Source organism: Bradyrhizobium sp. Mp27, from assembly GCF_029953005.1.
Taxonomy (GTDB): Bacteria; Pseudomonadota; Alphaproteobacteria; order Rhizobiales; family Xanthobacteraceae; genus Bradyrhizobium; species Bradyrhizobium barranii.
In genome coordinates, this window is sequence record NZ_JASAUS010000071.1 from 1 (window position 1) to 44,408 (window position 44,408).

The following is a 44,408-nucleotide window of genomic DNA, read 5'->3' on the forward strand; positions in this document are numbered from 1 at the left end:
AGCTCGTTGCCCTGATCGCCGTCGCCCGCAAGCTGCTGACCATCCTCAACGTCATGATCAGGACGAAAACACCATGGCAACCCGCTTGACAGCGAACACAGTCGCTCACCCCACCCTCTCCCCGCAAGCGGGGCGAGGGAGTGAAGCACTCTGCGTCCCTGACTCAAGTCGCGACAACACCGGAGATCCTCTCGTGACGCCCATCATGATCGCTGCCCTTGGATTGCTGATGGTCGCCACCGCGTTCCTGTCGGGGCTGTTCGGCATGGCGGGCGGGCTGATCCTGATCGGCGTGCTGCTGGCGCTGATGCCGCTGCCGACCGCGATGGTGCTGCATGCGATCACGCAGATGGCCTCGAACGGCTGGCGCGCGTTGCTCTGGCGCGCGCATATCCGCTGGCGGCCGGTCGCGAACTACATGGTCGGCGCAGCCGTCGCGCTCGCGGCCTGGTCGCTCACCCGCTATGTGCCGGACAAGCCGATGGCGCTGCTGCTGCTCGGCGTCACCCCGTTCATGGCGCGGCTGCTGCCGTCGAACATCAAGCCGGATCCTGGCCGCCTCTGGCAGGGCACCGTCTATGGTACGATCTGCATGGGCTTGATGCTGATGACCGGCGTGTCCGGCCCGTTGCTCGACACCTTCTTCCTCGGCGGCGATTTCGGCCGGCGCGAGAAGGTGGCGACCAAGGCGATGTGCCAGCTCGTCAGCCATTTCACCAAGCTCGTCTATTTCGGCGGCATCATCGACCAGGCCGCGAGCCTTGATCCCGTGCTCGCCGGCGTCGCGATCGCAGCCTCGATGCTCGGCACCACGCTGGCGCGGCGCATCCTCGAAGCCATGACCGACCAGCAATTCGTGACCTGGTCGAACAAGCTGATCACCACCATCGCCTGCTACTATATGGCCTATGGCGGCTGGCTCCTGGTTCGAACGCCGGTGCTGGCCGCCTTCGACAAGGGAGGTTTGCAATGAGCGAGAACGCCGACCCGCTGGTGCTGGACTTCGTCGAATGGGTCGCGCGCGAGCCGCGCGCCTATGCCGAGGTGATCGCGACCTGGAAGACCTCGTGCCCGCGCCTCACCATCTGGGAAGACGCCGCCGAGCGCGGCTACGTCACCCGCGAGACGATTGCAGGCGTGGGGCTGATCATCGCGGTGACGACGGACGGCGAGAGGTTGCTGCGCACGAACGGGCGGTGACACACACCTCCGCCTCCACATCGTCATTGCGAGCGCAAGCGAAGCAATCCAGAATGTCTCCGCGGCGGTAGTCTGGATTGCTTCGCTGCGCTCGCAATGACGGAACACCAGCCATGTCGCTCAAGCTCTTCGAACTCGTCGGCACCGACGCTTCGCGCCCGTTCAGCCCGTATTGCTGGCGCACGCGGATGGCGCTGGCGCACAAGGGCCTGTCGGCGGAATCGCTGCCCTGGCGCTTCACCGAGAAGAGCGCGATTTCGCCGCACGGCTCGGAGAAGGTCCCGGTGCTGCTGCATCATGACAAGCCCGTGATCGATTCCTGGGCGATCGCGAACTATCTCGAAGACAATTTTCCAGACCAGCCGTCGCTGTTTGGCGGCGAGGGCGGCCGCGCCATGGCGCGCATGCTCAATGCCTGGGGCGACATCGCCATCGTCGGCGGCATCTTTCCGCTGATCATCGCCGACATCCCGACGAATCTCGCGGAGGTCGATGCTACTTATTTCCGCCAGTCGCGCGAGGCGCGTTTCGGCGGCAAGACGCTGGAAGACGTGATGGCAAGCCGCGACACCGGCGTCGTCGCATTCCGCAAATCGCTCGAGGTGATGCGGCAGACCGTGAAGAGGCAGCCCTATATCGGCGGCAGCGCGCCGAACTATGCCGACTACATCGTGTTCGGCGGTTTTCAGTGGGCGCGTGTGGTGAGCCCGTTCAGGCTGCTGGAAGCGGATGATCCCGTCTATGCGTGGCGCGAAAAACTGCTCGACGCGTTCGACGGCATGGCGCGGACATCGCCGGGGCACGCAGTGTAAGGCAGGCTCTCTCGACACCGTCGTCCCTGCGAACGCAGGGACCCATACCGCGTGATCTATCGAGTGCAGATGGTCGGAGTACCGGAACGACGAGTCTTCGCCAAATTTCTGCTTGGGGTTATGGGTCCCCGCTTTCGCGGGGACGACACCGAGTGTGTGGTGATCTCGCGCGTTCAACGAGCCGCCGCGCTCGCCGCCTCCGCCGCCGCCTTGCGCAGACATTCCCGGCACAAACAATCCTCGCCCTTGACCGGCATCGGCAGGCGCGCCGTTTCCTCCGCGCACCAGCAGTTTCCCGAGAGATCGCAGCCGAACTCGGTCCCGCAACGGGAGCAGGCGAGGCGGCGCGGTTCCGGCAAGGGAAATTCGAAGGGGAATTCTTTCGGATTTGTCATGATCTGCCCAAAAGCTGCGCCGTCATTTTCATGCCGGGTTCATCTCCCGCTACGGTATATTAGGCGCTGCGCTCAGACTCGGAAAGCGGTTGGCAACGCGCGAAGGACACATCGATGGCCCGCGATTCGCAAGCTGCCCTCGTCGCGCTCAACCGTTTCGGTTTCGGAGCGCGCGGCGGGGCGTCCGGCGATCTCATCAATGCGGCGTCCGATCCGCGCGGCTTCGTGAAGGCGGAACTCGCGCGCCCCAACGGCGTGCTGCTGGAAGCGCCGGCGCTGCAATCGACGCCGCAACTCGGGCAGGCCGTGTTCGCCTATCAGGATCAGGTCAAGCAGGCGCGCGAGGCCGCGAAGGCCGCCGCGCCCGCTGAAGGGGCGCAGCAGGCACCGGCCGATCAGAAGCCGGGGCTGCGCCGCAATCTTTCGCTGAACACGGTCGCGACCGAGATCGCGGGCCAGATGGCGGAGGCGAAGCCGGCTGACACAGCCGCGAAGCCCGAGACCATGCAGCCCAACATGGCCGCACCGCCGGCGGCTAAACCCGCGCCGCAGCCGCTCAACGTGATCCAGAAAACCTTTCGCGCCGAGGCGCTGGCGCGCTTGCAGCGCGCGACGCTGGTCGAGTGCGGCTTCACCGAGCGGCTGGCGGTGTTCTGGTCCAACCATTTCTGCATCTCCGCGAGCAAGGGCGAGCTGGCGCGGATCTGGGCCGGCGCGTTCGAGCGCGAGGCGATCCGGCCGCATGTGCTCGGGCGCTTCGCCGACATGCTGAGGGCGGTCGAGCAGCATCCGGCGATGCTGTTCTTCCTCGACAACCAGCAATCGCTCGGGCCGGACTCGCGCGCCGGGCAAAACCGCAAGCGCGGGCTCAACGAAAATCTCGCGCGCGAGATCATGGAGCTGCATACGCTCGGCGTCGGCGGCGGCTACACGCAGGACGACGTCACCTCGCTCGCGCGCATCATCACGGGCTGGACCTTTGCCGGCCGGCAGGGGCAGCTGGGCACGCCCGGCTCCTTCGTGTTCAACGCCAACGCGCACCAGCCCGGGCCGCAAATGCTGCTCGGCAAGACCTACGGGCCGACCGGACTTGCGCAGGGCGAGGCCGCGCTCGCCGACATCGCGCGCCATCCCTCGACCGCCAATTTCATCGCCACCAAATTCGTCCGCCATTTCGTTGCCGACGATCCGCCGCCGGCGCTTGTGGCGCGGTTGCGCGACGTCTTCGTCAAGACCGACGGTGATCTCAAGGCGATGGCGACGACGCTCGTCGATTCCGACGAAGCGTGGAAGGCGCCGTTGACCAAGATGCGCTCGCCCTACGACTTCGTGGTCGCGAGCGGCCGGCTGCTCGCGCGCGTGCCGGAAGATCCCGGCGGCTATCTCAATAATCTGAATCTGCTCGGCCAGCCGCTGTGGTCGCCGGCCGGTCCCAATGGCTTCCCGGATACCAGCGCCGCATGGGCTGCGCCCGAAGGCATCAAGCTTAGGCTCGACATCGCCGCGCAGATGGGCGCGCGGCTCGGCAACAACATCGATCCGCTCGACCTGCTGGAGTTCGCGGCTGCGGATGCGGCCTCAATCGAAACGCGCAAAACCATCGAGCGCGCGGAGTCGCGGCAGCAGGCGCTGGCGCTGCTGCTGATGTCGCCGGAAATGCAGAGGAGATGATGATGATCGACTGCGTCGAGAACCGGCTCCTCACCTCGCGCCGCGGCCTGCTGCTCGGCGGCGCGTCCTTCGCGGCCTGGGCCTATCTGCCGAAATTCGCCCGCGCGGCCGGCGGGCGCGATCCGCGCTTGATCGTGGTGATCCTGCGCGGCGCGCTCGACGGGCTCTCGACCGTCGCGCCGCTCGGTGACCCCGATTATGCCGGCCTGCACGGCTCGATCGCGCTTGCCTCCGACGGCGCGCATCCCGCGATCATGCTCGATACTTTCTTCGCGCTGCATCCGGCGATGCCGGAATTCGCGCGCATGTATCGCGACATGCATGCCGCGGTGATCCATGCCGTTGCGACGCCCTATCGCGACCGCTCGCATTTCGACGGCCAGGATGTGCTCGAAAGCGGCTATGCCGGCCCCGGCCGCGTGCAATCCGGCTGGCTCAATCGCGCGCTCGAAGCGCTGCCGCGCGGCGAGCGTGTGTCGAGCGGGCTCGCGGTCGGTCCGACCACGCCGCTGGTCTTGCGTGGCAATGCACCGACCGTCGGCTGGGCGCCGGTGGCGCTGCCGCAAGCCGACGACGACACCGCGATGCGGCTGGTCGATCTCTATCGCCACCGCGATCCCGCGCTGGCCTCCGCGCTGTCGCAGGGCCTCCAGCTAGAGAAGGCCGCGAGCGGCGACGACATGAAGCCGAAGCCCGGCAACCAGGTCGCGCAGATGCGGCAGGTCGCGCGCGGTGCCGCAAAGCTGATGGCGGCCGATGACGGCCCGCGCATCGCCGCGCTCGCTTTCGACGGCTGGGATACGCATGCCAATGAAGGCGGTCCGGTCGGGCGTCTGGCCTTCCTGCTCGGCGGCCTCGATGGCGCGCTTGCTGAGTTCGAAAGCGGCCTCGGCGAGCGCTGGCGCGACACTGCAATCGTCGTCGCCACCGAGTTCGGCCGCACCGCGCGCATCAACGGCACCGACGGCACCGATCACGGCACGGGAACGATCGCGCTGCTCGCCGGCGGCGCGGTGAAAGGCGGCCGCGTCATCTCCGACTGGCCCGGCCTCAAGCTCGCCAGCCTCTACGAAGGCCGCGACCTCAAGCCGACCACGGATTTGCGCTCCGTGATCAAAGGCGTGCTGCAGGGACAGTTCGGCCTGTCCGATCGCGTGCTGGCGGAGACGGTGTTCCCGGACAGCGCGGGAGCGCGGCCGATGAAGGGATTGGTTGCTTAGCCGTCATTCCGGGCCCGCGCCTTGCGGTACGTCCCGGAATGACGACATGATGAGCCGAGCATCAGGAGATCACCCGCATGTACATCGCCATGAACCGCTTCCGCGTCGCCAAGGGCTCTGAAGCCGCTTTCGAACAGGTCTGGCTCTCGCGCGACACGTTTCTCGACGGGGTGCCGGGCTTCGTCGAATTCCATCTGCTGCGCGGTCCCGAGCTCGAGGACCACACGCTCTATGCCTCGCACACGATCTGGGCGAACCATGCCGCGTTCGAGGCGTGGACCAAGTCGGAGGCGTTTCGCGCGGCGCATCAGCGCGCTGGCGATAACAAGCCGCTCTATCTCGGCCATCCCCAGTTCGAAGGCTTTGAGGTGATGCAGACGGTGGGACGCGGCGCGAAGTAACGCGCCGCGCTTTAAACATCAGCCCTGGGTGATCTTGTCGATCTCCGCCATCTCATCGGCGCTGAGCTTCCACGCGATCGCCTTGACGTTCTGCTCGATCTGCTCGACGCGGGTGGCGCCCGCGATGACGCTCGAGACCTGCGGGCGGCCGGCGAGCCAGGAGAAGGCGAGCTCGAGCATCGAGTGTCCGCGCGCTTGCGCAAAGGCCTGTAGCTTCTCGACGATCGCCTCGTTGCGCGGGGTGACGTAGCGGTCGCGCAGTCGCGGAGTTTGGCCAAAGCGGGTGTCGCCGGGTGCGGACTCACCCTTTTTGTATTTGCCGGTCAGAAGTCCGCTTGCGAGCGGGAAGAACGGCAATAGGCCGAGCTTGTATTCCGTTGCTGCCGGCAGCAGGTCCTTCTCGATGTCGCGCACGACCAGGGAATATTCGTCCTGGCATGAGACGAAGCGGCTGACATTCATCGCGCGTGCGACATACTCCGCTTCCGCGATCCGCCACGCGGGAAAGTTCGAATTGCCGATGTAGCGGACCTTGCCCTGGCGGACGAGATCGTCGAGCGCGCGAAGACTCTCCTCGATCGGCGTCAGCGGGTCATAATCGTGCTGCTGGTAGAGATCGATGTAATCGGTCTTCAGCCGCTTCAGGCTCGCGTCCACGGCCGCCATGATGTAGCGGCGCGAGGCGCCCTGCTTGGTTCCGTCCTCCGCCATCGGCTTGGAGTATTTCGTCGCCAGCACGATGTCCTTGCGGCGATCGCCCAGCACGGCGCCGAGCACATTTTCCGAGCCGCCCATGGCCGAATAGATGTCGGCGGTGTCGAACAGCGTGATGCCGAGATCGAGCGCGCGATGGATCACCTTGCGCGAGGCCTCGAGGTCGATGCGCTGGCCAAAATTGTTGCAGCCGAGCCCGACCGCAGACACGCGCAGGCCGGAGGCGCCGAGATTACGAATTTCCATGGGAGGTCCTGTCAGGAGAAAGCAGGCCATTGTGGCTGCCGTGCGCGCGAGCGGCAAGGCGCCGCCTTGCGTTGCTGCCATGCTGCCGGGAACTGACGTTAAAAAAATGCGGCCCCAGTCAGACGCGGCGACTGACGGGGACCGCTTTGGGGCGCTTGATCGGTGACGGGGGGCCTGATCAGACGCAACTGCAACTTAATCCCGGTGTGTTACGTGCCGGTGACAGGCCGAGTTATCCACAGGGACTTCGCGGCTGCCGCGATCAGAAGATCTTGCGATAGACGATGAAGCCGGAGCGCTCGGCGACCTTGTCGTACAGGCTCTGCGCCGTGACGTTGGTCTCGTGCGTCTGCCAGTAGACCCGCGGGGACCCTGCGAGCTTTGCGCGCTCGTAGACGCCGTAGATCATCGCCGAGGCGACGCCCTTGCCGCGCGAGGCCTCCAGCGTGAACAGGTCCTGCAGATAGCAGGACGGTTCGATCGCCGTGGTGCTGCGGTGAAACAGATAGTTCGTCATGCCGAGCAGCTTGCCGTCGCTCTCGGCGACCAGCCCATGCACCGGTTCATAGCCATCGAAGAAGCGCTGCCACGTCATCCGCGTGATTTCGGGCGCCAGCGCGGTCGGGCCGGAGCGGCCGTAGAAAGCGTTATAGCCATCCCACAACGGCAGCCATTGATCGTAGTCCTGTTTCGTGACGGAGCGAATGGTGAGCGACATGTGGGTTTCCGCGATCTCGGAGGACGCAAGGCGATGAAGCGTCCTTCATACGTGATGATCGCACTGCCGATCAATCGCGCCGTCACATCACTCCGCGACGCGCAAGTACCGCATCAGCCTGCGGCCCGCGGGATCGCGCAGCGAGCGGTAGTACTCGGCGCGCGCGGGCGGGTCGGTGTGGCGCACGAGGTCGGTCACGGGCGTGTAGCTCAGCATGCGCCCGCCATCGGGCAGGACGGCGCAGACGAAGCGCAGCACCTCGCCATTGCGCAAGGCGATGTTGATCGGCGTGGCATCGCCGATCCGCACCATTTCCATCCGCTGCGCGATGAAGGTGCCGAGCTCATTCTCGGGCAGCTCGAACGCGCCGGTGTCGCGGCCGTGATACATCAACGCAATGAAGGGCGGCTTGCCGTCGGCCACTTCGTCCGGCAGCGCAAAATAGTCGCGAAATGCGCGGTTGATGAATTCGGCACGCGTTTCGGCGTCGAGCAACACGATGCCGATATCGACCTGATCGAGCGCGGCCGACAGCCGCGCGGCGGTGGCGTGGCTCTGGCGCTCGGCGGCGAATGTGCCGAGCAGCCGCTCGCGCATCAGGCCGGTGATTGCGGCCGTGCCGGCAGCCGTCACGGCGAGGAGGCCGAGCCGGACCAGATCCGCCGCCGCATAGCCCGGCAGGGCCCGGTGGGCCAGAAAGAACAACGCCGCGCCGATCACCGCGACGGCAGCGCTGGTCATGGCGGAAGCGAGACCCGACAGCGAGCCGGCGAGCGCCACGATGCAGACGAACAGGGGCGCAGGCGAGGGAACATGGATATAGCGATCGAGCAGGATCGCCAGCAGCGCAATTGCCGCTGTCAGCGCCGGACCGGAGATCGCACGCCATCCGAACCGCATGGGCCAGTCTCGCTCCTCCCGAACGAGGTAAGGCCGCAACACTGGCCGATCGTTGCGCCCATGCGATGCGATTTCATGCGGTGCGCTTAAGGAGCACTTGTCGGCAAGGGCAAAGCTTTCGGATGATTTTAGGCCAAATGCGCGTGCCTGAGGCGCTGCTGCTGCGCCGGCGCATTCAGCGTCGACGTCCCCGAGCTCTTGCGCACGCCGGTGAAAATCAACAGCGATGCCGCGACCAGGATGGCCGCGGTCAGGGTGATTGCAACGACTACCACAGGCGATTTCATCGGTGTCCTGTCGCGATGCCGGTCGACGCGGGCCGCGTGGCACCTTGAAGGCGGGTCCGGGATGAAACGGGGATCAGACCGGCAGGCCCATCGCCATGGTCGCCTTGGTCGACAGCACAGTCAGGGTGACGATCAGGCACAGCGAGAGCGCGGCGACGGCGAGCGAGGCCACGACCGCGTTGGTCAGCCGGGAAGACGAAACGGTAACGGTTGGGCCTCGAAAGCCTGCCGTGCCGGACGCCCGAATCATGGTCTAAATCCTTCAACGTGCGAGCGAATCACCCGCGACTCGAACAATTTCCCTGTTTCAACCGGCAATATTGGGGCGGCCATGCCGCCGAAAATGGCGAGAATGCGGCATAAACTGCTCTTATGCCCGCTATTCCCGGAGCCAGCGCGCCGTCAGGCGCCCGCCGCGATGCTGGCGGGGTCGTCGACGTCGGCGGGACGCCAGTCCATCGCCACGAAGCCGGGCGCAGCTTCCACGCGCTTCAGCCAGTCCCGGATCGCCGGGAAGGTCGAGAGGTCGTAGTCGCAGCGCTCGGCGAGGTGAGTATAGCCGTAGAGCGCGATGTCGGCGACCGTGAGCTGGCGGGCGGCGAAATAGGCGTTGGTCTTGAGGTGGTTCTCCATCACCTGGAGCGCGCCATAGCCGCGCTCCATCCAGTCTTCCAGGGAGTGGGTCTGGAGATCGCGGCCGCCCTTGACCAGCGACAGCCAGAAATAGGCGGCGCCGATGTTCGGCTCGAGCGCGTGCTGCTCGAAGAACATCCATTGCAGCGCCTCGGCGCGGTCGATGCGGTTCTCGGGCGCAAGCGGCGTGCCGACCGCGACGTACCAGAGGATGGCGTTGGACTCGGCGAGATAGCGGTCGTCGCCGACCTCGAGCAGCGGCACTTGTCCCGACGGGTTCTTGGTCAGAAAGTCCGGCGTGCGACTCTCGCCGCGCAGAATGTCTACCTCGACCGCTTCGTAAGGCACGTTCAACAGAGCTAGCGCAAGGCGGACCTTGTAGCTGTTGCCGGAGCGTTGCATCGAATAGAGCTTGTACATTCTGGAGTTCGTTCCGAGGACGGGAAGGCGCGGTGTTCGTTGCCCCGCACCGCGGCTAAACAATGATGCCGTTGCGAATCCGCCGCAAGACCCGCGCCATAGAAAAACTCGAAAACCCTACCGCACCGCAATGCCGCGGAAGATCATTTTCGTGCGACGCTGCAGATCAGATCACGCTTGCGTTAGCGCGCGGCCGCGGGACGATCGCGCCTCGCGAGAGCGGTTAGGACGCAGAAGCTTCCGCATCGTCATGGCCGGGCTTGTCCCGGCCATCCACGCCTCGACACACGGCACAAAGAACGTGGATGCCCGGGACAAGCCCGGGCATGACGACGGTCAGATTTCATGGCGATCAACGCGCAAAATTGCTCCGAGGACAGGCCTTGCCGGATATGAGGGATTCCGGCGGTAAAGTTACGGAAAATTGCGGGAAAACGCGCCTTGAAACGCTCCAGATCCGTAAACTTTTTCGAGATCGGGCCGAAGTTTCTTGCGGCGCAGCGGCGCACGTTTTAGGGTGGCTCATTCCCACAATCGGAGTCGTGAGGCCAAAGGGTTCACGACGCTTGTCAGGAGATGACGATGTCCTTCCTTGCCGCTGCGCTCGACCGTGTGAAGCCGTCCGCGACCATCGCGGTCACGGATAAAGCACGTGCGCTGAAAGCGGCGGGCCGCAACGTCATCGGCCTCGGTGCCGGCGAGCCCGACTTCGACACGCCCGCCAACATCAAGCTGGCTGCGATCCATGCCATCGAAGCCGGCAAGACCAAGTACACCGCCGTCGACGGCATTCCCGAGCTGAAGGAAGCCATCATCGGCAAGTTTCAGCGCGAGAACGGCGTGGCCTACAAGCCGAACCAGATCATCGTCGGCACCGGCGGCAAGCAGGTGCTGTACAACGCGCTGATGGCGACCATCAATCCGGGCGACGAGGTGATCATCCCCGCGCCGTACTGGGTCAGCTATCCCGAGATGGTGGCGCTCGCCGGCGGCGAGCCGGTGCCGGTGGTCTGCACCGCCGCTGATGGCTTCAAGCTCCAGGCCGAGGCGCTGGAGCGCGCCATCACGCCGAAGACCAAATGGGTGATCCTGTGCTCGCCGTCGAACCCGACCGGCGCGGCCTACACCAGGACCGAGCTGAAGGCGCTCACCGACGTGCTGGTCAGGCATCCGCATGTGTGGGTGATGACCGACGACATGTACGAGCACCTCGTCTATGACGACTTCCAGTTCACCACGGTCGCGCAGGTCGAGCCGAAACTCTATGACCGCACGCTCACCGTGAACGGCGTGTCGAAGGCCTATTGCATGACCGGCTGGCGCATCGGCTACGCCGGCGGTCCGGCGCAGCTGATCAAGGCGATGTCGACGATCCAGTCGCAGTCGACCTCGAACCCGTCGTCGATCGCACAATGGGCCGCGGTCGAAGCGCTGAACGGTCCGCAGGACTTCATCCCCGCCAACAACAAGGTGTTCAAGGAGCGCCGCGACCTCGTGGTCTCCATGCTCAACCAGGCCAAGGGCATCGAGTGCCCGCGTCCCGAAGGTGCGTTCTACGTCTATCCCTCCTGCGCCGGCACCATCGGCAAGACCGCGCCGTCGGGCAAGGTGATCGACAATGACGAGACCTTCGTGACCGAGTTGCTCGAGACCGAAGGCGTCGCCGTGGTGCAGGGTTCGGCCTTCGGCCTCGGCCCGGCATTCCGCATCTCCTACGCGACCAAGACCTCGGACCTCGAAGACGCCTGCAAGCGCATCCAGCGCTTCTGCGGTAATCTCCGCTGAGCTTGTCGCAAGTACCTATCGAAAAGGCCCGCCTCCGGCGGGCCTTTTTATTGTTTGCACGCTTATCGTCACGCGTGATCTGGCACCACCACGGCTCTTGTGGCATAGACCATCGCGCAACACGGGTGGGGCGCTCTCTCTGCTCGCATCACATTCATGGCCGGAGACTTTCATGCGCCGTTCGTTCATCCTCGCCGGGCTCGCCGCGGCCAGCCTCGTTGCCTCCGTCGCAAACAGCGGCGCTCAGCAGCAGCGGATGGTCCGGGTCGGCGTGCTCGAATGCCGCGGCGGCGCCAGCGTCGGCTTCATCGTGGGATCGGTGACCAATCTCGGCTGCGTCCTGCGTGCCGACGGTTTGCCGGAGGATCGCTACGTCGCGACCATCCGCAAAGTGGGCCTCGACATCGGCATCACCCAGGAGACCACGCTTGCCTGGGGCGTGTTCGCGCCGGTCGATCGGCTCGGCCCCGGTGATCTCTCGGGCAATTATGCCGGCGCGCAGGGCAGCGCCTCGGTCGGCGTCGGTATCGGTGGCAACGCACTGGTCGGTGGCTCCAACAATTCGATCGCGCTCCAGCCGCTCAGCGTGCAGGGCCAGGTCGGCCTCAACGTCGCCGCCGGCCTCGAGAGTCTGGAACTCCGTCCGGGTCGTTGACAATTTCGCGTGTGCAGATCGCGTCGGTCCGGCGCGATCTCGGCAACGACGCACCGCAGCGATTTTTGATGCTTGCCAAATCTCGGGGACGGGCAGAGCATCGGCGTTTGCCGACCCAATCATGGGCCGAGCTCCACACCAAGGAGACGGCGAATGGGACAAGACGTCAGAAGTCCCCGAGGTCCACGGTGCATCGCGCTGGTGGGCCCATTCCAAAGCGGTAAAACCACACTTCTCGAAGCAATACTGGCGCGAACGGGCGCAATCCCCCGCGCCGGCAGCGTCGACGCCGGAACATCCGTCGGCGACGCCTCCGCGGAGGCCCGTCATCACAAGATGACCGTCGGCCTGACTGCCGCCACCACGAGTTTCATGGGCGACAGCTACACCTTCCTCGATTGTCCCGGTTCCGTTGAGTTCGCCCACGACATGCGCGCAGCGCTTCCCGCTGTCGACGCCGCGGTCGTGGTCTGCGAGGCCGACGAGAAGAAGCTGCCGCAGCTTCAGATCATCCTGCGCGAGTTGGAGGAGCTGAAGATCCCGCGTTTCCTGTTCCTCAACAAGATCGATCGCGCCAACAAGCGCATCCGCGAGACGCTGGCAACACTCCAGCCCGCCTCGCGCGTACCGCTGGTGCTGCGCCAGATCCCGATCTGGAAGGGCGAGCTGATCGAGGGCTTCGTCGATCTCGCGCTGGAACGTGCGTTCATCTACCGCGAGCACAAGGCCTCCGAGGTGGTCGCGCTCGAAGGCGGAGATCTCGATCGCGAGAAGGAGGCCCGCTTCTCGATGCTGGAGAAGCTCGCCGATCACGACGACGCGCTGATGGAGCAATTGCTCGAGGACATCCAGCCGCCGCGCGATGCGGTGTTCGACGATCTCGCGCGCGAATTGCGCGAGGGGCAGATCTGCCCCGTGCTGCTGGGTGCCGCCGCGCGTGAAAACGGCGTGCTGCGCCTGATGAAGGCCCTGCGCCACGAGGCGCCCGGCGTCGAGGAAACTGCAAAGCGTCTCGGTGTGCCGGCCAGCAAGGAGGCGCTCGGCTACGTCTTCAAGACGCTGCATTCGCAGCACGGCGGAAAGCTGTCGCTGACGCGATTGCTCGCCGGCCATCTCGACGACGGAGCCACGCTGCAATCCGCCTCCGGCGGGAGCGGCCGCATCTCCGGCATCCTCGCCGTCAACGGCGCCTACGATACCAAGCGTGCGGCGGCCGAAGCCGGCGACACGGTTGCGCTCGCCAAGGTCGACCCGATCAAGACCGGCGACACGGTCTCGAGCGGCAAGTCCCCGCCGGCTGCGCTGTTCGCCCCGGAGCCGACGCCGCCGGTGCTCGCGATCTCGGTCGCCGCCACCGACCGCAAGGACGACGTCAAGCTCGGCCAGGCCCTTGCCCGGCTGCACGAGGAGGATCCTTCGCTCGGCATCGTGATGAACGCCCAGACCCACGACACCGTGCTGTGGGGCCAGGGCGAGATGCATCTGCGCGTGGCGAGCGAGCGGCTGCGCGACCGCTTCGGCGTCAAGATCACCTCGCAGCCACCCGCGATCGGCTACCAGGAGACCATCCGCAAGCCGATCGTCCAGCGCGGCCGGCACAAGAAGCAGTCCGGTGGCCACGGGCAGTTCGGCGACGTCGTGCTCGACATCAAGCCGCTGCCGCGCGGCGAGGGATTCAAGTTCGCCGAAAAGGTCGTGGGCGGCGCGGTGCCGCGCAACTATATCGGCGCGGTGGAAGAGGGCGTCGTCGACGGACTGGCGCGCGGCCCGCTCGGTTTCCCCGTCACCGATGTGCAGGTGACGCTGACCGACGGCTCCTATCACAGCGTCGACTCCTCCGACCTCGCCTTCCGCACGGCGGCGCGGGTCGGACTCAACGAAGGCCTGCCGCAATGCCAGTCGGTTCTGCTGGAGCCGATCCACGTGGTCGAGATCGTCTGCCCGACCGACGCCACCGCCAAGATCAACGCGATCCTGTCGGCGCGGCGCGGCCAGATCCTCGGCTTCGACACCCGTGACGGCTGGAGCGGATGGGACTGCGTCCGTGCCATGATGCCGGAAGCGGAGATCGGCGAGCTCATCGTCGAGCTGCGTTCGGCCACGGCTGGAGCCGGCAGCTTCACCCGTCAGTTCGACCACATGGCCGAGGTGACCGGCCGCGCCGCCGACCAGATCATCGCCGCGCATCAGCACGCGGCGTGATCCGTCTCGCACGGTAAGGCACGCGCAACTCTCTCGCTCCCTCTCCCGCCCTCGCGGGGGAGGGAGAAGCGAGGCTGCGCTCTCTCCACGCGTCATTGCGAGCGCAGCGAATCCGTAACTCCGTCATCCTGAGGTGCGAGTTGCGCAGTGCATTGCACTGCGCGGCGAGCCTCGAAGGATGCACGGCCCGGCTGCATCCGGGCCGCCCATCCTTCGAGGCTCGCTTCGCTCGCACCTCAGGATGACGGAGCAGAGCGTGACGATGACGGACGATCCTTGCATTCGCCCCGCAATGATGTATTTTACATCATTGTGCATGCTCCAGATATCAATTATAAGCTCTGATACGTGAGGCCACGGTGATCACGTCGTTCCAGATGCGGGCAGCCCGCGCGCTGCTTGGCATTGACCAGAAAGCCCTGGCCGAGCTCGCCGGCGTTTCGCTGCCGACCATCCAGCGGATGGAGGCCAGCACCGGCAATGTGCGCGGCGTGGTCGAGACCTTGATCAAGGTGGTCGAGGCGTTCGATCGGGCCGGCGTCGAGCTGATCGGCGAGCAGGCCCGCAGCGACAGCGGCGGGCGGGGCGTTCGCCTGAAGGAGCCGGGGCCGCCGCGCCGCGTGGGAGCATGATCGCGTTGATCGTGCTTGGGATGAGCTAGCGCATCGTCGCACGCGCGCGCTGCACGATGCACCCGAGCATTGTGGGCAGCGGAGCACTCTGCGGACATGAGCATCACAGGCGAACACGCAGGCAAGCTGCATCAGCTGCGTCGACCGACTTTTGCCGAACTCTATCTCCCCAAGCTCGTCACCGTCTGGCGCGAAGGCTACGGCCTCGCGGATCTCCGCGCCGATGTGTTCGCGGGCCTCACGGTTGCCATCGTCGCGCTGCCGCTGTCGATGGCGATCGCAATCGCCTCGGGCGTGACGCCGGACCGCGGGCTCTACACCGCTGTCGTCGGCGGTTTCATCGTGTCGCTGCTTGGCGGCAGTCGCTTCCAGATCGGCGGGCCCGCCGGCGCCTTCATCGTGCTGGTCGCGGTGACCGCGGAGCGGCACGGCGTCGACGGCGTGATCCTCGCCACCCTGATGGCGGGCATGGTCCTGATCGCCGCGGGCCTGTTGCGGATCGGCACCTACATCAAGTTCATTCCCTACCCCGTCACGGTCGGCTTCACCGCGGGCATCGCCGTGATCATCTTCGCCAGCCAGCTCCGCGATCTCGGCGGGATCACGCTGGCGGGCAAAGAGCCCAGCGAATTCGTGCCGAAACTCGTTGCGCTCGCTGGAGGCCTGCACACGATCAATCCCTCCGCCGTCGCGGTCGCGATCGTCAGCATTGCCGTCATCGCTGGCCTCCGGCGCTGGCGGCCGTCCTGGCCCGGCATCCTGATCGCGGTCGTGCTCGCGGCGGTCGCGACGGCCGTGCTGTCGCTGCCGGTCGAAACCATCGGCAGCCGGTTCGGCGGTATTCCGCGCGAATTGCCGTCGCCGTCGCTACCTGCGTTCTCGCTTGCGAAGGCGACGGCCGTGCTGCCGGATGCGATCTCGTTCGCGCTGCTGGCCGCGATCGAATCGCTGCTGTCGGCAGTGGTGGCCGACGGCATGACCGGACGCCGTCACCGCTCCAATTGCGAGCTGGTGGCGCAAGGCGCGGCCAATATCGGTTCGGCGCTGTTCGGCGGCATCTGCGTCACCGGCCTGATCGCGCGCACCGCCACCAACATCCGCGCCGGCGCGCGCGGGCCGCTCGCGGGCATGCTGCATTCGGTCTTCCTGCTGCTGTTCATGCTGATCGCAGCGCCGCTCGCGAGCTACATCCCGCTCGCCGCGCTCGCCGCCGTGCTCGTCGTCGTCGCCTGGACCATGGCGGAGAAGCACGAATTCGCGACGCTCTTGCGCTCATCCTGGGGCGATGCCGTCGTCCTGCTCGCGACCTTCCTGCTCACCATCTTCCGCGACCTGACCGAGGGCATCCTGGTCGGCTTCGCGCTCGGCGCGGTGCTGTTCATCCACCGCATGGCGGAGATGACGGGCATCGAGGAGCGCTCCCCGCTGGTGGCTGCCGATCGTCCCGATGACGGCAATGGCGAGCGCGTGCCTTACGATCCCGCGCTCGCCATCGATCGCGACGTGCTGATCTATCGCATCACCGGCGCGTTCTTCTTCGGTGCCGCCTCGGCAATCGGAAACGTGCTCGACGGCATCGCCGAGCAGCGCAAGGGTCTTGTGGTCGATTTCGCCGCGGTGCCGTTCCTGGATTCGACGGCCGCCAACGTGCTCGGCCGCGTCGCCGCCAAGGCGCACCGCCATGGCATCCGTCTGTTCATCACCGGGGCCTCGCCCGCGGTTCGCCGCGCGCTGCTCACCCATGGCGTGACGCCGCCGCGTGCGCGCTATCGCGAGACGATCGCGCGTGCCGTTGCCGACATCAAGGGCGGCGCGGCGCGGCCCGTGGCCGATGACGCGGCCGCGACCTGACGGCAGCGCAATTCTCAAGCCGGCCGATTTGATCGACACTGCCGCGTCACGGCGGTGGTGCAGGGAATGCTGGATTCGCGTCGCAATATCGCGCTGGCCTGCGCGCTCAGCATGCTGGCGGGCTATGTCGACGGCATCGGCTTCCTGCATCTCGGCGGCCTCTTCGTCTCGTTCATGAGCGGCAACTCCACGCGTCTCGGCGTCAGCCTTGCGGAAGCGCAGTGGTGGCAGGCCGCCAGCGCCCTCGGCCTGATCGCGCTGTTCGTGGCCGGAGCCGCAGCGGGCAGCCTCGTCGTGCTCGGCGGCGGGGCCGAGCGGCAGCCCTGGCTGCTTCTCATTGAAACCGGGCTGCTTGCAGCGGCGGGACTTTGCCATGCCTATGGCCTGTCGAACCTCGCGATCGCGGCCATCGTGCTCGCGATGGGCCTGGAGAACGCCGTGTTCCAGATCGACGGCGGCGCGGGCCTCGGCCTCACCTATGTCACGGGCGCGCTGGTCAAGGTCGGCCAGTTCCTCGCGGCGAGCCTCACCGGCGGGCCACGCTGGAATTGGGTGCCGAACCTGCTGTTGTGGGCGGCGCTCGTTGCGGGCTCGGCGGGCGGCGCGCTCGGCTATGCCCGGATCAACCTCGCCGCGATCTGGTTCGCCGCTGCCGCGGCGCTGGCTTTGGCTGCGATCGTGGCTGCGGCGATGCGGCGGCCGCGCGCTTGACAGAGCCGGCGGGACGCGAAATGGATCGCCTCGAACACGACCCGAGGGAAAGATGACCGCGCCCAGGACTCCCGCAGCCTGTTTGATCGGATGGCCGGCCGCGCATTCGCGCTCGCCGCTGATCCATCGTTACTGGCTGCGCACGCTCGGGATCGAGGGAGGTTACGTCATCGAGGCGGTCCCGCCCGAGGATCTGCGCGACTTCGTGCTGCGGCTGTCGCTGCGCGGCTTCGTCGGCGCCAACGTCACCATCCCGCACAAGGAAGGCGTGCTGGCGCTGTCCACGCCCGATGCGCGCGCCAGGGCCGTCGGCGCTGCGAACACGCTGTGGTTTGCCGACGGCGAGCTGCGCTCGACCAATACCGACGTCGAAGGCTTCATCGGCAATCTCGATGCCGGAGCGGCCGGTTGGGACAAGGCGGAAGAGGCATTGGTGCTCGGGGCCGGCGGTTCCTCGCGCGCGGTCGTGTTCGGCCTGCTCGAACGCGGCATCAAGCGCATCCACCTCGCCAACCGGACCATCGCGCGCGCCGAGACGCTGGCAAGGCAGTTCGGGCCGAACGTGCATCCGATTCCCTGGGACGGCATCAACGACGTGCTGCCGCGCGCAGGACTTCTCGTCAACACGACCTCGCTCGGCATGCACGGCCAGCCTTCGCTCGATGTCGATGTGGCGCGCCTGCCGGACGGGGCGGTCGTCGCCGACCTCGTCTACGTTCCCCTGGTGACGCCGCTGCTGGCGGCTGCGAAGGCGCGCGGCCTGAACACCGCCGACGGTCTCGGCATGCTCCTGCACCAGGCGGTGCGCGGCTTCGAGCTGTGGTTCGGCCAAAGGCCTGCTGTCACGGCCGAGCTGCGTGCGCTGGTCGAGGCCGATCTCACAAAGACTTGAAAGGGTAACGGCGAATAGCACCCCACCTCCGGAGTTCTATCCCCGTGGGGACAATCCGGAGACCGTCATGCCTGTTCAACGTGCAACTTTCACACGTCCGCTCATCGCCGTCGCGATGGTGGCCGCTTCCACCCTCTATGCCGTCGCGCAGAGGGCGCCAGTGCCGACGCGCGTGCGCGGCACGATCGAGAGCGTCAATGGCGACACCATGCAGGTCAAGTCGCGCAGCGGCGAGGACGTCAAGCTTCGCATCGCCCCTGACGTGAACGTGTCGGGCGTTACCAAAATTTCACTCGCCGACATCAAGGTCGGCTCCTTCGTCGGCGCCACCACGGTGCCGGGTCCGGACGGCGGCCAGAACGCGGTCGAGGTCCACGTGTTTCCGGAGAGCATGCGCGGCACCGGCGAGGGCTCGCGGCCCTATGACCTCAAGCCGAATTCCACCATGACCAATGCCACGGTGTCGGAGAGCGTGGTCGGCAATGACGGCCATACGCTGCTGGTGAAGTACAAGGACGGCGAGAAGAAGGTGTTCGTCGCCGACAACACGCCGGTCGTGACCTTCGTGCCCGGCGACAAATCCGAGCTGAAGGCCGGCGCAAAAGTCGTCGCCTTCATGAAGCAGCTGCCGGACGGCTCGTTCGAAACCAACCGCGTCAGTGTCGGCCTCGACGGCCTGACACCGCCGATGTGACGGGGGCTCGCCACATGTCGAAATCAAGCTGGATCCCACGCCTGTTCGTAGCGGCGTTCGCCGTCACTTCCATGTTCTCCGCCTCGGCGCAGCAGTCGCCGACGGTCCGCATCCGCGGCACCATCGAGAGCGTCGACGGCAACACCCTCGGCATCAAGACGCGCGAAGGCAGCGACGTGAAGGTGCGCATGACCGACAACGTCGCGGTCTTCGCCGTGGTGAAGACCTCCCTGTCGGAGATCAAGGACGGCTCCTATATCGGCGTCACCGGCATGCCCCAGCCCGACGGCACGCAGAAGGCGATCGCGGTGCACATCTTCCCGGAAAACCAGCGCGGCGCGGCCGAAGGTTTTCGTCCCTGGGATGCGCGCGCGAACTCGACCATGACCAACGCGACCGTGGCGCAGACGGTGGAAGGCACCGACGGCCAGAACATCACCGTCAAGTACAAGGACGGCGAAAAGAAAGTGGTGGTGCCGCCGGATACGCCGATCGTCACCTTCGTCGCCAGCGACAAATCCGAGATCAAGTCCGGCGCCAAGCTGATCATCTTCGGCGCGGCGAAGAAGGAGGACGGCTCGCTGGAAGCCAACCGGGTCAATGTCGGTCGCGACGGGATTACGCCGCCGATGTGAGGGACGGTGAAGGGGCATCGCTCCCTCGCCCCGTTCTTACGGGGAGAGGGAGGGGTGAGGGGCTGTCACCACGAGTTCGGCTTTCAATTGCAGGTCGGCATCCAACTCCACGGTCACCGGAGGAGTCGGAGGGACTTTCATCTCGGCATCAGCGTGCCCCGCCCCTCACCCGGATTGCGCCGGACGATGCTTCGCATCGCCGGGGCAATCCGACCTCTCCCCGCCGAAGGGCGGGGAGAGGTTTAAGGCTTCGCCTCACACCGCAATGACGTGATCGTCGATCTCGTCGATCCTGTTGACGCCGCACAGGCCCATGGTCGTGAGCAGCTCCTTCTGGATGATGTCGATCGCCTTGGCGACGCCGGCCTGGCCGCCGGCACCCAGGCCATAGGCGTAGGCGCGGCCGATCATGCAGGATTTTGCGCCGAGCGCGAGGGCGCGCATCACGTCCTGGCCGGAGCGGACACCGCCGTCGAACATGATCTCCATCTTCTCGCCGACCGCGTCCACGATCTCCGGCAGCACCTCGATCGAGGACGGCGCGCCGTCGAGCTGGCGGCCGCCATGGTTGGAGACGACCAGCGCCTGCGCGCCGGTCTTGGCGGCTTCCTCGGCGTCCTCGACATCGAGAATGCCCTTGATGATGAGCTTGCCCGGCCAGATGCTGCGGACCCACTCGACGCCCTTCCAGTTCAACGACGTATCGAACTGCGACGCGGTCCATTCGGCGAGGCGGTTGAGATCCTGGGTGTTCTTCACGTGACCTGCGATGTTGCCGAAGGTGCGGCGCTTGCCCTGCAGCACGCCCGAGACCCAGGCCGGCTTGGTCGCGAAATCGATGAATTTCGACAGCGACCATTCGGGTGGGATCGTCATGCCGTTCTTGATGTCGGCATGGCGCTGGCCAATCACTTGCAAGTCGACGGTGAGCACGAGCGCGCTGCATTTCGCCGCCATCGCGCGCTGGATCAATTCCTTGATGAAGCCGCGGTCCTTCATCACGTAGAGCTGGAACCAGAACGGCTTCTCGACATTGGCGGCGATGTCCTCGATCGAGCAGATCGACATCGTCGACTGCGTGAACGGGATGCCGGCGGCCTGCGCGGCGCGGCAGGCGTGGATCTCGCCGTCGCCATGCTGCATGCCCAAAAGGCCCACAGGCGCGAGAATCAGCGGCATGGTCGAGGGCTCGCCGAGGATCGTGGTCGAGGTGTCGCGCTTGGAGACGTCGACCAGGATGCGCTGGCGGAACTTGATCGCCTGCATGTCCTCGCGGTTGGCGCGCAGCGTTTCCTCGGCATAGGAGCCGCGGTCGCAATAGTCGAAGAACGCCTTCGGCACGCGGCGCTGATGCAGCGTGCGCAGGTCGTCGATACAGGTGATGTGCTTCATGAACGTTTCCCCGGCCCGTCTTGCATCAGAAGTCTTGCTTCAGAAGTCTTGCATCGGAAGATCGAGGGGTCATCTAGCATGGTTGGATGCACAGCCAAATCGTTTGGGAGGAGGGCGCCATGAGCAAACCGCAGGGACAGCCGACACCGGAAGAGATCAAGGAGAAGAAGGATCTCGACGACGCGCTGGAGGAGGGCCTGGAAGAGACCTTCCCGGGGTCCGATCCCGTCAACGTCACCCAGCCGGCGCCGAGCCGCCAGGACGGCCATGTGAAGCGTTCCGACTAGGGGCGGGTTCCGCCCCGTTCCGCCCTGTCGGTCGGAAATATAGTGCTAACAATAAGTTACCGGGGCGCCTTGGGCCCTGTCTCGTAATGATTAATCACATTTTTTGAAGCCAAGTTAGCCGCGAAGGCATTATAACGTCTCAGCAAATCAGGGATGCGGGTCCCTTTCGGGCATCCCGTAGTTGTAGAGGGGTCCCTGGTTGTTGCGTGGGGGACGATATGAGCCGCAAATATTTCGGGACGGACGGGATCCGGGGCCGCGCCAACGGACTGATCACGCCGGAGCTCGCGCTCAAGGTCGGCCAGGCCGCAGGACTTGCGTTTCAGCGCGGTGAGCATCGCCACCGGGTCGTGATCGGCAAGGACACGCGTCTGTCCGGCTACATGATCGAATATGCGATGGTCGCGGGCTTCACCTCGGTCGGCATGGACGTGCTGCTGGTCGGCCCGATGCCGACGCCGGCGGTCGCGATGCTGACGAAGTCGATGCGCGCCGATCTCGGCGTGATGATCTCGGCCTCGCACAATCTGTTCGAGGACAACGGCATCAAGCTGTTCGGCCCGCAGGGCTTCAAGCTGTCCGACGACGTCGAGAAGCAGATCGAGCAGCTGCTCGACGAATCCCTCGACAAGCGGCTCGCTCAGAGCGCGAGCCTCGGCCGCGCCCGCCGTATCGACGGCGTGCATGACCGCTACATCGAATTCGCCAAGCGCACGCTGCCGCGCGATCTCTCGCTCGACGGCCTGCGTGTCGTGGTCGATTGCGCCAACGGCGCCGCCTACAAGGTGGTCCCCGAGGCGCTGTGGGAATTGGGCGCCGATGTCGTGCCGATCGGCGTCGAGCCCGACGGTTTCAACATCAACAAGGAATGCGGCTCGACCTCGCCGGAAACGCTGTCGAAGAAGGTGCGCGAGATGCGCGCCGACATCGGCATCGCGCTCGACGGCGACGCCGATCGCGTCATCCTGGTCGATGAGCGCGGCCACACTGTCGACGGCGACCAGCTGCTCGCGGTGATCGCGCAGAGCTGGAAGGAAGACGGCCGGCTGTCGCGGCCGGGCATCGTCGCCACCGTGATGTCCAATCTCGGCCTCGAACGCTTCCTCAAGGGGCAGGGGCTCGATCTCGTGCGCACGCCGGTCGGCGACCGCTACGTGCTCGAGCAGATGCTGAAAGGCGGCTACAATCTCGGCGGCGAGCAGTCCGGCCACATCATCCTGTCCGACTATGCCACCACCGGCGACGGCTTCGTTGCGGCGCTGCAGGTGCTGGCCGTGGTGCAGAAGCTGCGCCGGCCGGTGTCGGAGGTCTGCCACCGTTTCGACCCGCTGCCGCAGATCCTGAAGAACGTCCGCTACAAGAGCGGCAAGCCGCTCGAGGATTCCGACGTCAAATCGGCGATCTCCGACGGCGAGAAGCGGCTCAATGGCCACGGCCGCCTTCTGATCCGCTCGTCCGGCACCGAGCCCGTGATCCGCGTCATGGGCGAGGGCGAGGACCGCCTGCTGGTCGAGGACGTCGTCGACACCATCGTCTCCGCGCTCGGACAGGCCGCGGCCTGAGGCGCATCGCTACGCGAAGCACGATCGTAGCCCGGATGGAGCGCAGCGAAATCCGGGGATCGCGCCCGCGGACATAGACGTCCCGGATTACGCTTCGCTCCATTCGGGCTACGAATTCCCCGGACCCTCATGGTGAGGTGCCCGCCAACGACGGGCGTCTCGAACCAAGCAGGGCGTGTCGCCTCACGGTGAAACCGGCACGTGCATTCCAGCCATCGACGATTGGCGGTGGATCGGCCGCAGCCGGCATCGTAGTTAGGCGGTGCGGCAATCTGTCGTGCCGCGCCGGGATGCTCCATTGAACAAGCCTGTCGTCGTCTCCGAGGAAACGCTGACCGAGCCGGTCGTCGTCAGCGACGTGGCGCCCGCCGCCCGGGCTGCCGCAGGGCCGGCCTATGTCGTGCTTGCCGGCATCAGTTTCTCGCACTTCCTCAACGACACCATGCAGTCGCTGATCGCCTCGGTATATCCGATCCTGAAGGACACCTATGCGCTCGACTTCGCGCAGATCGGCATGATCACGCTGGCCTTCCAGTTCACGGCCTCGCTGCTCCAGCCGGTGGTCGGCCATTACACCGACAAGAAAGCGCAGCCCTATTCGCTGTCGATCGGCATGGCCTCGACCTTCTTCGGCCTGCTGCTGCTCAGCGCCGCGCACCAATATCTCGTCATCCTGATTGCCGCCGCACTCGTCGGTCTCGGCTCGGCGGTGTTTCACCCGGAATCCGCGCGCATCGCGCGGCTCGCCTCCGGCGGCCGCTATGGTTTTGCGCAATCGGTATTCCAGCTCGGCGGCAGCTTCGGCACGTCGATGGGGCCGGTGCTGGCGGCGCTGATCGTGGTGCCGTTCGGGCAGGGCAGCATCGCCTGGTTCTCATCGATCGCGTTCCTCGCGATCGTCATTCTCTGGCGCATCGGCCGCTGGTATGAGCCGCAGATCAAGGCGAAGAAGACGGCGACGGTTCAGGCCCATCCCGACGCGCCGAGCTCGCGCCGCGTCGCGGTTGCGCTTGCCGTGCTGGTGGCGCTCTTGTTCTCGAAGCAGCTCTACGTCTCGAGCCTGTCGAGCTACTACATCTTCTATCTGATCGACCGCTTCGGCGTGTCGACGCAGGCGGCGCAGATCTATCTCTTCATCTTCCTTGCCGCGAATGCGGTCGGCGCATTCTTCGGCGGTCCGCTGGGCGATCGCTTCGGCCGCAAGATCGTGATCTGGATCTCGATCCTCGGCGCGCTGCCGTTCACGCTGGCGCTGCCCTATGCCGGGCTCTATGCGAGCGCGGTGCTATCGGTGATCATCGGCCTGATCATCTCTTCGACGACGTCGTCGATCATCGTGTTCGCGCAGGAACTGGTGCCGCACCGCTTCGGCATGATCTCCGGCGTGTTCTTCGGCGTTGCCTTCGGCATCGGCGGCCTGGGTGCCGCCGTGCTCGGCAAGCTCGCAGATCACACCTCGATCGAGTTCGTCTACCAGGTCTGTGCCTGGCTGCCGGCGATCGGCCTGCTTGCGGTGTTCCTGCCCAAGCTGCCGCAGCACCTGCGTTAACAAATCCTGTCTCGCTGCATTGCGGCTTCATCAATCGTTAGCAATTGGGGGCGCCGGGGCGCCGCATTTTTGCAACGCTTCTGCTGCATGCGCGCGAGTGGTGAGAAAAAATCAACCTTAAAAATTAGGGTTAAGTGGCGCTTAAACATTTGGTGCCATCGTCCTCCCGTGAGTTTCCAGAACGTGGGGCGTCAGCATTTTGCCTCACCGGCCATAAGGACGAAGCCAAATGCGTAGCGTTAAGTCTCTCCTTGCCGCAGGTGCGGCGACCCTCATCTCGTCGATGGCGTTCGCCGCCGATATGCCGATCGCCGCTCCGCCTCCCATGTACGCGCCGCCGGCTCCGCCCGCCGACTTCGGCGGCTGGTATCTCCGCGGCGACATCGGCATGACCAACCAGAGCGCCAAGCGGATCGACAGCGCGACCGCGCAGACGTTCCCGACCCAGACCGTGGGCCTCGGCTTCGATAGCTCGCCGCTGTTCGACCTCGGCGTCGGTTATCGCTTCAACAACTGGTTCCGCACCGACGTGATCGGCCAGTATCGCGGCAAGGCCAATCTGCACGGTTCGGACAACGTCACGCTCAGCGCGACTGACTTCGAAGCCAACAACTACTCCGGCAGCAAGTCCGAGTGGGTCGTCATGGCCAACGCCTATGTCGATCTCGGCACCTGGTGGTGCATCACCCCGTTCATCGGCGCCGGTGTCGGCGGTTCCTACAACAAGCTCAGCGGCTTCCGTGACGACGGCACCCGGATCAATCCCGGCGGGCTCTCCAACAGCGTGACCTACTTCGCCGACAACGGTAAGTGGAATTTCGCCTGGGCCGCCCATGCTGGTCTCGCCTACAAGGTCAGCCCCGGCCTCACCGTCGAACTCGCCTACAGCTATATGGATCTCGGCGACGCCAATCCCGGCAACTTCCGCGCCTACGACAACAGCATCTCGGGCCCGTCGACGATCAAGGTCAAGGACATCACCTCGCATGACGTGAAGCTCGGCGTGCGTTGGGATCTGAGCAGCCCGCCGGCCTACATGCCGCCGCCGCTCGTCACCAAGGGCTGATCGTCAGCTCCATCGTTTAACGTCTCTTAACGGCGCGGGATCATCCCGCGCCGTTTTGCTTTGCATATTTTTCATGGCGGGCGGCGACGAAAACGTCAGACGCAACCATTGGTTAAGGTTAACGAGCCATGATCACGAGTGAAAGTTCGAGTTCGATGGAGCGTTGCAATGCGTAGGCTGATGTTGGCGGCGGCGATGTTGGGGACGGTGTCTGCCGCGCAAGCGGCCGACATGCCGGATCTGCCCATCCTGCGCGGCGGCTTCACCGACGGCCTGTCGAAGACGACGCGCAACTGGGACGGCGTCTATGCCGGCGGCAGCTTCGGCTACTCCTCGGCATCGACCGATTTCAGCCAGAGCGTCGTCGGCCTGACCAATTTCATCTTCCGCGACAGCGTGCTGCAAGGGCCGACGTCGTCGTGGTCGCTCCTTAACAAGACCACGACGCAAGGCGCAAATTTCGGCGGCTTCGTCGGCCGCAACTGGCAATGGTACGATGCCGTTCTCGGCCTCGAGGGCACCTACACCTATTTCAACAAGATTTCCTCGCAGTCGTCCGGCTCCAATTCGCTCGATATCGTCAACCCGCCTGGTGACGTCCAGCCCACCGGCGTGACCAACCACTATCTCACGACATTGACCGGCACCGCCGCGGCGACCGTCAAGGACATGGTCACGCTGCGCGGGCGCGTGGGTTGGGACGGCGGCGATTTCATGCCTTACGCGTTCGCCGGCGCGGCGGTCGGCCGCATGGACGTCTCCCGCACCGTGACGAGCGATGTGAAGCTGCGTCAGGATGCGACCGTCCAGGACGCATTCGGTAACGTCATCACCATCATCGGAACGCCGCAGCAAGTTCCGGCGCAGTCGCAGACGCAGACCCAGCACCGGACCAACAATTTCGTGGTCGGCTGGGTCGCCGGTCTCGGACTGGAGTACTGCCTGTGGGAAGGATTGTTCGCACGGGTGGAATATGAATACGTGAAGTTCTCTCCCGTCATGAACACGTCGGTGACGCTGAACAATGCGCGCGTCGGCCTCGGTTACAAGTTCTGACGCTGCTTCGCCGCGACGCGGTTGACAGGTTCCCTCCGTCCTGATGCTCTGTCGCTCCAAAACGGGGCGACGGCGATGAAGATCTACGGCGACACGAATTCCGGCAATTGTCTCAAGGTGAAGTGGGTCTGCGACAAGCTCGCGCTGCCTTACCAATGGATCGAGATCGACACCCGCAAGGGCGAGACGCGCACGCCGCAATTCCTGAAGATGAACGGCGCGGGCCAAGTGCCCACCGTCGCCTTCGACGACGGCCGCACGCTGGCGCAGTCCAATGCTATCATCCGCTACCTCGCCCGCGACAGCGCGCTCGTTCCGCGCGATGCCTTCACTGCGGCCAAGATGGACGAATGGCTGTTCTGGGAGCAGTACAGCCACGAGCCCTATATCGCGGTGTGCCGTTTCCAGCTGGTCTATCTCGGCAAGGACGCATCTGAGCTCGACCCTGACAAGGTCAAGCGCGGCTATGCGGCGCTCGACCGCATGGAGCAACATCTCGCGGCAAGCCGCTTCTTCGCCGGCGAGGAAGTTTCGCTCGCCGACGTCTCGCTGCTCGCCTATACCCGCCTCGCGCATGAAGGTGGCTTCGATCTCGGCCGCCACGCCGCCATCCGCCGCTGGATCGGCGAGGCCGAAGCCTGGCTCGGCCTTCCACCGGCGCGCTGAGAGTCGCGCTGATTCTTGGAGTTTCCCGACATGAACGAGAAGTCCGTCTCCATCCGTCCCGCGCGCCGCGAGGACGTTGCGGCGATCGTCGCCATGCTTGCCGACGATCATCTCGGGCGCGCCCGCGAGCGCGTGGAGGATCCGCTGCCTGAGGTCTATTACCAAGCGTTCGAGCGGGTCGCGCGCGATCAAAATCTCACGCTCGTGGTGGCAGAGAGCGAGGGCAGGGTGGTCGGCTGCTTGCAACTCGCGATCTTACCGGGCATCAGCACGCAAGGCGGCATCCGCGGTCTGCTCGAAGATGTCCGCGTTGCTTCCGATTGTCGCAGCCGCGGCATCGGCGAGCAGCTGGTGCAACGGGCGGTCGCGGAAGCGAAAGCGCGCGGCTGCAATCTGGTCGAACTGCTGACGCATCAGAGCCGAACAGATGCGCAGCGCTTCTACAAGCGGCTCGGGTTCGCTGCGAGTCACGTCGGCATGACTGTCCGCTTTTGACGCAGCTCGTCGCGAGCCTTGCGCGATCAGCAAATTCGGATCGCGCATTCGTTCATATTAAGAGCCGGTAAACTACCCAGCCGTCGTTCACGTTGAGCCGGGAACGAACGGTGCTACGGCAGCGTCAGACACCGGGCTCGGTCGGTTCGGGGATTTCGATGACAAGCTATTCCATGATCAAGGTCGGCAACGATTACGTCGTGCAGGCCAATGACAAATGCATTTTGAAAGTCGGCAGCCGCCGTCGTGCCGCGCAATTGATCAGCGATGCCACGGACTTGCTGAACGCGCTTGCCGTGGTCGAATCCCCCAAGATTGCGCCGGAAGCGCCTTCACTCCAGCGTGAGACGCCGGAACTTCCTTGACGACTCTTCCCGTTTCCCGTATCAGCCGCGGCGGGACACCTCCCCCCAACGGGAGGCTTACTATCTGGAAGGGTAGATCATGACTGTAGCGAAGCCCGCTTCGCGGCCGAACGTGCCGCATTTCTCCTCCGGCCCCTGCGCCAAGCGCCCCGGCTGGAACGCCCAAAATCTCAAGGACGCAGCGCTCGGCCGTTCGCATCGCGCGAAGGTCGGCAAGACCAAGCTCAAGCTCGCGATCGATCTGACGCGCGAAGTGCTTGAAGTGCCCGCCGATTATCGCATCGGCATCGTGCCGGCGTCCGACACCGGCGCGGTCGAGATGGCGCTGTGGTCGCTGCTCGGTGCGCGGCCCGTCACCACGCTCGCCTGGGAATCCTTCGGCGAGGGCTGGGTCAGCGACATCGTCAAGGAATTGAAGCTCAAGGACGTCACCAAGCTCAACGCTGCCTATGGTGAAATCCCCGACCTCTCCAAGGTCGATCCCAACAGCGACGTCGTCTTCACCTGGAACGGCACCACCTCCGGTGTGCGCGTGCCGAACGCCGACTGGATCAGCGCGACCCGCGAAGGTCTGACCATTTGCGACGCCACTTCGGCTGCGTTCGCGCAGCCGCTCGACTGGGCCAAGCTCGACGTCGTCACCTTCTCCTGGCAGAAGGCGCTCGGCGGTGAAGCCGCGCACGGCATGCTGATCCTGTCGCCCCGCGCGGTGGAGCGGCTCGAGACCTACAAGCCGGCCTGGCCGCTGCCGAAGATCTTCCGCATGACCAAGGGCGGCAAGATCAACGAAGGCATCTTCGTCGGAGAGACCATCAACACGCCGTCGATGCTGTGCGTCGAGGATTATCTCGATGCGCTGAACTGGGCCAAGTCGATCGGCGGCCTTAAGGCGCTGATCGCGCGCGCCGACGCCAACACCAAGGTGCTGGCCGATTGGAAGGCGAAGACGCCCTGGATCGACTTCCTGGCCAAGGACGCCGCGATCCGCTCCAACACCTCGGTGTGCCTGAAGTTCACCGATCCCGCGATCACCTCGCTCTCCGAGGACGCGCAGGCCGACTTCTCCAAGAAGCTGGTCGCGCTGGTCGAGAAGGAAGGCGCGGGCTACGACTTCGCCTACTACCGCGATGCGCCGGCCGGCCTGCGCATCTGGTGCGGCGCCACGGTCGAGGCGAAAGACGTCGAGCTGCTCACGCAGTGGATCGACTGGGCGTTTGCCGAGACCAAGGCGCAGCTCGCCAAGGCCGCTTGAGCTTCTGACCCTCCCCTGGAGGGGGAGGGTCGACGCACCGTCAGGTGCGGCGGGGTGGGGTGATTTCTCCACGCGGCGCACCGGCGAGTTTCGAATCTGTAGCTTCACCCCACCCCGGCGCTATGCGCCGACCCTCCCCCTCCAGGGGAGGGTGTGAAGGAAGACACCATGACCAAACCCAAAGTTCTCATTTCCGACGCGCTCTCTCCCGCCGCCGTGCAGATCTTTAGGGATCGCGGCGTGGAGGTCGACTTCCAGCCCAACCTCGGCAAGGACAAGGACAAGCTTGCCGAGATCATCGGCAACTACGACGGCCTTGCCATTCGCTCCGCGACCAAGGCGACCGCAAAAATCCTCGAGAAGGCGACCAACCTCAAGGTGATCGGCCGCGCCGGCATCGGCGTCGACAATGTCGAGATTCCCGCCGCCACGGCCAAGGGCATCATCGTGATGAACACGCCGTTCGGCAATTCGATCACGACCGCCGAGCACGCCATCACGCTGATGCTGGCGCTCGCCCGCGAGATCCCGCAGGCCGACGCTTCGACCCAGGCCGGCAAGTGGGAGAAGAACCGCTTCATGGGCGTCGAGATCACCGGCAAGGTGCTCGGTGTCGTCGGTTGCGGCAACATCGGCTCGATCGTCGCCGACCGCGCGCTCGGCCTCCGCATGAAGGTCGTCGCCTTCGATCCGTTCCTGTCGCCGGAGCGTGCCAAGGACATCGGTGTCGAGAAGCTCGAGCTCGACGATCTCTTGAAGCGCGCCGACTTCATCACGCTGCACACCCCGCTCACCGAGAAGACCAAGAACATCATCGATGCATCCGCGATCGCCAAGATGAAGAAGGGCGTGCGCCTGATCAACTGCGCCCGCGGCGGCCTGGTCGACGAGCAGGCGGTGGTCGATGCGCTGAATTCCAAGCATATCGCCGGTGCCGCCTTCGACGTCTTCGTCGAGGAGCCTGCGAACGCGAACGTGCTGTTCGGCCATCCCAACGTGATCTGCACGCCGCATCTCGGCGCCTCCACCACGGAAGCGCAGGAGAACGTCGCGCTCCAGGTCGCCGAGCAGATGTCGGATTACCTGCTCACCGGCGCGATCTCGAACGCCGTCAACTTCCCGTCGATCACGGCGGAAGAAGCGCCGAAGCTGAAGCCGTTCATCTCGCTCGCCGAGAAGCTCGGCTCGTTCGCCGGCCAGCTCACCGAGAGCGGCATCCTCAAGGTGCAGATCACCTATGAGGGCCACGTCGCCGAGATGAAGATCAAGGCGATCACCTCGGCCGTGCTGTCGGGCCTGCTGCGGCCGATGCTGGGCGAGGTCAACGTGGTGTCCGCGCCGGTCGTCGCCAAGGAGCGCGGCATGGTGGTGGACGAGATCGTGCGCGCCGCCCAGAGCGACTACGAGAGCCTGATTACCGTCACGGTGGCGACGGAGCGCCAGGAGCGCTCGGTCTCCGGCACCGTGTATCATGATGGCAAGCCGCGCCTCGTCGACGTCAAGGGCATCCGCGTCGACGCCGAGTTCGGCAAGTCGATGATCTACGTGACCAACGAGGACAAGCCGGGCTTCATCGGCAAGTTCGCGAGCCTCTTGGGTGACGCCAAGATCAACATCGCGACCTTCCATCTCGGCCGCGTCGCGCCGGGCTCCGATGCCATCGCGCTGATCGAGGTCGACGGCGTCGTGCCGCCCGAACTGCTCGCCAAGGTGCAGGCCCTGCCGCAGGTCAAGCAGGTCAAGGCGCTGACGTTCTGAGGCGCTCGCGCGCCACGGAATGACGGCCGTCATATATTCCGACCTGCGGAACAATCACGCCGCCCTCCCGAGAGGGCGGCGTTTTTGTTGATGCCGCGGCCCGCTTTATTTCTCCCAAGCCAGCCGAACTTTGTGTACCAATGGTGCGAGGACGCTCCGTTCAAAATCGTACGAAAAGGGAGAAGACAATGCGTGAAGCCGTCATCGTTTCCTATGCACGCACGGGCCTCGCCAAGTCTGGCCGCGGCGGGTTCAACATCACGCCGCCGATGTCGCTCGCGGCCCACGCCATCCAGCACGCGGTCGACCGCGCCGGCGTCGAGAAGGACTATGTCGAGGACTGCTATCTCGGCAATTGCGCCCATGGCGCGCCGAACATCGGCCGTCAGGCCGCGCTGCTCGCGGGCCTGCCGACGACCACGGCCGGCGTCTCCGTGAACCGCTTCTGCTCCTCGGGCCTGCAGACCATCGCGATGGCCGCCAACTCGATCCGCTCCGACGGCGCCGACTGCATCGTTGCCGGCGGCGTCGAGAGCATCTCGATCCCGGGCGGCGGTTCGCCGAAGGAATCGATCGATCCGGAGCTGCTCAAGGTCGCGCCCGATATCTTCATGGCGATGATCGACACCGCCGACATCGTCGCCGAGCGCTACAAGCTCAGCCGCGAATACCAGGACGAGTTCTCGCTGGAATCGCAGCGCCGCATGGCCGCGGCCCAGCAGGCGAACAAGTTCAAGGACGAGATCGTCCCGATGAAGACCAGGATGAAGGTCGTCGACAAGGCGACCAAGGCGGAATCGATCGTCGATTACGTCGTCGATCGCGACGAGTGCAATCGCCCTGAAACCACGCTGGAAGGATTGGCAAAACTCGAGCCGGTGAAGGGCCCCGGCAAGTTCGTCACCGCCGGCAATGCCAGCCAGCTCTCGGACGGCGCCGCCGCCGTGGTGCTGATGGAAGCCAAGGATGCCGAGAAGCGCGGCCTCAAGCCGCTCGGCCGGTTCGTCGCCTGGGCGACTGCCGGCTGCGAGCCCGACGAGATGGGCATCGGCCCGGTGTTCGCGATCCCGAAGCTGCTGAAGCGCACCGGCCTGAAGATCGACGACATCGATATTTGGGAGCTCAACGAAGCCTTCGCGAGCCAGTGCCTCTACTCGCGCGACAAGCTCGGCATCGATCCCGCCAAGTACAACGTCAACGGCGGCTCGATCGCGATCGGACATCCCTTCGGCATGACCGGCGCGCGTCTCACCGGCCACATCCTCCAGGAAGGTGCGCGCCGCAAGGCCAAGTGGGGCGTCGTGACCATGTGCATCGGCGGCGGCCAGGGCGGCGCCGGCCTGTTCGAGATCTACAGCTGAGCCAAATGCCCGGAATGTGAAAGGCACGGCGCCGCAGGCGCCGTGCCTTTTTCGTTGCGGATCGATCGCCACGAAACTATACAGCTCGTGTCGGAAAAGGCAGATTTGGTCTGGTAAGCCCAAATCCTTTCGGTAACGAAAGCTCTGGTCTTTGGCCTTGTGCACGAGATCCCCGCGACGAGCATCGGACGCCACCAGGGCGCCCAATCGTTCGTCCGTGTGATTCTCAAGCTCAGGGAACGCTCCGGTCGAACATCGACCTCAGGAGCGTCCCATGCACGATCAATCTTCGAATCCATACGACGTCGTCATTGCCGGTGCCGGTCCCGTCGGCCTGTTTCTCGCGTGCGAGTTGCGGCTCGCTGGTCTCCAGGTTCTGGTGCTGGAGCAATCGCAAGATCCGCATTCGGCCCTGAAGCAACTCCCGTTTGGCCTGCGCGGTCTTTCGATCCCCACACTCGAGGCCTTTCACCGGCGCGGCCTGCTGGAACAGATCGTGGCCGCGCAGCAGCTTGCCTCAGGCGCGATCAAGAGCGCAGCCCACTGGATGCAGCAGACGCGACGGCCCGCGGGTCATTTCGCCGGCATCCAGTTCTATCAGGACAACATCGATGTCACGAAGTGGTCCTGGCGTCTGCCAACGTCGGCCGATGCCAACCTTGCTGTCGATATGGAAACGCTCGAATCCGTTCTGGCTGCGCGCGCATGCAGCATGGGCGTCGAGATCCGGCGCGGTTTTGGCGTGAATGCCGTTGTCGCCTCGAGCGAAGACGTGACAGTGCAGGCGGCCGGCGAGACCTTCCGGGCACGCTGGCTTGTCGGATGCGACGGCGCCCGCAGCACGGTACGCAAGACTGGCGGCTTTGACTTCGTCGGCACCGACCCCGAGTTCACGGGCTATTCCATCGATGTCGAGCTGGCCGATCCGGACAAGCTTCGTCACGGCCGCAACTACACGCTCGCCGGCATGTATACCTATGCGCAGCCCGGGACGATCGCGATGGTCGATTTCGACGGCGGAGCTTTCCACCGCACCGAGCCGATCACGCGCGAGCATGTGCAGAGCGTCCTGCGTCGCGTCTCCTGCACCGACGTCACCGTCACGGCGCTTCGGCTCGCCGCTACCTGGACGGATCGGGCCCATCAGGCAACCACGTATCGCAGAGGGCGGGTGCTCCTCGCGGGCGACGCTGCTCACATCCATTCGCCGCTGGGCGGCCAGGGCCTCAATCTCGGTCTCGGCGATGCGATGAACCTGGGCTGGAAACTGGCGGCGACGATCCGCAGGCAAGCACCGGCCGATCTCCTCGACAGCTATTCGCGCGAGCGGCATCCCGTGGGCGCGCAAATCCTCGACTGGTCGCGCGCGCAGGTCGCGATCATGCGGCTGACACCGAGCACCCGCGCGCTCCAAGCCATCATTCGCGATCTCATCGAGACGCGGGACGGTGCGACCTATTTCGCCGAGCGCGTGCGCGGCGTTTCGCTCCGCTACGATCTCGGTGGCAGCCATCCGCTGATGGGACGGAGCGCGCCGGATTTCGAGTTGCGCGACGGGACGACGGTTGGAGAACGCCTCAGGACGTCGAAAGGCCTGCTGCTGGATTTCGACGCGCGTTCACCGCTTCAGGCGCTCGCAAGTCGCTGGGGCGACCGGATCACCTATGTCGCGAGCGAGGCGAGGGATCGGCTGGGTCTGAGCGCCGTGCTGCTGCGTCCCGATGGCTTCGTCGCGTGGGCCAGTGACGGCATACCCGACGATGAGGAGGCTGCTCAGGCGGCGGCGAGATGGTTCGGTGACCCCACGATCACGTCTGCGTAGCCCGCATGCGCGGAGCGTATGCGGGACCTTCCCGGGTATCGCTTCGCTCACCTCGGCTACGTAGCTGTTCCGCCGCCGCTACGCCCCCACCGCCACCGGTGCGAACACCACCTCGATCAGCGTGCCGGAATTGCCCGCGCTCTTGATGTTGAACCGGGCGCGGTTGGCTTCGACCAGGGCCTTGGTCAATGACAGGCTCAGCGCCGAGCTGTCCGCGGCATCGCCGGGCGGTGGCGTGCGGAACGGCTCCATCGCGGCGGCGACCTCGCGCTCGCTCAGGCCGTGGCCGGTGTCGCGTATGCGCAACGCAATCTCGCCGCGGTCGGTGAGCGCGGTCGAGACGATGACCTGGCCGCCGGCGCTGGCGAGCCGGATCGAGTTCGAGATCAGGTTCATGGTGATCTGCCGCATCGCGCGCGCGTCCACGCTCACCTGCGGCAACGCATGCCCGAGCGAGGTGCGGATGATGATGCGCTCGCGGTTGGCCTGCGGCTGCATCACCGTGACGCAGGCTTCGACGAGATCGTTGAGATTGAGGTTGGCGAAATTGAGATCGAGCTTGCCGGTCTCGATCCGCGACAGCTCCAGCAGATCGTCGATGATGGTGATGACGCGCTCGCCGGAGGCGCGGATGTCCTTCATGTATTCGCCGTAGCGCTCGTTGCCGAGCGTGCCGAAGCGTTCGGAGATCATCACCTCGGCGAAGCCGATGATGGCGTTGAGCGGCGTGCGGATCTCGTGGCTGATCCGCGCCAGCATGTCGGCCTTGGCATTCGCCGCGCCGTCGGCGAGACGGCGGGCGTTTTTGAGCTCGCTCTCGCCCTTCTTGCTCTGCGAGAGGTCGCGGAACACGGCGAAGAAGTTCGGGCCGTCGGGCCTGGTGCGGCCCATGATCATGGCGAGCGGAATGACGCCGCCCTTCTTCTCGCGCCCCAGCACCTCGCGGCCGTGGTCGAGCAGGCTCGCGATGTCCTGGCTCTTGAGGTTTTCGAGATAGTCGATCACGACATGCTGACTCTCCGGCGCGAACAGCGTCACCAGGTTCCGCTGCCTCAGCGCTTCGCCGTCATAGCCGAACAGCGCTTCAGCGCTGCGGTTGCAGGCGTGGATGTTGCCTTCGGCATCGAACATGACGATGCCCTCGGCGGTGGTGTCGAGGATCGCGGCGAGATCCTCGGCGTCGGCATCGCCGGCCTCGGGCTCGAGCTCGGGCGCGTAGGGGAAGGACTCTGCGACGACGGATTCGACGACGACAGGCGGCGCGACGGCAGGCGCGGCAACGACTGTTGCGGCTTGCGGCAGCGCGCAGATCAGCGCATGCGCGCTCGCGCCGTCCCAGTCGATCGTGTGCAGATGCGCCTCGGTGGTCGGAAGCGGCTCTTGGCCGTTGGCGAGCGTCGCGCTGATCGTCACCGGCGTGCCGGCTTGCGACGTGCTGCTCGCCGACGATACGCCGGGCTCGACATAGAGCGCATCGAGCCCGCCGGCATCCTCGAGCGCGCCCAGGCTGGAATAGCCCATGCGCGCGAGGAAGGCGGGGTTGGCGTAGAGCAGCCGGTCGAGCCGGTAGATCAAAATGCCCGTCGGCAGCAGATCGAGCAGCGCGCGGTCGCGCACGCTGTGGCCCTGCGCGGGCAGCGCGGGTTCGGTCAGCCACTCGGCCGGCGCGTGCGGCGCCTCGGGCTCGGGCATCGGAGGTTCGGGCGCGGTTTCCGTCGGCGGCTCGGCCGTGACGGCGGCGATCGTCTCGCGTTCGCGTTCGAGTCGCTCGGACAATTGCCGGGCGAGCTCGTTGAACGCGCTGTTCTCGACCGGAGTCAGCGTCGGCGATCGCGCATCGCCGGGCGGGCGGAACGGCACGACATTGGGAGGCGTTTCCACTGGTGTTTCCGGATCGGTTGGGTGTGAATTCGCGTCGGCTACGGGTTCGGGCAGTGCGGGTTCAGGTATCGGCTCAGGCTCGGGTGCGGGCGGCTCGATTGGCGGAGGCGGTGCCTCCGCCACGGGCTCCGGCTCGGGATCGACGACGTCGGCGGAGAGGCCGTGCTGTGCGGGCGGCGCGGCGAACAGCTCAAAGCGCCTGAGCGCATCGAGCCGGTTCAGTCCGTCGAGATCGCGACAGACGCCAAAGCCCCTGAAGCCCGTGAAATTGCGCTCGCGGTCGTAGACCGGCAGGCCCGCGAGCTCGACCGGCAGATGCTCGCCGCCATCGGCCGGCCAGTTCACGGTGATCCCGGCCCAGGTGTCGTGGCTTGCAAGCGCCTGCGCCACGCGGCCATCAGGGTCGAGCGCAAATTCGTCGGCGATCTCGCGCCAAGGGCGGCCGAAGCCGGCGGCGGTGTGCGCACCGATCAGGTGGATGAACTCGTCTGAGCCGAGCACAAAGCGCCCCTTCGCATCCATCTGCCACAGGAAGCGCAGCGGATGCTGACGCGGTGCGGACGGCTCCGCTGGCGGCGGTTCGACCATGTGGGAGGTGATCGGCGCGGCCTGCGGCGACACAATGGCCTCTCGCGGGTTTTCAACCGAAGTTTTGGGCGCGGCGTCGACCACTTCGCTGATCGTGTCCTGGGCAGGCGCTTCGGCCGCCTCGGGGATCGTGACGACCTCCGGCATCGCGTCGCTCGTGGCGTGCGCGTCCGCGATCGTCTCCGATGGCGGGGCGGTCTCGGTCGGAGCCGGCGCTTCGACCGGCTCGGCGAATGCGTCGAACAGCGCGATTCCGGATGCAGCCTCGTTCGACTGCGCAGGCTGCGCATGGTCCGGCACCGCAGCCGGAGGGGCCGGCGGCGGAGCCTCGGGCGCGGGCCGAGCATCTTGCTCGCGCGCGACGGTCTTTTCGACAGCGGGCGCCGCCTGCCGGGCGGCCGGCTCGATCAGCGCGACCAAGCCGACATCGGCGCCGACGCCGAGCAGCACCATCTGGCCGATGCCGATCGGCGTCTCGGCGCGGCCTTTCGCCAGCGCATCGCTGCGGGCCTGATCGAGGCCGGCATCGCCGAGATCGCGGAAGCCGAGCAGGGAGCGGGCGGCTTCGCTGGCGCCGACGAACAGGCCGTCGGGCGCGAACGCCGCCATCGGCACCTTGGCGCCCTCGACGAGACGATGCAGGCGTTCGACCAGCGGCATGGAGCGCAGCGTCGGGTCCATCGCGGTGACGAGCACGCCGGAGCTTCCATCGGCGAAGTCGAGGCGGGCGCAGGCGCAGGTCATCAGCATGCCCAAGCGGGCGCCGAAGCCGTGCAGCCGTTCCAGCCTGATCGCGCCGTTCGGCGCCAGCCGGCGCGCGAGCCGGGCGACCTGGCGGCGATGGCTGTCCGCCGGGCCGAAGGTCCTGTCCGCGAGCGCTGTGCCATTGGCCGCGCCAAACAGCCTTGCGCCGACCGGATTGGCCCAGAGCACGCGCGTGCCGTCGATCGACCAGAGCCAGGCGGGCAGCGGGGAGGTCGCGTGCACGGCCAGCCGGGGATCGCCCACGCCTCGCAACTGGAAATCCGAACTCGTCATCCGACCGGCTTCAAGTCTCGCTTAGTAGCATCAGGGTGCGAGGCTGCCGGAATGACAGCCTTAAGAAAGGGTTACTATCGCGCGCAGGCGCGGGCAGGTCCACGGCTCCGGTCTACACGGCCAAGCCTAAAGCCGCGATAACCTTAATGTAGCCGCCCCCGCAAGCCGCAGCCCCGCGGCATCCGCAGGATTCGCGGGCCAGCCGCGCGGCGATGGATACGGCCAAGCCCAGGCACTGAGATTTTGCCGAAAGCGCACGCTGGCGCGGCATCACAGCTGCCCATCCTCCCCTGGAGGGGGAGGATCGGTTCGCATGCAGCGAAGCGCAATGCGAACCGAGGTGGGGTGACAGCGGTTCTGCAGACGCGGTGCCCAAGTGGAGAGATCACCCCACCCCGCTCGCGCTTCCGCGCGATCGACCCCCGAGCGAGCTCTGCTCGTCTCGCCCCTCCAGGGGAGGGTAAGAAAGCCGCCCAGCAGGCACCCAGCTACCTCAACCCTGAGTTCCCCGGATCAGGAACCTCATCCTGACCGCGATTAAATTTCGCGGCGCAGCCCGGATCACGTTTGCGTTGCACAATGTTGACATCTTAGGCAGCAATAGTGATGGGCACTGGGCGAGCCAACTCATTCGTTTCGCGTTCCAGTCTTCGTTCCCGCTGAATTTGAGGCCTAGGTCGGGGCCGGCGGGCGCGCCAGAAGGCTCACTCCATTTTTTCATTAGCGTGAGGGACATCCATGACAGGTGCGACTGATCCGTTTTCTGCCTCGATCATTCCGTTCGAGGTTCCCGAGCAGATGCGTGCGTTCGCCGAGAAGGGCGTGTCGCAGGCCCGCGAGAGCTACGCCAAGTTCAAGGACGCGGCCGAGACCCACAACGGCACCGTCGAGGCCGTGTTCACCTCCGCCAACAAGGGCGCGAGCGAGTACACCGCCAAGCTGGTGGAGTTCATGAAGGCCAACACCAGCTCCCAGCTGGACTTCGCCCAGCAGCTGTTCGGCCTCAAGTCGCCGGCGGAAGCGCTGGAGCTGTGGACCGGCCACACCCGCACCCAGCTCGAGACCTTCCAGTCCCAGGCCAAGGAGCTGGTCGAGCTCGCCCAGCGCGTCGCCGCCGAGACCGCCGAGCCGATCAAGGCCTCTGCCTCGAAGTTCTACAAGCCCGCCGCCTGATCAGGCCGGCTGGTTTAAATTAAGAAACCCGGGCCTAGAGCCCGGGTTTTGCTTTGGAAATAACCTCGTCGGAAGCGCGATTCTCGGGTTTTGCGGCCTTGCCAAAAACGCCCGTTGCACCTAGTTTCCGCCCCGTCCAGCCCCCCTTAGGTCGACGGCCCGCCCAGGCGCCCAAGGCGGCTCGCAAGGATGCAGTTGTAGCTCAGTTGGTTAGAGCGCCTGTCTGTGGAACAGGAGGTCGGTGGTTCGAGCCCACCCAACTGTACCAACAAAAACAAATACTTACAGAAATCATCGAACGCTTGCGGATTGTTGTAGCTACCAGATAGCTACCACGAGAGCGCTAGTGTGCCAGGCACGTGAATTTCGGTCGCGCTCAAGCGAGCGCAATGCACGTTGCCCAGATGCCGCTTAGTCCGGCCTGTGGGTTGCGGTCGGTGTGAATGAAAATGAAGGGACTCGCACCGACATAGTCTCGGATCCGCCGGTCGATCGAACTCAACTTGTAACGAGCGTTTCCGCGAGGCTCTCGCGTTGGGCGACATCTCTGCGGTTGAAGGTGACATTGTCGATGCGTTGGATGCCTTTCAAATCGATTTAGATGGACGGAGCGTAGCGTATCCTAAGCTAGGCATTGAGGTGCTAAGAGCCTATGTGCGAGCCCTGCAGGCAATCGAGCAGCGCAACGCTGGTGAGCCCGTGCCCACGCCACAGCTCGTCGCGGTTTCGATCACAACCGCCTCTGGGACACTGAAGGAAGCCTTCGAGGGCTGGAAAAAGGAGCGCGAGAGACCAGAGGGCACCGTGCATGAGTACGGTAGAGCCATCGACATGTTCGTCCAGTTGCACGGCAATCTCTCGATCCTGGAAATAAAACGCTCGCACGCTCGTACGTTTCGCGAAGCGCTGCAGCTATAGTACCCAAGGCGCGCAAGGGCTCGCTTCTAAAAGCGTCTCTGCCTGAGTTGAGCGAGTATGGGCATGCGCATCCTACAGTGACCAAGGTGTCAGCCGGCACGGTCAACGAGCAGCTTGGAGCGGTGCAGGCGATTGCTGGATGGGGCTATCACAATGGCCTCGTGCCCGAGGACGCGACATGGGCTGATCCTTTTAGCGAGATGCGGCTTGAGGAGGACCAGTCTGAGCGAGCACCATTCGACGCAAAAGACCTGCAAACCATTTTCGATGCGCCGTTATTTTCGGAACGAAAGATACCTGTGGCAGCGCAGGGTGACGCGGGTGTGTGGCTCCCACTGTTGGCATTGTTCGGCGGCTCGCGTCAGGCCGAATTTGCGGGATTACGTGTTGCTGACATTCGAGAGGACGAGAACGCGCACTACCCGCTCATGTGGTTCACACGTGACCGCAAGGCAGGGCGTCGGCTCAAGACAAAGACCTCTGAGCGCGTCGTGCCTGTCCATCCCGAGCTAATTGAACTCGGATTCCTCGACTTTGTTGCGGCTCGGCGCAAGGCTGATGGCGAACAAGCGTGGCTCTTCCCTACCGTCGCACCGGATCAGAAGAGGGCGCTGAGCAACTGGGCGAAGTGGTGGGGCCGCTATCTGCGAACGCATGCAGGGGTAAAAGACACCAACAAGGTCTTCCATAGCTTCCGGCACGGCTTTCAGGATGCGCTTCGCCAAGCGACACCCGACGAAGAGTTGCGGGATGCTCTAGCGGGCCGCAGTAGCGGGAAGTCTGTGAGTCGAAGGTATGGCGCGAAGGCCATGCTGGAGCGTTGGGGCGTGAAGGCTCTCAAGGCCGCAATCGATAAGATAGACTACCCCGGCCTCGACCTGTCGCGTGTCAAGCCGCTGGGCGCGCCAAGGCGTACACGCGGTTCGCAGAGAACTTAGGAATAGTAAGGGCCGCATGTGCTCACGCGGAAAACGGAAGGTTGGTTGGATAGGACGTCCGAGACAAAAGTCGCGTACATCGGGCTAGCTAACAAAATCAAAGGCCCGCCCAATACCATGGATTATTTCGTGTTCGGATGCCGGCAAGGCGACTGAACGTAAATCACCGAATGTCGATGACGAGCCGAACTCGTAGGAACGGTCTAATGAACAAAGACGAAGTTGAGAATTTGGAGGCAGTGTTCAGTGAAGGTAATAAAGAGAACTCCATCGTAACCGACCTTGGTGATCTGTACGTGAACTTGTTGCGCTGCTCTCGCAGTCAAGATCATCACTACCGGGTCCAAGCGTGGCTAAGTCTTAAGGCTTTCCTTCAAACTTTGGCGCTCAAACCTGTAACTCCGATGTTGGAAGTTATCGACCGCGCGTCAAAGCGGGTCGGTTGGCAGAAAAGCCCAAGCGACGAGCACGATCGGGCCCTCAAGCGAATTTGCGCGGCTGCTGTTACCTTCATGATAGCGGCTTCCGCTGAATCGCATGATGGATTTCTAGCCATACGTAGAGAAGAGCTGGTCCGACGGATTGAACACTTCAACGCTCTCAGGTCGAAATAGTGATCTTCACCCGGAGCGTCCGAAAGGCTTGACGCGAGAAGCCTTGATCGGTGCCACGCCTGCTTTTTGCGGCTTCGATGGAAGACATCGTGCCTGACCACACTCAAGAAAAACTGCAGGCAGCAAGTTACGCGGCGCTTCGCGCACACCCGACGTCCGTGCAAGCCAAAGCTCTTGTTGCGAAGCTCTCGGCCACCTTCCTGGATTGCCGACAATGTCAGCGTTGATGTTGACGGCTGTACTGACCGTTTGGTTGGGGTTGTGGGGGCCTCCCGATGTCAGCAGCATTCGAGAATACCAAACGCTGTTCAGCGCAGCAGTGGCTGGAGCAGGAATTGCTATCGCGGCTTATGTTGCCGTTCGGAATGTCAACAGGCAACTGCGCACCAATGTTGTCAGTAGAGAGGAAGAGAGGATCGAAAGGGTACTCCCGGGTCTGCGAGAGGCGGTCGGGTGTCTACAAAGCATCAAAAGTGAGGTTTCGTTCTGGCTCTCCCCATCTATGGCTGAGGCGCTTCAACGCGTTGGTTGATTTCGATCCGTCGAAAGACCGGCTGGATGATAAGCTCAAGGTTCTCATACCGCTAACGGATGCCGAAACACGACAGCGAATGCTTCTAGTGATTGAAACGGTCCTAGCGCACGCGACGCGCGCCGCCGCTGACGAGGAAAGGTACCTGCAAATCACTAACAGTGCCCAACATCGGCACGAACTGGAAATGAATGTGATCGGAGAGGCACGCGCTCAGGCGAAAGCCGCTCAGACGGGGCTCAACTTCAAGCTTGCAGTGCTGCATACATCAGTGGGGGAACTGGGGCAGCTGGAAAAACAGCTAGTCCAACGTGTAGACTTATTCGAACAGCAGCTACCGATATTCCGACGAGAATAGAGCGGTATTTCGAGAGCTAATTTCGGCCCTTCGCGTGACACTGTTTCGGATCGATTAGCTAATTTACCGCTCAGCAAGAGACGCAGGCTGACGGTTCCAGCGTGAGGATCTTTAGGACGCGCAATGACCGTTGTAGTTGGTCGAATCTCTGGGCCTCGTGTTGCGATAGCTTCAGATACGCTGTTAACCGCTCCAGGTGGTCTAGCTCTGCCGTTTCAGAATGGCGTCATCAAATCCTGCATGCTGCCCGGCGAGCTGTGCGTATCGTTCGCAAACTCTCCCGAAACCGCCGGACGCGCCTTTAGGGAATTTGCTGAGAGGTTCCCGGCTGGCGCAAGCTATCGCGAGGTGGTGGCATTTTTTGAGCGTTCAAGTCTTGCCACTGGTAACGACTATCTGGTTGCGTTTGCAAATCCTGCAAGGCTCATCAAGGTGGTCGATGGCAAGCGGGTCCAAAGCTTGTCTAAGACGCAGTGGATAGGCGATCAGAAGGCCTATGCGCGGTTTCGCGGTTGCGAGCTGAGGCAGCAGCCGAACGCTGCGCAAGGACGCGCAATAAATGCAGTGCTGTTTGCTGGCGACATGCCCAATTCGCCCGCCAGCGACCTTTTCTCAGCGATGAGGCACGTCGTAGCCGACCGGTCAATCTCGACCGCCGGAGGTTTCGTGGCCGTTGTTACTAATTTCGACAACGGTTGCTGACATGGCGGCCGCAAGCGACGCAGAGCTGCGCAGGCGGCTTGTGCAAACCTATGGCGGCCCGCTAGGGGACTTTGTCGCGACATCAGTCGAGGTCAGCGAGCGCAACCTCCCGAATCAAGATTCGGCGGTGGCACAGTTCGATGCAGAATTCGCTCGCGCCTTTCCGACACTGGATGCAAGCCGGCGGCGCGTTGGGGACGCGTTCGCGGCCTTGGCGGAACTCGTTCGCCGATCACCCGGTATTCCGCTCGCGGCTGATGCACTCGTCCACACGATAGAGCAGGCTTTGGGGGCGCGGCTTCCAACCCTGAGTGCATTCCCGCTGCACGTCAGATCGGACAGAAATGAAGCGGAGGCAAGTGCGCTTCAGATTGGCGCTGCCAACTTTTCTGGCGGACCTGCGGGATTTCCACCAACGACGGAATGGGCAAAACTGATCGCGGCGCTGGACAGCACTTCTCGTTGGCTGCGAAGTCGCAGCATCGCGCGCGTTAAGGTTGGGGGCTCGTACCGGCTCACCACAGCCATTGCTCTCGGGTTTTCGTTCCGCGCGGCGACCGGCTTTGAACTTGAGGTCCCGACAAGGAGCGGTTCATGGGTGACCGATGACCGGCCCGGTCCCAGCGATTCCGCTCCAACTTGGCTCATCGAGGAGCCGGCGACGCTCCACGAGGGGCGTCTCTTTGTTTCGATCGGGATCCTGCGAGACCCGGCGGCCGACTTAACGCGCGAGTCCGGCGTCCCGTCGAAGTCGATGATGCGCTTGCATCTAGCGGAGCCAATTCCATCCGGCCGGATCGCCCAGATTGCCGTTGCGACCGTCAAGCGTGCGATCGACTCCGCGAAGACGCGATTGCGGCCGGAGCAGATCGACCTCTGGGACCAGCAGCTTTCGCGGTCCTTCTCGGCCATCGCTGGAACGCGATGGGCCGGACGCAATGCTACGAATTCGTTCCGTCAAGCGGCCGGTACGTTGCGACGGCACTTCTCTAGAGGTTTGTCGGCGGAGCCGTAGCGAAACGCTCGTGAAGTCGACGTTTCATGCACAGCTATTCAAATCGGGAACCATTGACGGTGCGCAACGGTTTGTCCTGGCGGCTCCCATCCCTCCCCCAGGGCGAGGGAATGTATCGGCAACAGTAAAAGCCGTTCGCCGGAATTTGGGCACAGTCTCAGAAGTGATGAGGCGCGCTGATCTTAGTGCGAAAAGCCCACCCTGCGGACGACGTTCTCGATTTGCCGCGGCTTGGACTAGTACCCGGAATCAGAGCTGAGTGATACGGCGGCCTTTGAAACGGCGTTGACGGACCTTTTTCTTGGTCCAGACGAAGGGCTCGGCTCTGTCGTTGTATGCGTTGACG

The 44,408-nt window shown here is 64.6% G+C and carries 43 protein-coding genes and 1 tRNA gene; 35 read left to right on the plus strand and 9 right to left on the minus strand.

The window, feature by feature from the left end:
• Positions 1 to 193 precede the first annotated feature (193 nt).
• The 3 genes from QJT78_RS29205 to QJT78_RS29215 all read left to right on the plus strand — a co-directional run bounded on the left by QJT78_RS29205 (position 194) and on the right by QJT78_RS29215 (position 2,012).
• A complete protein-coding gene (locus tag QJT78_RS29205; RefSeq protein WP_028151830.1) occupies positions 194 to 973 on the plus strand; it encodes a sulfite exporter TauE/SafE family protein in 780 nt (259 codons plus the stop codon).
• Complete coding sequence (locus QJT78_RS29210) at positions 970 to 1,200, plus strand: hypothetical protein (protein WP_028151829.1); 231 nt, start codon at positions 970 to 972, stop codon at positions 1,198 to 1,200. Before QJT78_RS29205 ends, QJT78_RS29210 begins: the two co-directional genes overlap by 4 nt.
• Positions 1,201 to 1,313: 113 nt before the next feature.
• Positions 1,314 to 2,012, plus strand: coding sequence for a glutathione S-transferase family protein (locus QJT78_RS29215; protein ID WP_028151828.1), 699 nt, complete (start codon positions 1,314 to 1,316; stop codon positions 2,010 to 2,012).
• Between the two features lie 173 nt (positions 2,013 to 2,185).
• On the opposite strand, the gene QJT78_RS29220 is transcribed toward QJT78_RS29215, so the two are convergent.
• Positions 2,186 to 2,407: a cysteine-rich CWC family protein gene (locus QJT78_RS29220; RefSeq protein WP_028151827.1), complete on the minus strand. Its 222-nt coding sequence runs from the start codon at positions 2,405 to 2,407 to the stop codon at positions 2,186 to 2,188.
• 114 nt (positions 2,408 to 2,521) lie between these two features.
• On the opposite strand from QJT78_RS29220, the gene QJT78_RS29225 reads away from it, so the two are divergent.
• From QJT78_RS29225 to QJT78_RS29235, 3 genes are all read left to right on the plus strand, one after another.
• A complete protein-coding gene (locus QJT78_RS29225; RefSeq protein WP_281460377.1) occupies positions 2,522 to 4,078 on the plus strand; it encodes a DUF1800 family protein in 1,557 nt (518 codons plus the stop codon).
• A 2-nt stretch (positions 4,079 to 4,080) separates the two neighbouring features.
• Positions 4,081 to 5,298 carry a DUF1501 domain-containing protein gene (locus QJT78_RS29230; protein ID WP_049810331.1) on the plus strand — a complete coding sequence of 406 codons (1,218 nt, stop codon included), beginning with the start codon at positions 4,081 to 4,083 and terminating at the stop codon, positions 5,296 to 5,298.
• 77 nt (positions 5,299 to 5,375) lie between these two features.
• On the plus strand, positions 5,376 to 5,699 hold the full coding sequence (locus tag QJT78_RS29235; RefSeq protein ID WP_028151824.1) for an antibiotic biosynthesis monooxygenase: 324 nt from the start codon (positions 5,376 to 5,378) through the stop codon (positions 5,697 to 5,699).
• A gap of 18 nt (positions 5,700 to 5,717) precedes the next feature.
• On the opposite strand, the gene QJT78_RS29240 is transcribed toward QJT78_RS29235, so the two are convergent.
• The 6 genes from QJT78_RS29240 to QJT78_RS29265 all read right to left on the minus strand — a co-directional run bounded on the left by QJT78_RS29240 (position 5,718) and on the right by QJT78_RS29265 (position 9,617).
• Entirely contained in the window at positions 5,718 to 6,659 is a 942-nt protein-coding gene (locus QJT78_RS29240; protein ID WP_028151823.1) for an aldo/keto reductase, read from the minus strand.
• A 262-nt stretch (positions 6,660 to 6,921) separates the two neighbouring features.
• Positions 6,922 to 7,377 carry a GNAT family N-acetyltransferase gene (locus QJT78_RS29245; RefSeq protein WP_028151822.1) on the minus strand — a complete coding sequence of 152 codons (456 nt, stop codon included), beginning with the start codon at positions 7,375 to 7,377 and terminating at the stop codon, positions 6,922 to 6,924.
• A gap of 87 nt (positions 7,378 to 7,464) precedes the next feature.
• Positions 7,465 to 8,277 (minus strand): PAS-domain containing protein, encoded by an 813-nt coding sequence (locus tag QJT78_RS29250; RefSeq protein WP_028151821.1) that lies wholly within the window; start codon positions 8,275 to 8,277, stop codon positions 7,465 to 7,467.
• 128 nt (positions 8,278 to 8,405) lie between these two features.
• Positions 8,406 to 8,564, minus strand: coding sequence for a hypothetical protein (locus QJT78_RS29255; RefSeq protein ID WP_085965621.1), 159 nt, complete (start codon positions 8,562 to 8,564; stop codon positions 8,406 to 8,408).
• Positions 8,565 to 8,637: 73 nt separating this feature from the next.
• Positions 8,638 to 8,814 carry a hypothetical protein gene (locus QJT78_RS29260; RefSeq protein ID WP_014492039.1) on the minus strand — a complete coding sequence of 59 codons (177 nt, stop codon included), beginning with the start codon at positions 8,812 to 8,814 and terminating at the stop codon, positions 8,638 to 8,640.
• Between the two features lie 152 nt (positions 8,815 to 8,966).
• Positions 8,967 to 9,617 carry a glutathione S-transferase family protein gene (locus QJT78_RS29265; RefSeq protein ID WP_028151820.1) on the minus strand — a complete coding sequence of 217 codons (651 nt, stop codon included), beginning with the start codon at positions 9,615 to 9,617 and terminating at the stop codon, positions 8,967 to 8,969.
• Between the two features lie 582 nt (positions 9,618 to 10,199).
• Here QJT78_RS29265 and QJT78_RS29270 point away from each other — a divergent pair.
• The 9 genes from QJT78_RS29270 (at position 10,200) to QJT78_RS29310 (ending at position 19,674) form a co-directional block, all read left to right on the plus strand.
• Positions 10,200 to 11,402, plus strand: coding sequence for a pyridoxal phosphate-dependent aminotransferase (locus QJT78_RS29270; RefSeq protein WP_028151819.1), 1,203 nt, complete (start codon positions 10,200 to 10,202; stop codon positions 11,400 to 11,402).
• A 172-nt stretch (positions 11,403 to 11,574) separates the two neighbouring features.
• Entirely contained in the window at positions 11,575 to 12,057 is a 483-nt protein-coding gene (locus QJT78_RS29275; RefSeq protein WP_028151818.1) for a DUF992 domain-containing protein, read from the plus strand.
• Between the two features lie 153 nt (positions 12,058 to 12,210).
• Positions 12,211 to 14,259, plus strand: coding sequence for an elongation factor G (locus QJT78_RS29280; RefSeq protein ID WP_028151817.1), 2,049 nt, complete (start codon positions 12,211 to 12,213; stop codon positions 14,257 to 14,259).
• Positions 14,260 to 14,618: 359 nt separating this feature from the next.
• Positions 14,619 to 14,891: a helix-turn-helix transcriptional regulator gene (locus QJT78_RS29285; RefSeq protein ID WP_014492044.1), complete on the plus strand. Its 273-nt coding sequence runs from the start codon at positions 14,619 to 14,621 to the stop codon at positions 14,889 to 14,891.
• 96 nt (positions 14,892 to 14,987) lie between these two features.
• Positions 14,988 to 16,742 carry a SulP family inorganic anion transporter gene (locus QJT78_RS29290; protein ID WP_038944118.1) on the plus strand — a complete coding sequence of 585 codons (1,755 nt, stop codon included), beginning with the start codon at positions 14,988 to 14,990 and terminating at the stop codon, positions 16,740 to 16,742.
• 66 nt (positions 16,743 to 16,808) lie between these two features.
• Complete coding sequence (locus QJT78_RS29295) at positions 16,809 to 17,453, plus strand: YoaK family protein (RefSeq protein ID WP_028151815.1); 645 nt, start codon at positions 16,809 to 16,811, stop codon at positions 17,451 to 17,453.
• Between the two features lie 52 nt (positions 17,454 to 17,505).
• On the plus strand, positions 17,506 to 18,345 hold the full coding sequence (locus QJT78_RS29300; RefSeq protein WP_028151814.1) for a shikimate dehydrogenase: 840 nt from the start codon (positions 17,506 to 17,508) through the stop codon (positions 18,343 to 18,345).
• A gap of 67 nt (positions 18,346 to 18,412) precedes the next feature.
• Complete coding sequence (locus tag QJT78_RS29305; RefSeq protein WP_028151813.1) at positions 18,413 to 19,039, plus strand: hypothetical protein; 627 nt, start codon at positions 18,413 to 18,415, stop codon at positions 19,037 to 19,039.
• A 14-nt stretch (positions 19,040 to 19,053) separates the two neighbouring features.
• Positions 19,054 to 19,674, plus strand: coding sequence for a hypothetical protein (locus QJT78_RS29310; RefSeq protein WP_028151812.1), 621 nt, complete (start codon positions 19,054 to 19,056; stop codon positions 19,672 to 19,674).
• A 255-nt stretch (positions 19,675 to 19,929) separates the two neighbouring features.
• On the opposite strand, the gene QJT78_RS29315 is transcribed toward QJT78_RS29310, so the two are convergent.
• Positions 19,930 to 21,066, minus strand: coding sequence for an alpha-hydroxy acid oxidase (locus tag QJT78_RS29315; RefSeq protein ID WP_038944116.1), 1,137 nt, complete (start codon positions 21,064 to 21,066; stop codon positions 19,930 to 19,932).
• 119 nt (positions 21,067 to 21,185) lie between these two features.
• Between QJT78_RS29315 and QJT78_RS29320 the strand changes: the two genes are divergently transcribed.
• The 12 genes from QJT78_RS29320 to QJT78_RS29375 all read left to right on the plus strand — a co-directional run bounded on the left by QJT78_RS29320 (position 21,186) and on the right by QJT78_RS29375 (position 34,305).
• The gene (locus tag QJT78_RS29320) at positions 21,186 to 21,353 is read left to right on the plus strand and encodes a hypothetical protein (protein ID WP_193375964.1); all 168 of its coding nucleotides are present in this window, start codon (positions 21,186 to 21,188) and stop codon (positions 21,351 to 21,353) included.
• A gap of 218 nt (positions 21,354 to 21,571) precedes the next feature.
• A complete protein-coding gene (gene glmM / locus QJT78_RS29325) occupies positions 21,572 to 22,915 on the plus strand; it encodes a phosphoglucosamine mutase (protein WP_028151810.1) in 1,344 nt (447 codons plus the stop codon).
• A 298-nt stretch (positions 22,916 to 23,213) separates the two neighbouring features.
• Complete coding sequence (locus QJT78_RS29330; RefSeq protein WP_028151809.1) at positions 23,214 to 24,464, plus strand: MFS transporter; 1,251 nt, start codon at positions 23,214 to 23,216, stop codon at positions 24,462 to 24,464.
• Positions 24,465 to 24,693: 229 nt separating this feature from the next.
• Positions 24,694 to 25,530 (plus strand): outer membrane beta-barrel protein, encoded by an 837-nt coding sequence (locus QJT78_RS29335; protein ID WP_028151808.1) that lies wholly within the window; start codon positions 24,694 to 24,696, stop codon positions 25,528 to 25,530.
• A gap of 168 nt (positions 25,531 to 25,698) precedes the next feature.
• The gene (locus QJT78_RS29340) at positions 25,699 to 26,586 is read left to right on the plus strand and encodes an outer membrane beta-barrel protein (RefSeq protein ID WP_038953176.1); all 888 of its coding nucleotides are present in this window, start codon (positions 25,699 to 25,701) and stop codon (positions 26,584 to 26,586) included.
• Between the two features lie 75 nt (positions 26,587 to 26,661).
• Positions 26,662 to 27,252: a glutathione S-transferase family protein gene (locus QJT78_RS29345; protein WP_028151832.1), complete on the plus strand. Its 591-nt coding sequence runs from the start codon at positions 26,662 to 26,664 to the stop codon at positions 27,250 to 27,252.
• 30 nt (positions 27,253 to 27,282) lie between these two features.
• Positions 27,283 to 27,747: a GNAT family N-acetyltransferase gene (locus QJT78_RS29350; RefSeq protein ID WP_028151807.1), complete on the plus strand. Its 465-nt coding sequence runs from the start codon at positions 27,283 to 27,285 to the stop codon at positions 27,745 to 27,747.
• A gap of 173 nt (positions 27,748 to 27,920) precedes the next feature.
• On the plus strand, positions 27,921 to 28,112 hold the full coding sequence (locus QJT78_RS29355) for a hypothetical protein (RefSeq protein ID WP_014492058.1): 192 nt from the start codon (positions 27,921 to 27,923) through the stop codon (positions 28,110 to 28,112).
• Positions 28,113 to 28,191: 79 nt separating this feature from the next.
• Entirely contained in the window at positions 28,192 to 29,364 is a 1,173-nt protein-coding gene (locus QJT78_RS29360) for a phosphoserine transaminase (protein WP_028151805.1), read from the plus strand.
• Positions 29,365 to 29,532: 168 nt separating this feature from the next.
• The gene (gene serA, locus QJT78_RS29365) at positions 29,533 to 31,122 is read left to right on the plus strand and encodes a phosphoglycerate dehydrogenase (protein WP_028151804.1); all 1,590 of its coding nucleotides are present in this window, start codon (positions 29,533 to 29,535) and stop codon (positions 31,120 to 31,122) included.
• A 188-nt stretch (positions 31,123 to 31,310) separates the two neighbouring features.
• Positions 31,311 to 32,483, plus strand: a complete 1,173-nt coding sequence (locus QJT78_RS29370; protein WP_028151803.1) for an acetyl-CoA C-acyltransferase — start codon at positions 31,311 to 31,313, stop codon at positions 32,481 to 32,483.
• Between the two features lie 274 nt (positions 32,484 to 32,757).
• Positions 32,758 to 34,305 carry an FAD-dependent monooxygenase gene (locus tag QJT78_RS29375; RefSeq protein ID WP_038944113.1) on the plus strand — a complete coding sequence of 516 codons (1,548 nt, stop codon included), beginning with the start codon at positions 32,758 to 32,760 and terminating at the stop codon, positions 34,303 to 34,305.
• 78 nt (positions 34,306 to 34,383) lie between these two features.
• On the opposite strand, the gene QJT78_RS29380 is transcribed toward QJT78_RS29375, so the two are convergent.
• Positions 34,384 to 37,812 (minus strand): PAS domain-containing protein, encoded by a 3,429-nt coding sequence (locus QJT78_RS29380; RefSeq protein ID WP_038944112.1) that lies wholly within the window; start codon positions 37,810 to 37,812, stop codon positions 34,384 to 34,386.
• Between the two features lie 738 nt (positions 37,813 to 38,550).
• Between QJT78_RS29380 and QJT78_RS29385 the strand changes: the two genes are divergently transcribed.
• The 8 genes from QJT78_RS29385 (at position 38,551) to QJT78_RS29420 (ending at position 44,062) form a co-directional block, all read left to right on the plus strand.
• On the plus strand, positions 38,551 to 38,985 hold the full coding sequence (locus tag QJT78_RS29385) for a phasin (RefSeq protein ID WP_028151800.1): 435 nt from the start codon (positions 38,551 to 38,553) through the stop codon (positions 38,983 to 38,985).
• Between the two features lie 191 nt (positions 38,986 to 39,176).
• Positions 39,177 to 39,253, plus strand: a tRNA-His gene (locus QJT78_RS29390).
• A 266-nt stretch (positions 39,254 to 39,519) separates the two neighbouring features.
• On the plus strand, positions 39,520 to 39,903 hold the full coding sequence (locus tag QJT78_RS29395) for a hypothetical protein (protein ID WP_038953175.1): 384 nt from the start codon (positions 39,520 to 39,522) through the stop codon (positions 39,901 to 39,903).
• 77 nt (positions 39,904 to 39,980) lie between these two features.
• Positions 39,981 to 40,841, plus strand: a complete 861-nt coding sequence (locus QJT78_RS29400) for a site-specific integrase (protein ID WP_038953174.1) — start codon at positions 39,981 to 39,983, stop codon at positions 40,839 to 40,841.
• Between the two features lie 206 nt (positions 40,842 to 41,047).
• On the plus strand, positions 41,048 to 41,455 hold the full coding sequence (locus QJT78_RS29405) for a hypothetical protein (protein ID WP_038953173.1): 408 nt from the start codon (positions 41,048 to 41,050) through the stop codon (positions 41,453 to 41,455).
• A gap of 275 nt (positions 41,456 to 41,730) precedes the next feature.
• A complete protein-coding gene (locus tag QJT78_RS29410) occupies positions 41,731 to 42,345 on the plus strand; it encodes a hypothetical protein (protein WP_157790232.1) in 615 nt (204 codons plus the stop codon).
• Between the two features lie 123 nt (positions 42,346 to 42,468).
• Positions 42,469 to 43,047 carry a hypothetical protein gene (locus QJT78_RS29415; RefSeq protein ID WP_157790231.1) on the plus strand — a complete coding sequence of 193 codons (579 nt, stop codon included), beginning with the start codon at positions 42,469 to 42,471 and terminating at the stop codon, positions 43,045 to 43,047.
• A 1-nt stretch (position 43,048) separates the two neighbouring features.
• A complete protein-coding gene (locus QJT78_RS29420) occupies positions 43,049 to 44,062 on the plus strand; it encodes an SAVED domain-containing protein (protein ID WP_281460378.1) in 1,014 nt (337 codons plus the stop codon).
• Positions 44,063 to 44,408 lie beyond the last annotated feature (346 nt).

What these genes read in the sequence shown, in the direction of transcription:
- QJT78_RS29210 (WP_028151829.1), top strand. Translation starts at nt 970, where the DNA reads ATGAGCGAGAACGCCGACCCGCTGGTGCTGGACTTCGTCGAATGGGTC.
- QJT78_RS29215 (WP_028151828.1), top strand. Translation starts at nt 1,314, where the DNA reads ATGTCGCTCAAGCTCTTCGAACTCGTCGGCACCGACGCTTCGCGCCCG.
- QJT78_RS29220 (WP_028151827.1), bottom strand. Translation starts at nt 2,407, where the DNA reads ATGACAAATCCGAAAGAATTCCCCTTCGAATTTCCCTTGCCGGAACCG.
- QJT78_RS29225 (WP_281460377.1), top strand. Translation starts at nt 2,522, where the DNA reads ATGGCCCGCGATTCGCAAGCTGCCCTCGTCGCGCTCAACCGTTTCGGT.
- QJT78_RS29230 (WP_049810331.1), top strand. Translation starts at nt 4,081, where the DNA reads ATGATCGACTGCGTCGAGAACCGGCTCCTCACCTCGCGCCGCGGCCTG.
- QJT78_RS29235 (WP_028151824.1), top strand. Translation starts at nt 5,376, where the DNA reads ATGTACATCGCCATGAACCGCTTCCGCGTCGCCAAGGGCTCTGAAGCC.
- QJT78_RS29240 (WP_028151823.1), bottom strand. Translation starts at nt 6,659, where the DNA reads ATGGAAATTCGTAATCTCGGCGCCTCCGGCCTGCGCGTGTCTGCGGTC.
- QJT78_RS29245 (WP_028151822.1), bottom strand. Translation starts at nt 7,377, where the DNA reads ATGTCGCTCACCATTCGCTCCGTCACGAAACAGGACTACGATCAATGG.
- QJT78_RS29250 (WP_028151821.1), bottom strand. Translation starts at nt 8,277, where the DNA reads ATGCGGTTCGGATGGCGTGCGATCTCCGGTCCGGCGCTGACAGCGGCA.
- QJT78_RS29255 (WP_085965621.1), bottom strand. Translation starts at nt 8,564, where the DNA reads ATGAAATCGCCTGTGGTAGTCGTTGCAATCACCCTGACCGCGGCCATC.
- QJT78_RS29260 (WP_014492039.1), bottom strand. Translation starts at nt 8,814, where the DNA reads ATGATTCGGGCGTCCGGCACGGCAGGCTTTCGAGGCCCAACCGTTACC.
- QJT78_RS29265 (WP_028151820.1), bottom strand. Translation starts at nt 9,617, where the DNA reads ATGTACAAGCTCTATTCGATGCAACGCTCCGGCAACAGCTACAAGGTC.
- QJT78_RS29270 (WP_028151819.1), top strand. Translation starts at nt 10,200, where the DNA reads ATGTCCTTCCTTGCCGCTGCGCTCGACCGTGTGAAGCCGTCCGCGACC.
- QJT78_RS29275 (WP_028151818.1), top strand. Translation starts at nt 11,575, where the DNA reads ATGCGCCGTTCGTTCATCCTCGCCGGGCTCGCCGCGGCCAGCCTCGTT.
- QJT78_RS29280 (WP_028151817.1), top strand. Translation starts at nt 12,211, where the DNA reads ATGGGACAAGACGTCAGAAGTCCCCGAGGTCCACGGTGCATCGCGCTG.
- QJT78_RS29290 (WP_038944118.1), top strand. Translation starts at nt 14,988, where the DNA reads ATGAGCATCACAGGCGAACACGCAGGCAAGCTGCATCAGCTGCGTCGA.
- QJT78_RS29295 (WP_028151815.1), top strand. Translation starts at nt 16,809, where the DNA reads ATGCTGGATTCGCGTCGCAATATCGCGCTGGCCTGCGCGCTCAGCATG.
- QJT78_RS29300 (WP_028151814.1), top strand. Translation starts at nt 17,506, where the DNA reads ATGACCGCGCCCAGGACTCCCGCAGCCTGTTTGATCGGATGGCCGGCC.
- QJT78_RS29305 (WP_028151813.1), top strand. Translation starts at nt 18,413, where the DNA reads ATGCCTGTTCAACGTGCAACTTTCACACGTCCGCTCATCGCCGTCGCG.
- QJT78_RS29310 (WP_028151812.1), top strand. Translation starts at nt 19,054, where the DNA reads ATGTCGAAATCAAGCTGGATCCCACGCCTGTTCGTAGCGGCGTTCGCC.
- QJT78_RS29315 (WP_038944116.1), bottom strand. Translation starts at nt 21,066, where the DNA reads ATGAAGCACATCACCTGTATCGACGACCTGCGCACGCTGCATCAGCGC.
- QJT78_RS29320 (WP_193375964.1), top strand. Translation starts at nt 21,186, where the DNA reads ATGAGCAAACCGCAGGGACAGCCGACACCGGAAGAGATCAAGGAGAAG.
- glmM (WP_028151810.1), top strand. Translation starts at nt 21,572, where the DNA reads ATGAGCCGCAAATATTTCGGGACGGACGGGATCCGGGGCCGCGCCAAC.
- QJT78_RS29335 (WP_028151808.1), top strand. Translation starts at nt 24,694, where the DNA reads ATGCGTAGCGTTAAGTCTCTCCTTGCCGCAGGTGCGGCGACCCTCATC.
- QJT78_RS29340 (WP_038953176.1), top strand. Translation starts at nt 25,699, where the DNA reads ATGCGTAGGCTGATGTTGGCGGCGGCGATGTTGGGGACGGTGTCTGCC.
- QJT78_RS29345 (WP_028151832.1), top strand. Translation starts at nt 26,662, where the DNA reads ATGAAGATCTACGGCGACACGAATTCCGGCAATTGTCTCAAGGTGAAG.
- QJT78_RS29350 (WP_028151807.1), top strand. Translation starts at nt 27,283, where the DNA reads ATGAACGAGAAGTCCGTCTCCATCCGTCCCGCGCGCCGCGAGGACGTT.
- QJT78_RS29355 (WP_014492058.1), top strand. Translation starts at nt 27,921, where the DNA reads ATGATCAAGGTCGGCAACGATTACGTCGTGCAGGCCAATGACAAATGC.
- QJT78_RS29360 (WP_028151805.1), top strand. Translation starts at nt 28,192, where the DNA reads ATGACTGTAGCGAAGCCCGCTTCGCGGCCGAACGTGCCGCATTTCTCC.
- serA (WP_028151804.1), top strand. Translation starts at nt 29,533, where the DNA reads ATGACCAAACCCAAAGTTCTCATTTCCGACGCGCTCTCTCCCGCCGCC.
- QJT78_RS29370 (WP_028151803.1), top strand. Translation starts at nt 31,311, where the DNA reads ATGCGTGAAGCCGTCATCGTTTCCTATGCACGCACGGGCCTCGCCAAG.
- QJT78_RS29375 (WP_038944113.1), top strand. Translation starts at nt 32,758, where the DNA reads ATGCACGATCAATCTTCGAATCCATACGACGTCGTCATTGCCGGTGCC.
- QJT78_RS29380 (WP_038944112.1), bottom strand. Translation starts at nt 37,812, where the DNA reads ATGACGAGTTCGGATTTCCAGTTGCGAGGCGTGGGCGATCCCCGGCTG.
- QJT78_RS29385 (WP_028151800.1), top strand. Translation starts at nt 38,551, where the DNA reads ATGACAGGTGCGACTGATCCGTTTTCTGCCTCGATCATTCCGTTCGAG.
- QJT78_RS29405 (WP_038953173.1), top strand. Translation starts at nt 41,048, where the DNA reads ATGAACAAAGACGAAGTTGAGAATTTGGAGGCAGTGTTCAGTGAAGGT.
- QJT78_RS29410 (WP_157790232.1), top strand. Translation starts at nt 41,731, where the DNA reads ATGTCAGCAGCATTCGAGAATACCAAACGCTGTTCAGCGCAGCAGTGG.
- QJT78_RS29415 (WP_157790231.1), top strand. Translation starts at nt 42,469, where the DNA reads ATGACCGTTGTAGTTGGTCGAATCTCTGGGCCTCGTGTTGCGATAGCT.
- QJT78_RS29420 (WP_281460378.1), top strand. Translation starts at nt 43,049, where the DNA reads ATGGCGGCCGCAAGCGACGCAGAGCTGCGCAGGCGGCTTGTGCAAACC.